This is a genomic window from Paenisporosarcina sp. P4_B8, from assembly GCF_056402175.1.
In genome coordinates, this window is sequence record NZ_JBFUHX010000003.1 from 1 (window position 1) to 57671 (window position 57671).

Consider the following 57671-nt stretch of genomic DNA (forward strand, 5'->3'; position numbering starts at 1 on the left):
GTGTGGCCGGGATAAGTGCTGAAAGCATCTAAGCATGAAGCCCCCCTCAAGATGAGATTTCCCATTACGCAAGTAAGTAAGATCCCTCAAAGACGATGAGGTAGATAGGTTCGAGGTGGAAGCGCGGTGACGTGTGCAGCTGACGAATACTAATCGATCGAGGACTTAACCAAAATGAATTTGAATGGTTTTCAATGACCCGTTTATCCAGTTTTGAGTGAACAAACACTCAAAAAAAAGTCTAGTGATAATGGCAAAGAGGTCACACCCGTTCCCATACCGAACACGGAAGTTAAGCTCTTTAGCGCCGATGGTAGTTGGGGGTTTCCCCCTGTGAGAGTAGGACGTCGCTAGGCTTTTTTATTTATACTTTTATTCCGAAGTAGCTCAGTGGTAGAGCAATCGGCTGTTAACCGATTGGTCGTAGGTTCGAGTCCTACCTTCGGAGCCACTACTTTCTTCTTGCTTCCATAGCTCAGCAGGTAGAGTGCTTCCATGGTAAGGAAGAGGTCACCGGTTCGAGCCCGGTTGGAAGCTTTTTTCCAAAAATACAGTACTCGTTTATCATACATATCGGCCCCTTGGTCAAGCGGTTAAGACACCGCCCTTTCACGGCGGTAACACGGGTTCGAATCCCGTAGGGGTCACCATGAATTTCTTTTTACGTAACTTTAACCAGTTCGTAAAAAGGATCAAAAGCAAGTAGTTCTAGGAAACGAACGAATGAATGAAGGAGCGTACAAAAGTACGTGACTGAAATGAATGCGTGAGTTGACAACGAAATACGCCGCTTTTCATTCTTTTTACCGGAGGATTAGCTCAGCTGGGAGAGCATCTGCCTTACAAGCAGAGGGTCGGCGGTTCGAGCCCGTCATCCTCCACCATTATTTTTATATGTTTACCCTTGGAGGGGTAGTGAAGTGGCTAAACACGACGGACTGTAAATCCGTTCCTTCGGGTTCGGCGGTTCGAATCCGCCCCCCTCCACCATTTTTTCGATTTTACTAATGGGGTATAGCCAAGCGGTAAGGCAACGGATTTTGATTCCGTCACGCCCTGGTTCGAATCCAGGTACCCCAGCCATAACTTTTGTACGAGCCATTAGCTCAGTTGGTAGAGCATCTGACTTTTAATCAGAGGGTCGTAGGTTCGAATCCTACATGGCTCATTTTTTTTATTTAATCTTTTTTCGGGGCCTTAGCTCAGCTGGGAGAGCGCCTGCCTTGCACGCAGGAGGTCAGCGGTTCGATCCCGCTAGGCTCCATAATTGAAAAGATGTTTGGAATAATTATATTCCAAACATCTTTTTTTGTTTTTCTGAAATCATGTTTATCCAAAATAATGCGATGACAAGAGTTGAATGAACTCTTTCTCCAAATCTCCTTGTTTCTTCACGACTACATAGGTCGTGACTTTCGGTAATTCAAATAAATCAAAATGGACATTCTTCAATCTGCCCTCCAGTAGTTCACGTCTGACAATAGAGTGCGGAAGGAATGAAATACCGAGCCCTTCCTGGATAAAACGTTTGGTGATATGTGCTTGAGAGACTTTCATGGAACGCAAGCCGGTTACTTGTTTTCTTAACTTTATCAACACGTCATCCCAAAATACGGGGTGATGGTGGGTAAACAGTGTATAAGTTTGTAAAAACTCCATTTCATCGTACGCAGGTCCACTTTCATCATCATAGATATCCACAGGAGCAATGAAAAGAAGAGGTTCTTCAAAAATTGGAATCGATTCAATATGTTTATAAGTCGAATTTAATGCGGATATCCCCAAATGTACGTCTTCTTTATCCACAAGTTCTTCGATGAGGTGCGATTCTTCCACGCGAATCGTGATTTCTAAGTCTGGATGTTGACGCATAAATGAACGCAGGATATGAGGTAATATGGTTTCTGCAAGCAACGGAGAAATGGCGATGGTCCAATTCCTTCTAAACCCCTGTTTGTATGCATGAACGGTTTGGATACTTTCTTCATATTGTTGAAGGAGTTTGTCTGCTTTATCCACAAATAATTTGCCAGCATCCGATAGCGTAACCCGGTTTTTGCTACGTTCAAATAAAGAAATCCCTAAAAATTCTTCCAACAATTTAATGTGCACGGAAACACTCGGTTGTGACATTAAAAGTTGCTCGGAAGTTTTACGGAAATTAAGCGTCTTGGCAGCTACACTGAATGTTTTTATCCATTGAATTTCAATAACAAACACCTCTAATTAAGAAAATTAATTAAGTTAATTATAACTATTTAATTTTTATAATCAATTTACCGACGTATACTTCTTTTATAGGAGGCGATCAGTATGTTTCAAAAAGGTTTGAAAGACGTGGTGGCCGTTCACACGAAAATCGCATCGGTCGATGGAGACAAAGGTGAATTGCGCTACCGTGGAGAACTTGTGGATAAAATCATCCCAAATGCAACATTTGAACAGTTGTCCACATTTTTATGGACAGGAGAGAAGGAACCAGTTTCCCCATTACTGAAAGAAGGAAGAGTACTTCCTAAACATGTACTAAACCTACTGGAGCAATTGCCCATTGATTTACAAGTGATGGATGTATTGAAGGTGGCTGTTTCGGCTTACGGAACCCCGTCATTCCTGGGAAAATCAACATATGAACAATCGGTTATTTTAACAGCTGCTCTTCCGGTAATCGTTGCCTTTTATTATCGAAGACAACAAGGATTGGAGCCTTTGTCTTCACTTGATAATCTCGGACATACAGCCAATTTTTTATACTTGTTAACAGGGATATCCCCAACACCTGCACAAGTGGAAGCGCTTGAGACGTATTTGTTATTAACAATGGAGCATGGTTTGAATGCATCGACGTTTGCTGCACGTGTCACCATCTCAACGGAGTCTGATATTCCATCTGCAATTGTATCTGCACTAGGGACGATGAAAGGTCCTTTACATGGAGGTGCTCCTTCAGGGGTGCTTGATTTATTGGACGAGATGCAGTCTTCCGAAGGTGTTCGTTCAGTCATAGAAGAAAAGCTGGCTAGAGGAGAACGCATCATGGGGTTCGGTCACAGGATCTATAAAACGGAAGATCCACGTTCGATTGTGCTTCGTGAAAAATGTTTATCACTTCAAGGAGAAGATGCATGGCTTGATCTTGCTACTTTTGCTGAAAAAGAAATAATTCATCTGTTAAATGAACATAAACCTGGCCGCAAGCTGTATACCAATGTCGAGTTCTATGCTGCAGCCATCATGCGTGCCATTAATTTGGACCCGGCACTCTTTACACCTACCTTCAGTGTGGCTCGAATTGTCGGGTGGACTGCCCATGCGATGGAACAAGCAGAAGATAACACAATTTTCAGACCGCAGTCTGTATATATTGGAAAAACTTTTGTATGATAGTGTAAAAGTTGTTGGGAGTGTGGAATATGAGCGTTTTATTAATGCATGATGATGTGACGTTACGACCGATGCAAGAATCCGACATTGAAAGACTGTGGAGACTGACAACGTCCGAAACGTTTACTTTTATGCTTAATAAATTTCAGCATATGGAAGAGTTTGAAAAGTGGATGAGCTCTGGCTATGAAGATATGCAATTAACTGATTCGACAATGGTTTTTGTTGCAGCGAACTCAAAAACGGAGGAACTGTATGGTTCTACACGTATATATAACATTGACCATGCGAATAAAACATGTGAAATAGGCGGTACTTTTTATGGCAAACCATTTCAACGAACGCATATCAATACGACGGCTAAGTGGCTGCTGCTTACATATGCCTTTGAAACGCTTGGCATGATTCGCGTTCAATTTAAAACAGATGAAGAAAATGTGGAGTCTCAAAAAGCGATTGAACGACTCGGAGCCCAAAAAGAAGGCATCTTACGAAATGAACGAATTCGCTCGACTGGAAAACCGCGCAATGCCGTTGTTTACTCAATCATTGAAAAAGAGTGGGCCAGCGTCAACAAAGGGTTGCAAGAAAAAATGAATAAATATTCAAAATGATGTGCAGTTGAGCCAAGTGTACCTCCTGATTTACAATAGACCTAAGTAAATGGGGAGGTATAAAATAATGAATAAATTAAATATATCTTTAATTGGGGTACCGATGGATTTGGGGCAAAATCGTCGTGGGGTTGATATGGGACCGAGTGCGATTCGTTACGCTGGCGTTGTTGAACGTTTAGAAGAGATTGGTCACACGGTAACAGACGAAGGCGATATCCAAATTGCAGCGGCAGAAAAAACTGCTCCAACGAATACAAATTTACGCAACTTAAAAGAAGTAACAGATGCAAGTACAACTTTAGCTAATAAAATACATGACGTTATGGAAAATGGTCAATTCCCACTTATTCTAGGTGGAGATCATAGTATTGCCATTGGCACATTGGCTGGTTTAGGCGATCGTTATGAAAATCTAGGCGTTATCTGGTACGATGCGCATGCAGATTTAAATACGGGAGATACGTCTCCATCTGGTAACATTCACGGGATGCCACTTGCAGTAAGTATTGGATTGGGCAATGAACAATTGGTGAATATTCGTGGATTTGCACCAAAAATCAAGCCTGAAAATGTTGTCATTATCGGCGCACGTTCAATTGATCCTGGTGAGCGTGAGTTAATTAAAGAAAAAGGCATCAAAGTGTTCACGATGCATGATATCGATAAGCTTGGAATGACGGAAGTTATGGACAAAGCTATGTGGTATTTAAAAGATCGTGAAGTAGATGGTGTCCATTTATCACTGGATTTAGATGGAATTGATCCGATTTATACACCAGGTGTGGGAACTCCTGTACCGGGTGGAATCAGTTACCGCGAAAGTCATTTAGCGATGGAAATGCTGTATTCTGCAGACATAATCACATCAGCTGAATTCGTTGAAGTAAACCCGATTCTTGATGAGAAAAATAAAACAGCGGATGTAGCTGTAGCTTTGATGGGCTCACTATTCGGCGAAAAATTATTATAAGTTAATATCGAACGGTTCAACCTGGCATATGATGCTATGGTTGAACTGTTTTTGTATTTAATTTCATGCCACTAATTGACATGAATGGCCGTCAACTTATAGGTAAGTTTTTAATTAATTGTAAGTATCTTGAAATATTTCTGATATAATATTAGGTATTGATAAAAAAGATGAAACCTGTCTCAACTTTAATCCGTATAAGTAAGACAGCCGCATGAGCGGAGGGGAAATCACCATGGATGCTTTGGTCAACAAACGAATAAAAGAAGTATTAAAAGGCGATCAAAATGCATTCGCGGAGATTGTCGAGCTATACCAAGATAAATTATATCGGGTATGTTTTCGTATGCTTGGAAACATGCATGAAGCGGAGGATATCGCACAGGAAGCATTTGTTCGTGCCTTCATTAACATCCATACGTATGATACAAATCGAAAATTTTCAACTTGGTTGTACCGAATTGGAACCAATTTGTGTATCGACCGTATAAGAAAGAAGAAACCGGATTATTACTTGGATGCAGAGGTTTCAGGTACAGAAGGTTTGAATATGTATTCGCAAATCGCTGCCTCAGAAGAATTGCCGGAAGATCAGGTAATGAAAATGGAAATGCAAGACCGTGTCCAATATGAAATCAGTCGCTTGCCGGATAAGTACCGCGCAGTGATTGTACTGAAATATATGGAGGATTTGCCGCTCCAGGAAATCAGTGACATTTTGGAAATGCCACTTGGAACTGTGAAAACCCGTATCCACAGAGGGCGCGAAGCGCTCAGAAAGCAATTGAGTAACATGTAGGAGGGATTCACGATGAACAAATGTCCAGAACATATCGTTCACTATATGCATGAATATTTGGATGGCGACATCAGTGTTGAACATGAGCAGGAGCTCAAAACCCATTTAATCAATTGTCCGTCTTGTCAGCAGCACATGCATGAGTTAAGCAAAGTCACTGCGTTCGTTCAGAGCGCTTCACATATTACAGCACCGAATGGTTTTGTGGAAGGCGTGACTGCACGATTGCCAAAAGAAACATCAAAAGTTGGGATGAAACGCTGGTTCCACAGCCATCCATTACTGACTGCTGCAGCCTTGTTTATGATTCTGATGAGTGCTTCACTCTTCTCCAGTTATAACGATGACCAACATTTCTCGTTTACAAAACAACCAAACCTTGTGGTTGAAGGAGAAAAAGTAATCGTTCCTGCAGGAGAGATTGTCAAAGGGGACTTGGTTGTCAAAAATGGTGACCTTCAAATTGATGGAGAAGTAGATGGGAATGTGACGGTAATCAATGGACAGTATATGGCCTCAACAGCCAATGTGACAGGTGAAATAGAAGAAATCAATCAAGTGTTTGATTGGCTTTGGTACAAAATTAAAGCAGGCGCAAAAGACGTCACGTCGCTTGTTGATGGAAAAGAAGATAAATAAGCCTACCCGTTGAGGGTGGGCTTTTGCTTTGTCCCTATTGAAAGGTAGGAGATAGGACATGATTCCGGCTGCGAAATATGTGAACGCGAAAAGAAGTTGTGGAAAAGCGAATAAAAGTCTATTAAACGAGAATAGAAATGGAATAACCACGAATAGAAGTCCCCAAAACACGCATAGGCCAAAATCCATGCGCTATAAGTGTCAATCTTGCCTGAAGCGTTGCGCTATTAGGCAGAAGGCTGGATGTTTATGTTATACTGATTCCATATGAATATGTGATGAAAAGTGGGGGATGCCACATGCCGTTTATTGACCAATTCACCGATTTGACGCCGGTAAACGTGCTCGTTAATATACTTGATGTGTTACTCGTGTGGTTTGTCATTTATAAGATCTTCACTTTGATAAAAGGAACGAAAGCGGTCCAATTATTAAAAGGAATCTTTGTAATCATCATTGTCCGGGTGCTAACGCAAACAGTTGGATTGGATACACTTGGTTGGATGATGCAAAAAATCATTGACTGGGGCTTTCTTGCCATTATTATTATTTTCCAACCGGAGCTAAGACGTGCACTCGAACAAATAGGTCGAGGGAAATTATTCGCCCGCACGAGCCTTCAAGAAGCAGAAGAGCAAAATCGATTGATTGAAGCTATGACGAAATCTGTAAGCTATATGGCAAAACGCCGAATTGGTGCGTTGATTTCGATTGAACGCGAAACAGGGTTAACGGAGTACATTGAAACGGGTATTAAAATGAACTCTGAAACTACATCGGAATTATTGATTAATATTTTCATACCGAACACGCCACTTCATGATGGTGCGGTTATTATGCAAAAAAATAAAATAGCAGCGGCTGCCTGTTATTTGCCGTTATCTGAAAGTCCATTCATTTCGAAAGAGCTTGGTACACGTCATCGTGCGGCACTGGGTATAAGCGAAGTGACGGATGCCATTACCATTATTGTATCTGAGGAAACGGGAGCGGTTAGTTTAACGTCTAACGGAGACCTTCACAGAAATCTATCCATTGAAGAATTTGAAACACGCTTGCGTAAAGTGTGGTTTGGACCTGAACCTGAAATGGTTAGCACTTCTAAATGGACGTGGAGGGGGAAAAAGAATGGATAAAATGATGAATAGCCCTTGGTTTTTGAGAATCACTGCGCTACTTCTTGCCATGCTTTTGTTCTTGACGATTAAATCCGATGAAGAAAGCTTGAATGCATCAACGAACGGGAACATGACGGATATTATTCGCGATGTGCCGGTGGAAGTCTATTATGATGATGAGAACTTAGTGGTCACGGGAGTTCCAGAGACCGTTGATGTGACGATAGAAGGACCTACGTCGATTGTACAATCAGCAAAACAGTTGCAAGATTTCACCGTCTTTGTGGATTTACGCAATTTGAATATGGGTCAGCATAATGTCATGCTCCAAGTGGAAAACGTGTCAGAAAAACTTGAAGTCACCTTAGATCCTTCTAATATCGAAGTGAGTATTGAAGAGAAAATAACCCGGGAAATGCGGGTAGATGCTGAATTTAACGAACGATTGCTGGCTGAAGACTTTATCGTGACGGGCATGAAAACGAACCCTGAACGCGTATTGATAACGGGAGCGAAAAGTGTAGTTGAAAGCATCAGTTTTGTAAAAGCAACCGTCGGGGGAGAGCCAGGGCTCAATAAAACATTCACGCAAGAAGCGAGCGTAAAAGTATTGGATAAGGATTTATCCAAATTGAATGTGACCATTGAACCTGCTCAAGTGGACGTCACGGTTAACATTGAAGAATATAGCAAAGAGGTACCCATTGCTTTAAGGCAAATCGGGCCACCTAAAGAAGGCGTAATAATTAATGATTTAACGCCGGCATTTGAGTATGTACGTGTGTACGGAAACCGAGCGGTAGTCGATGCATTGGAGTCAATCAAGGTGGACGTAGATGTGAGTAAGCTTGAAGAATCAAAAAAACTCGCATTGAAATTACCGGTACCTAAAGGTGCGTCGAGACTTTCTGAATCTCAACTGGAAGTACTTGTTGATGTGACACCAGCACCTGAAGAAGAGCCGGTGTTGGACGAGTCAGCCCAAGTACCAGCTGAAGAAGAAAACGAAGTTAAAACAACATCCCGTGAATTCGCGGATATTAATGTAGAAGTCAGAGGGTTGAATGAAAAGGATCGTTACTCATTCAGCCAACCTGAAAGTGGTCAAGTCCTCTTGACTGTACGAGGTGAAAGTCCATATATTGACACATTAAGCGCGAAGGATTTTCAAGTATATGTAGATGCAAGCACAGCTGAAAACGGTGAGAATCATTTGAATGTCACCGTTGAAGGTCCTGGGAACGTGACTTGGACGGTGTCTTCACCTTCTGTCACAGTGGATGTCGTGCGAGCTTAAGTTTGGATTTGAAGGAGAGAATAGATAAATGGGTAAATATTTTGGAACTGATGGGGTACGAGGCGTTGCGAATAGCGAGCTTACACCAGAATTAGCATTTAAATTAGGTCGTATCGGTGGATACGTTTTAACAAAAGGAGCTACAAGTCGTCCGAAAGTTTTGATTGGACGTGATACACGTATCTCCGGTCATATGCTGGAAGGTGCACTGGTTGCTGGTCTTTTATCGGTAGGTGCAGAAGTTATGCGTTTAGGCGTCATCAGTACGCCAGGTGTTTCTTACTTAACGCGTGTGATGAGTGCTGAAGCGGGCGTCATGATTTCAGCTTCACATAACCCGGTTGCGGATAATGGAATCAAATTCTTTGGTTCTGATGGCTTCAAACTTTCTGATGAACAAGAAGCGGAAATCGAAACGCTTATTGATACAGAAGTAGATGAATTGCCACGCCCGGTTGGCGGCAATTTAGGATCTGTTACGGACTACTTTGAAGGTGGACAAAAATACATCAGTTACTTAAAGCAAACGTTGGATGAAGATTTTGTTGGCATCCATGTTGCTTTGGACTGCGCACATGGCTCTACTTCTTCTTTAGCAACTCATGTTTTTGCTGACCTGGATGCGGATCTTTCCACAATGGGCGCATCACCGAACGGTTTGAACATTAACGAAGGTGTCGGATCTACTCACCCTGAAGTATTGGCTAAGTTTGTCGTTGACAAAGGAGCTCATGTAGGGCTTGCGTTTGATGGAGACGGCGATCGTCTGATTGCAGTGGATGAAAAAGGTCAAATCGTAGATGGCGATCAAATTATGTACATTTGTGCGAAGCACTTGCATAGTGAAGGCCGTTTGAAGCACGATACAGTTGTTTCTACAGTTATGAGTAACATGGGCTTCTATAAGGCGCTTGAATCTCATGGCATGAGTAGCGTGCAAACAGCGGTTGGTGATCGATATGTTGTCGAGGAAATGAAAAACAATGGCTACAATTTAGGTGGAGAACAATCAGGACACATCGTGTTTCTGGATTATAATACAACAGGTGATGGTTTACTAACGGGTCTTCAATTGGTGAACATCATGAAAATTACAGGCAAGAAGCTGTCTGAACTTGCAGCTGAAATGACGATTTTCCCACAAAAACTTGTGAATGTACGTGTCACGGACAAACATGGCGTAACGGATAATGCAAAAGTGGCGGCAGTCATTGCGGAAGTTGAGCAAGAAATGGCTGGCAATGGCCGCGTGTTGGTACGTCCTTCCGGTACTGAACCATTGGTGCGTGTCATGGTTGAAGCGTCAACGCAAGAAGATTGCGAACGATATGTGGAACGCATTGCTGAAGTTGTGCGTACTGAAATGGGACTAGCAGAATAATTTATTTGGAGGGCCAGCTTCTATGAAGTTGGTCTTCTGTCGTTCTGTGTATATAAATTCCCATTTAAAAACAAGTCGTAAGAATATTAATTATTTTTCTTCCCAGCTGCTAATTCTTTTCGTATAATACCAATACAATGGTGGAAAGTGGGTGGCCCATGCGTTTAGATGCTACAGATAAACGTATTTTAGAATTATTGATTGCCAATGGACGCTTATCGTATGTAGATATAGGTAAAGAATTGAACTTATCACGCGTTGCTGTGCGCGAACGTGTACACCAGTTGCAAGAAGCGGGAGTCATTGAACGTTTCACGGTGGTAATCAACTCGGAGAAAGTTGGTAAAAGTGTATCTGGCTTCTTTGAAGTGGACTGTGAACCATCTTCGCTTGTGGAAGTGGCTGAAAAACTTGCTGATAACCCTAGTGTTGCGAGCTGTTATCAAATGACCGGACCTTCAACCCTGCATATGCATGTCTTGGTGGATGATTTCTCCAATCTGGAAAAGTTCATCAACGAAGAATTGTACGCATTGGAAGGCATTACGCGTGTGGAAAGCCACATATTATTAAGACGTTTCAAGAGCCGAAGTGGATTAAAACTATAACAAAATAAAGACCCCTGACATTTCTTATGAAAAGTCAGGGGTCTTTTTGTGTAGAAATTTCAACTTACGAAATGATTGTAAACGTTTTCATCGTTTTAATAAGGCGATACTAACATTTTGATTGAGTTTTTCTGAAATGAATTACGTTATGTAGGAGATAATCACTATTTATTAACGAAAGGTAGATAAAAATTGAAAAATTATAATTTATTTGAATATTCATGTAGATTTTTAATTCTCAATGCTCTATAATCACATTTAACAAATAACAACCAATTGTTAATCAAATTAAAAAAATCAATTAACAATTGTAAGAAGGTGGGGGAATAAATGATAGCTTTGATTGTCAGAAGAGGGATACAACTAGTTTTTTTATTACTAGGAATTTCCTTTCTTGTCTTTTCATCCATGTACATAGCTCCTGGCGACCCAGCCACGATGGTGGGCGGACCTACGGCGACTGAAACCGATTTGGAAGCCATCCGAGATAATCTTGGCTTAAATGATCCATTCCTTGTTCAATATGGAAGGTATTTAAAACATGCAGCTCAAGGGGATTTTGGTTATTCCTATCAGTCAAAGCAAGCTGTTTCAGAGGCTATATCAATCCGTTTTCCAAATACATTAAAACTTGCGATTTCCAGTATGATTGTTGCGGTAGTCATTGGGATATTTGCAGGGTTGATATCAGCACTCAAACATAATTCATGGCTGGATGTCACGTCAACCACGTTTGCGCTTGCTGGCATTTCCATTCCGAACTTTTGGTTAGGTACACTGTTAATTTTAGTGTTTGCAGTAAATCTGCAATGGCTTCCAGTAGGTGGACTTTCCGAACCTTTTTACACGGTTGACGGTTTCAAACAATTGATTTTACCGGCAATTACTCTTGGTACGGGCTCTGCAGCTATGATTGCACGAATGGCGAGGTCTTCCATGCTTGAAGTGATTAAAGCTGATTATGTTAGGACAGCAAGGGCGAAAGGTGTGAAAGAACGAAACGTCATTTGGATTCACACGCTGAAAAATGCCATGATTCCAGTCATCACAGTCATCGGACTTAACTTTGGATTTTTGCTAGGGGGAACAATCATTACTGAAAAAGTATTCGCCATCAATGGTGTAGGTAGGTTAATGATTGATTCAATCGCAATGAGAGATTTCCCTATGGTTCAAGGATCTGTGCTGTTAGTGGCCACTCTGTTTGTGGTCGTAAATTTAATCGTAGATATTGTTTATACCTTTATCGATCCACGTATCAGCTACGACTGATGAAAGGAGATACCATATGACGAATGCAATCCTGACGACGGAGAAACGTTTGCCGGTTGTTAAGAAAAAAGAAAAAGTTTATATGACTACTTTAAAAAGATTGTTCAAAAATAAGTTAGCAGTTGCGGGATTGGTCATCATCCTTTTACAAATCGGAATGGCAGTTTTTGCGCCACTTATTGCGATCCATGATCCCATTAAACAAAACTTGGTGGCAAGCGAATTGCCAATGTTTTCAGATGGCCATTGGTTAGGAACTGACAACTATGGACGGGATGTGTGGGCACGAATTGTCTACGGTGCACGAATTTCCTTGCTTGTAGGGATCATGGCCGTATCACTAGGTCTGATTGGGGGTGTCACGCTTGGATTGCTCGGCGGGTACTATAAAAAATTGGATGGCGTCATCATGCGCATTGTTGATTTATTGTTCTCGTTCCCAGGGATATTGCTAGCGATGTTGATTATCGCAATTTTGGGCACGAATTTGGTCAATGTCGCCATCGCAATCAGTATTTGGTCCATTCCAACATGTGCCCGTATTGTACGAGGCTCGGTTCTTTCCATTAAACAGAAAGAATACATCATGGCGATGAAGTCATTGGGCGCATCTGATTTTCGAATTATGATTCGTCACATTTTACCGAATGCATTCGCACCGATCATTGTATTCGCGACGATGCGAATGGCTACGGCGATATTATCCACAGCTGCACTCAGTTATTTAGGACTGGGCGCTCAGCCTCCCACACCTGAGTGGGGAGCCATGATTGCACAAGGTCAAGATTATATGTGGACGTCACCTCATTTAACAATCATCCCAGGTGTTGCTATTATGTTGACGGTTTTTGCATTCAATGTTGTCGGTGATGGATTGCGGGATGCGTTAGATCCGAATATGGATATTCAATGAAAAGCGAAACGCGCCACTTTAGCTCGGCGCCGGCGCTTGAAGAACCGATTCGAAAGCTTGTTTTCGCATGAGGGACTAAAGCTGAAGTGCGAACTGGCGTGTATTGCCAGACATCAATAATAATGGAGCAGGGGGAAAAAGAATGAAGAAAATAGTATGGTACTCAATCATGTTAATGGTAATGCTTGTACTTGCAGCTTGCTCGGGGGAATCCGCATCAGCACCTAAAGATTCTGATGGGAAATCAAGTGGTGGATCTGCAAGTAATGAAACATTCACATATGCATCGACTTCAGATGCTGTCGGGTTATCACCGATCTTAATGAACGACGCAGTTTCCGCGAATATCACGGAGCATGTCTATGAGCAACTATTTACTCGTAACGGAGATACACAGGAATTTGAACCTTTGCTTGCTGAATCATATGAAAACCCTGATGAAAACACATGGGTCATTAAATTAAAAGAAGGTATCAAATTCCACGATGGTACACCTTTTAATGCTGAAGCAGTAAAATATACATTTGATAAACTTCGCGATCCAGCAACTGCTGCACCACGTGCATCATTATTGGAACCGGTTGATACGATTACAGTATTAGACGAACACACGGTTGAAATTAAAACAAAGTATCCGTATGGACCGTTCTTAGCGGCTTTATCACATACAAATGCAGCGATTGTCAGCCCAACTGCCGACAAGAAACAAGACTTAATGAAAGATCCAGTTGGAACGGGTCCATTCAAGTTTGTTAGTTGGACACCTGGAGATAAAGTTGAATTAGAAGCAAATGAAGAATATTGGGATGGGGCACCGGAATTAAAGAAAGTTATGCTAAAAGTCGTTCCGGAAATTTCAACTGCGATTTCCATGCTACAAACAGGGGAAGTTCAATTCATCGATAATTTACCAACAGAGCAAGTGAAGCGATTGGAATCAATGGATAACATCAATATTGAAAAGAAAGATGGTACGAGTGTTTATTACTTAACGTTCAACCATTCACTTGAGAGAAACCAAGATGCTGAGTTCCGTAAAGCAGTTGCATTAGCAGTAGACCGTGATGCATTTGTTTCGAAACTGAATGGTTTAGGTGTAAGAAGTGATAGTGTTATCGGGCCGCAAGTATTCGGCTTTGATGAATCTGCAGACAAAGCGGGAACGGCGTATGATGTTGAAGCGGCAAAAGCCTTAGTTAAGAAAAATGGATACGGGGACAAACCAATAAAATTATTAACTGCTAATCGCGACAATTTCATCTTAATGGCTGAAATCGTACAAGCTCAATTAACTGAAGCAGGATTCAAAGTAGAGATTGAATCGATGGAATGGGCAACATTCTTGGATACAGCTCGCGCGGGAGACTATGACCTTACTTTCTTGAGTTGGTCAAATGTAACGGGAGATGGTTCTGAATTATTATATCCGAACTTCCATAGTGATAACGTTGGTTCATCTAACCGTTCTCAATACAGCAATCCGGAATTTGACGAACTGGTTGTTCAATCTCGTACAACGATTGACCAGGATGAGCGTTTGCAAATTCTAGATGAAGCCAATCATTTAATGATTGATGAAAATGTTGTCATCCCAATGTATCACGGGATTGTTACGGCAGCGCTGGATAAAAATTATTCTGGTCTTGAAATTGATCCAAATGGTAAGTGGTCCTTGAAAAAAGTTTCAAGAAAGTAGGGGGAAATGATATGGAGACATTACTCGAAGTGAATCACTTGGTAACCGAATTTCGCACAGCGGACGGCAACGTCCAAGCTGTGCGGGATGTCTCCTTTTCCATTGCGAAAGGGGAGACGCTTTGTATCGTTGGTGAATCAGGCTGCGGGAAAAGTATTACGTCCCTATCTGTCATTGGACTGCTTCCGAGTAATGGAAAGATCGCAGGCGGAGAAGTGAAGTACGAAGGAAAGCCGATTCATAATCTACCATACGAAGAAATGAGAAAAATGCGTGGGACGAAAATTTCAATGATTTTCCAAGAACCGATGACCGCATTGAATCCAGTATTGACGGTGGGGTACCAATTGCGTGAACCACTCATTTTGCATCATAAAGTCAGCAAAAGTGAAGCGACGAAACAAGGCATAGAGTTATTGAAGCAAGTCGGCATTCCCTATCCGGAGAAACGTATGAATCAATACCCACATGAACTGAGTGGGGGGATGAGACAACGAGTCATGATTGCCATTGCCCTCGCCTGCCATCCTGGCCTGCTCATTGCAGATGAACCAACTACTGCATTGGACGTCACCATTCAGGCTCAAATTTTGGATTTAATTAATGACCTTAAAGAAAAATTGAATATGGGCGTTATGATGATTACCCATGATATGGGCGTTGTCGCTGAAGTTGCTGACCGTGTGATGGTCATGTATGCAGGTAAAAAAGTGGAGGAAGGCACGGTCACTGAAATATTTGATCATCCAAAACATCCGTATACAATTGGCTTGCTGAATTCAGTTCCGAACATTGATGATCCTGATTTTGAGTTGGAACCGATTCCTGGGTCCCTTCCGAGTTTACAGGAACACATACAAGGATGTCGTTTCCATCCGCGATGTAAATTTGCGACTGATAAATGCCGGGAACTGACACCACCTGAATTTAAAACGGATGAAGGACATGTCGTCAGTTGTTGGTTGCACGAAGAAGTGGAGGAGGTTAAGCATGGTCACCTTGTCGCCCAAATCTGATCCAAAAATTCTCCTTGAGTTAAGAGGCGTGAAAAAGTATTTTCCTATTAAAGGCGGTATTTTGAAACGCGTTCAAGGCAACGTGAAAGCTGTAGAAGATGTGTCACTTCAATTGTTTGAAGGGGAAAGTCTGGGAGTGGTTGGCGAATCGGGCTGTGGAAAATCAACTCTGGGTAGAGCCATTTTAGGACTGGAAGAATTGACGGAAGGAAAAATCCACTTTCGTGACGAAGAAATACAAGATTTAAAGCGTAAAGAAAAATTGAAATTCATCAAAGAAATGCAGATGATTTTCCAAGATCCATATGCGTCCCTAAATCCACGCCAACGGATTGGTCATGCATTGGAAGAAGTATTTACAATGCATACAAACATGTCTGCAAAAGAAAAGCGAGCGAGTGTATTGGATTTACTACAAGAAGTCGGATTGAAAGAAGAACATTTTGAACGGTATCCGCATGAATTCAGTGGCGGGCAACGGCAACGAATCGGCATTGCGCGTGCGATTGCCTTGAATCCTTCTTTTGTCATTTGTGATGAAGCGGTTTCGGCTTTGGATGTTTCAGTCCAGGCACAAGTGTTAAAATTATTGAAGTCGCTACAAGAAAAATACCAGTTGTCGTACTTATTTATTTCTCATGACCTGGGCGTTGTCCGTTATTTCTGTGATCGGGTCTTGGTTATGTATCTGGGCAACACGGTGGAGCTCGGCACGGTAAAAGATTTGTTTGCTAATCCATTGCACCCGTACACGCAGGCTCTGCTTTCCGCTATTCCGAGGCCATCTGTTCAAAAAAATACTAAACGGATTCGTTTGCAGGGGGATTTGCCAAATCCGGCAAACCCTCCTAGTGGATGTCCATTTCACACACGTTGTCCGATTGCACAGGAAGTATGCAAAGTCGACAAACCGGCTTGGCAAGAAGTAGAACCAGCTCATTTTGCTGCTTGTCATTTTTCAGGAACAAAAATTTAAACATTGAACTGACTGAACTTAAGGGGGAACATCATGGATTACTTAAACCACCCATTTGCTGCGAAGCGACATACGGTATTCGCGAAAAAAGGCATGGTCGCCACTTCACAGCCACTTGCAGCACAGGCTGGTCTTGAAATATTGCAGAAAGGCGGAAATGCAATTGATGCTGCCATTGCAACAGCTGCCGCATTAACTGTAGTAGAACCCACTTCAAACGGTATCGGTGGCGATGCATTTGCCCTCGTATGGTCAAAGGACAAGTTGCATGGTCTGAATGCCTCCGGTCCTGCACCGCAATCGATTTCTGCTGAAGCCATCCGCGAGAAAGGGCATGAAAAAATGCCCGTTTTTGGCGTCATTCCAGTGACGGTTCCCGGGGTTCCAGCTGCGTGGGCTGAATTGTCCGCGAAATTCGGGAAACTTCCATTAAAGGACGTGCTCGTTCCGGCAATTCGATACGCAGAAGAAGGCTATCCATTGTCACCGATTCTCGGCAAGTATTGGAAAGCTGCCTATAAGAAGTACAAAGAAACGTTCACGGCCGAAGAATTTGCTGCCTGGTTCGAAACTTTTGCACCGGACGGTCGGGCACCTGAAATCGGGGAAGTCTGGTCTTCACCAGGCCATGCAAAAACGTTGCGTGCAATTGGTGAAACGAATGCGCGTGATTTCTACGAAGGAGAAATTGCCGACAAAATCGATGCATTCTTCAAAAAGCATGACGGATATTTAACGAAAGAAGATTTATCTACATATAAACCGCAATGGGTTGAGCCTGTTTCAGCAAACTACCGAGGTTACGATGTGTGGGAAATTCCACCGAACGGGCAAGGAATGGTTGCGTTGATGGCGTTGAACGTATTCAAGCAATTGGATCCACCTGCTTGGCAGGATGCGGACACATTCCACCGACAAATCGAAGCGATGAAGCTGGCATTTACAGATGGCCAGGCATTCATTACAGAACCTGAAGCAATGCCTCTAAGTGTCGAACATCTGCTGTCAGATGATTACGCTGTAAAACGAGCAGGTGTCATTGGGGAGACTGCAATGAACCCTGAACCGTATGAGTTGCCAAAAGGCGGAACGGTTTATTTAGCCGCTGCGGATGACGAAGGAAACATGATTTCTTACATCCAAAGTAACTATATGGGCTTCGGCTCGGGTATCGTGATTCCAGGCACAGGCATTGGACTGCAAAACCGAGGGCATGATTTTTCACTGGATGAAACACATCCGAACGTTCTGAAGCCAGGCAAGCGAACGTACCATACGATTATTCCTGGCTTCCTGACGAAAGATGGTCAGGCTGTTGGACCGTTTGGTGTGATGGGTGGATACATGCAACCACAAGGACATTTCCAAGTGGTCACAAATACAGTTGACTTCCTATTAAATCCGCAAGCAACGTTGGATATGCCACGCTGGCAATGGATGAAAGGGAAGACTGTCCATGTAGAACCGGAGTTTCCGAACTACTTGGTTCAGAGTTTGGTTAGAAAAGGACATGACATTCACGTAACATCCGATGGAGGCAGTTTTGGACGTGGGCAAATAATATGGCGAAACCCTAAAACGGGTGTGCTTCAAGGTGGCACAGAATCCCGAACAGACGGAGCTATCGCCGCTTGGTAGAACGTGCTGGGGTGAAGAACGCTACGGGACGTCCACGTCGTGTTCTTTACCGCAATATCACACTAGCTTTCTTTCGCACAGGCATGCTTGGATTTGGAGGGGGTCCTTCCTCTATTCCATTGGTCCATCAGGAAGTCGTGAAAAAATATGAATGGATGACGGATGACGAGTTCGGCGACACTTTAGCTCTTGCCAATACGTTGCCAGGTCCCATTGCGACTAAAATCGCTGGATATATTGGCTACCGGATAGCGGGTGTCTGGGGATGCTTGATTGCCCTTGCGGCATCTGTCATACCAACAGTTGTATTGATGATTGTCTTTTTAGGATTATTGCAAACATATAAAGATATTCCCTGGGTTCAACATATGTCAGCGTCCGTCGTACCGGTTGTTGCGGTCATGCTTGCCGTATTGACTTGGGATTTTGTTAAGAAATCAGGAGAAACTCTCGGTTGGATGCGCGCCATATTATTGATCGGGTTATCCGGCATTCTAATAGAAGGTTTGCAAATCCATCCGGCTATTGTCATTTTGGTTTGTATCCTTATCGTCTTTTCACCGCTCCTGAAAAGGAGGAAAAAAGCATGATTTATTGGCACTTGTTTTTAGCATTTTTCATTCCTGGTATTCTCGGTTATGGTGGAGGACCAGCTTCGATTCCATTAGTAGAGCATGAAGTGGTAGGGAATTATGAATGGTTAACCACGCAGGAATTTAGTGAAGTGGTCGCGATTGGCAATTCCTTGCCTGGTCCAATTGCTACGAAAATGGCGGGGTATATTGGGTACACGGAAGCGGGAGTACTCGGATCTATCGTCGCGATGTTCGCGAGCGTCGCACCGTCTTTACTCCTGATGATTGGCATGATGGCCATTCTGCTTAAGTACAAAGACGAACCGGAAGTGAAGAACTTAACGAAGATCATTCGACCAGTCATCGCTGTTTTGCTTGGTTTCATGACCATACAGTTTGCGCAGGAATCAGTTGAAGGTGTTGGTCCCGGTTATACTTTGTTTTTGATGGCGGCAAGTTTCGTTCTATTGGAAAAAGTGAAGTTGCACCCAGCTTTTGTCATTGCGTTGGCATTGGTATTTGGTGCTATAACGGGTTTGTAGAGTCGCAGAGATGCGGCTCTTTTCCATTTTCCCGATACACTTCGCATCTCTTTGTCAGCTGCGCTCACTCACATCCTCATGTACTTATGTACACTCCGGTGTTCGCTCGCTTGCTTCCGCGACCTGCTCGTGTCTCGGAAAAATGGTGTGTTACACTTCGCATCTCTTTGTCAGCTGCGCTCACTCACATCCTCATGTACTTATGTACACTCCGGTGTTCGCTCGCTTGCTTCCGCGACCTGCTCGTGTCTCGGAAAAATGGTGTGTTACACGTCGCATTTCTTTGTCAGCTGCGCTCACTCACATCCTCATGCACTTTAAGTGCACTCCGGTGTTCGCTCACTTGTTTCCTCGACATACTGTTGTCCCGGAAAAATGGGGAGAATTGTTATTTAAGAATGATTGAAAGGCTATCTCAAAACAAGATACTTGGTGAAAAATGGTCATTGAGAACCTATAAAATGTTTAATTAAACACGGAAAAACGGATGGTAAATTTTAAAAGGCTGTTTTCTTAGACTTTCATGTTTCTTTGGAATATATTGAGGGTATGTACTGTATTGACGTATGTATGTGAATTCAGTATGATAGGTGTGCTGACGTGAATTGTAAGTCATTGACAACTGACTACTTTAACGTCATCGTGCAAAAGGAGTGAATTTACGCACGTCAAAAAATCGGAAAACAATGATAGCGCCTGAGCTGAAGAAATCGGACGGAAATGGATCTTCAGCAGACGAGGAGGAGGAGTATCGAAGATTCGGCGGATACCTCCCGGCCGCGATGCCCGGTCGTAATTCTGATTCTTAAACCGCAGAAGTGATTTTGCGATTAAAGGAAGAAGAGGGCACACGAACAGCGTCTGCACGCTTAGCAGAACGCTTATTTTATTATGATTAAATTATTGGAGGATTTTAAATTATGTGCGGAATTGTAGGATACATCGGAGAGTTAGATTCAAAAGAGATTTTATTAAAAGGGTTGGAAAAATTGGAATACCGCGGTTACGATTCAGCTGGTATTGCCGTTCGCAATGAAGATGGTGTAACTGTATTCAAAGAAAAAGGACGCATTGCAGACTTACGTCAAGCAGTAGAAAATGATGTGCATGCAAAAACTGGTATCGGCCACACGCGTTGGGCGACTCACGGAGTTCCTAACCAATTGAATGCCCATCCACACCAAAGTGAATCAGGTCGCTATACGCTGGTTCATAACGGAGTTATCGAGAACTATCATTTGCTTCAAAAAGAATATTTACCTGGCATGGAAATGAAGTCCGACACGGATACAGAAGTCATTGTTCAGTTGATTGAGAAATTCTCTAACGACGGCATGACTACTGGTGAAGCATTCCGCCATACACTTGGCTTGTTGCACGGATCATACGCAATCGCGCTATTGGATTCAGAAGAAGCACAAACAATTTATGTTGCGAAAAACAAGAGCCCATTATTAGTTGGACTTGGTGACGACTTCAACGTTGTAGCGTCTGACGCAATGGCGATGTTACAAGTAACAGACCAATATGTAGAGCTTCATGATCAAGAAATGGTTATTGTGAAAAAAGAGTCTGTTGAAATTCAAAAATTAGATGGCTCGGTAGTGGAGCGTCAAGCTTATACAGCTGAACTGGATATGAGCGATATCGAAAAAGGCACATACCCACATTACATGCTGAAGGAAATTGACGAGCAACCGGCTGTTATGCGTAAAATCATCCAAGCTTACCAAAACGAAAAAGGCGAGCTTGAAATCGATGAAGCAATCTTGACTGCTTTAAATGAAGCGGATCGTATGTATATTATTGCAGCAGGAACTAGCTATCATGCTGGTTTAGTAGGAAAAGAATATTTCGAGAAAATTGCGGGTATTCCAGTAGAAGTTCACATTTCAAGTGAATTCGGCTATAACATGCCGTTGCTATCTGAAAAACCATTGTTCATGTTCATCACTCAATCAGGTGAAACTGCGGATAGCCGTCAAGTATTGGTGAAAATCAAAGAAATGGGGCACCCAACGTTAACAGTAACAAACGTACAAGGTTCTACACTTTCACGTGAAGCAGATCACACATTGTTATTGCATGCAGGTCCTGAAATTGCTGTAGCGTCAACGAAGGCTTACACAGCACAAATCGCTGTACTTGCCCTTACTGCAGCAGTAGCGGCTAAAAAAGCGGGACGTACAGTAGATTTTGATTTCGTTAAAGAACTTGGTATCGTAGCTAATGCCGTTCAAGCGATGGTTGATTCAAAAGAAGAAATGGAGCAAATCGCTCGTGACTTCCTATCAACTACTCGTAACGCATTCTTCATCGGCCGAAACTTGGACTTCTGTGTCAGCATGGAAGGCGCATTGAAACTGAAAGAGATTTCTTACATCCAAGCTGAAGGCTTTGCTGGTGGCGAATTGAAACACGGAACGATCGCTCTAATTGAAGATGGTACTCCGATCTTCGCATTGGCGACACAAAAAGCAGTAAGCTTGAACATCCGTGGAAACGTTAAAGAAGTCGTAGCACGTGGCGCAAACCCATGTATCATTGCGATGGAAGGCATGGAAGAAGAAGGCGACACGTTGGTATTACCAAAAGTGCATCCTTTGTTGACACCACTTGTTTCCGTTATTCCTTTACAGTTAATCAGCTATTACGCAGCACTTCACCGTGACTGTGACGTTGATAAACCTCGTAACTTGGCGAAGTCTGTTACGGTTGAATAGAAACTAGAAATGAATGCCGATATGTTTGTTCACAGACAACTCAGTTGTACCCTGTGTACACATATTAATTTCTAATGATCTTTATAATTGTTTGTTAAATGACGAATTTCAAAACTGACGCTAATATTTTTGTTAACTAAAATAGACCTCTTTGTGTTTTATACACAAAGAGGTCTTTATTGAATATCAATATAAAATAAAAATATCAATTAAAGAAAAGTTTATCATTACTTAAATTAAGTCATTTAAAATGTTCGAATAAGATTTCATTTTATGTTTAAAAGAATCAATTCCACCCTCTAAATAATTTACAATTAGTTTTGTAACCTTTGGATCTGTAGGATAGCCTAGTTTTTCAACCCATCCATTTTTACGGAGCTTATGAATCAGAATATGCGGTATAATTTGCGCAATCGTAAAGGTAATAGCATAAAAAAGCTCATAATAACTTCACACTTTTTCGATAAGATGTTACTGGAGTTAATAATTATAGGGAGGCTCGCAGTGAATAGACTAACTATCATGGTAATTGATGATGAAGAAACAATGAGATCATTGATTAAGACATTCCTTAAAAGAGAAGGTTATCATATTTCAGAGGCATCTAACGGAATGGATGCATTAGCAAAAATATCAAAAAAAGTACCTGACCTTATTCTGGTTGACATAATGATGCCGTATATGGACGGATTCACGTTCGCGATGGAGTTGAAGAAAAAATTCGATATTCCTCTAATTTTCTTGTCTGCAAAAGGGGAGGAATGGGACAAGGTTCACGGTCTTAAACTTGGAGGTGATGACTACATTGTCAAACCCTTCCATGGAGAAGAACTGTTGGCTCGTATTGAATCCGTATTAAGAAGATCAACATATGCCACTCAACACAACAATTCACTAAGGATTGGTCCGCTCTTTCTTGATTCTTTGGGATTTAGGGCATATGTCAACGATCGAGAGCTCTCATTGACACTAAAAGAATTTGATTTGTTATTCATGCTTGCTAAAAACAGAGGGAAAGTCTTTAAAAGAGAACAGCTATTGCAAGCTATTTGGGGTGAAGACTATCAGGGGACCGGCAGGACGGTAGATACGCACATTAAAACTTTGCGATTGAAGTTAAAGGAAGATGCCGAACTCATACAAACCATTTGGAGTGTAGGCTATAAGTTTGAGGTAAGTGATTGAGAAAAATAGCATTGACATTGAGTCAGAAAGTATTATTGCTTATTATTTTGTGTATCGTTTTTGTCCTTCTCTTTTCGTTTTTTTTCCTTCATTTTTTATACAAGGATTTATATATTAACAGCGTGAAAGAATCAGTTATCTATCAAGGGGAACGAACGGCTGCCCACTATCACTATGGCTCATTAAGTGATGAAATCATTGAAAAAATCCAATGGTACAATATTGTCTCCGAGTATGAGGTAATTGTAGTGGATGATTTAGAAGATCTATCCACGTACTTTCCATATAAGCTCAATTATGAAGCTTTGGTCAATGAAGAAGATAAGGAACTACTGGAACAGGGCGATTATGTCATCAAAGATGGATATGTCGAGGAATTAAATCGAGAGATTGTCGGGGCGGTATTTCCTATACTTGCTGAGAAGAAACTAATCGGCTTTATTTATATTTATGTACCCTTGGCAGATTTGCAAGAAGTTTTTCGAGGAAGTATCCCCATCTTAATACTTGTAGGGAGTTTATTTTTCATTGTTCTATTTTTTGCTGTGAATCGTATTCATCACTCTCTATTTCAGCCACTTACAGATATTCAGAAACTTGCACTAGAGGTTTCCAATGGAAATTATTCATATCGTCTAAATTTTCTACATGACGATGAAATTGGAAAGCTCGCAAATGCATTTAATCGGATGAGTTCATCTCTTGAAGAACAAGAAGTTCGAAAAAAGGATTTTTTATCAAATATTGTACATGAATTACGCACCCCTTTGACGTATATCGGCGGTTACACGCAAGTGTTAAAGGAGCAAATCTTTTCCTCACCAGAAGAAGCCCAGCATTATTTGTGGACCATCGAAAAAGAAACAGATCGATTAATTAAATTAATACATGATTTAGTAGACCTCGATCATCTTCAAGGAAACATGTATCTACTTAATAAAGAACCAATTGCAATGGCGCAGTTACTTTTTGATACGCTTGATTTATTTAAAATTCACATGAATGAAAAAAACATACAGTTAAAAATGGATATTCAGGAAGATATAATTGGCAATGGAGATCCAAAGAGAATACAGCAAATCTTTTATAATCTGCTAGATAATGCAATTAAGTATTCACATGAGTATGGAATTATCTCAGTAATTCTGACGGAAGAAAAGGAAATACTTCGTTTTAAAATTACAAATCAAGGGACCGAAATATCCACTACAGACCTCCAACATGTTGGAGAACGTTTTTTCAGAACCGACAAGGCACGAAGTAGATCCACAGGAGGGACAGGTCTTGGTCTTTCCATTGTCAAAGAAATTGTCAGATTGCATGATGGATTGTTTTCGATAGAAAGTGATTCCAGATTTGGAACATCAGTAGTTATTGTATTACCTGTTCTCAAATCATCCAGATAGGGAGAATTTCATAAAAATCAAAATGACCTTGGATTCGGTATTCTAAGGTCATTTTCTTGTGTTAGTTATTGGTCAGTTACTTTCCCATATTTCACTCAAACTTCACTTTTATCCAATAAACTAATGATGTTGCTAATTTTCTACAAAATTGGAGGAGAAGATAAAAGTGAAAACAGGAAATTATAATCGTTTTTGGAGATGGCATTTTTATGCGGCATTATTTATTACACCCTTATTGCTTACATTAACACTTAGTGGTATTGGCTATTTATTCTATACCAATGTTGAAAATCAGCTGTATGATGATTTCTTCTTTGGCACAAGTGAGAAAACAGAAGAATTAACAATTGACCAAGGAATTTCCAATGCTGAAAATCTACATAAAGGATATTCTGTTTCGAAAGTTATTGTTTTGGATGATTCTTATAACACGCGTTTAACAATGGCGGATGAAAATGGCGAACAGAAATATGTGTTTTTAGATGACAACTACCAAATCGTGGGCAGTCAAAATGCTGATAAAACGTTCTCGAATGTTTTGCGTAACATTCATAGTTCTCTAATGGTTGGTGGGACGTTCGTTAACTATTTAGTGGAATTGGCAGCATGTTGGGCTATATTCCTTCTGTTTTCAGGTGTTTACATGACAATTAGAGGGAAGGCATTAAAGAAAAAACAAAATCTGACGAAAAGACAAATAAATAAAAAATGGCACGCATTGATTGGGTCAATTATCGTCATTCCAATGATTGTAATTATCTTTACAGGATTACCGTGGTCAGCATTTATGGGGAACTTCATTTATTCTGCTGCTCAGGAACATCCATCTATCGGGATTCCTACGTTAAAACAGCAGCCACCTACTTCTGATCTGAGTGAAATTCCTTGGGCCACTCGTAAAAATGAGGCTCCTTCATCAAAAGATGCTCACGCTCATCATAGTAACATGTCAAATATGCCTGGTAAGACCGATGAAAGCCATATGATGGTAAGTGTGCAACAACTCATGCACAAGGTTGACGAAGCGAATATCTCCAAACCGTTTTCCATCGTCTATCCAATGAGTAAAGATGGTGTATTCACAGTATCAAAAGGTAGTAATACAGGAGTCACTGGTTTGGATGTACGCCCAAATGAAGAAATGACTACGTATTTCGATCAGTATAGCGGGAAACTTATTTCAGAAGTTAACTATGATGATTATGGCATCTTAGCAAAGTGGTTTACACTGGGGATTCCATTGCATGAAGGGCATTTATTTGGCTGGCCAAACAAGTTAATTAATTTAGTTGTATGTGTAGCCTTCATATTTGTTATCATCTGGGGTTTTAAAACATGGCTATCTCGTAAAAAGGCAGGTCAACTCTCTGCACCACCAAACGTTGCAAGCGGTGTGCCTATCGGCTTTATAGCATTAATGATTGTGTTAGGAATCATTATGCCACTGTTTGGTATTTCGTTACTCTTCGTTGTATGCATTGAGGGAATTATGTATCTCATCAAGAAACAAAAAAACACTTCTTCAACAAATTAACACGCAAGGAAAAAGCATCGAAAAATCACTGAGATTGATTTTTCGATGCTTTTATTTGTCTTCACTATTTCAAGCTTGTCTGAATTGTGTCCCTTTAAAAATGACGTCACTATTGAGTACCCGACATTAAGCCAAGATACAGGGAGAGTATGTTACTTGTTTTAGTGTAACAAGATTTCAATGTAATAAACCACTCATCCAAATCTATGACATCACAAACGATATCATGATCTCGAAACCATGCATAAAAAAACATATCATCTAAGAAAATACCCTATTCCATATGACTAACCTCACATAAATTTCACAACTATCGTTTAACATTAAACTACATATAAAAAGTGACTTGATTGGAGGTAAGGTATGAATAAACATATATACTTGATTATTGTGCTTGCACTAGTAATGCTTGCTGGTTGCAATCCCCAAAAAACATTTCAAATGGAGTCATTTGCATTTACGAACCAAAATGAAGAGAAATTCGGGACGGAAGAATTAAAAGGTAAAGTTTGGATTGCTGATTTCATCTTTACTAGTTGTGATACTATCTGTCCGCCGATGACAGCGAGTATGGCAACATTGCAAGAGAAATTCAAAGAAGAAGAAATAAATGTTGAATTCGTTTCGTTCAGTGTGGATCCAACAGTAGATACACCACAAAAAATGAACGCCTATTTAAAGAATTTTTCAGACGACGATTCGAATTGGAATATGCTCACAGGCTATTCTCAAGAAGAAATTGAAACGTTTGCCCGTGAGGAATTCCAAACGCTTGTCCAGAAACCGGAGACATCAAATCAGGTCATTCATGGATCCGACTTCTTTTTAGTTGATCAGAATGGGGAAATTGTAGATACCTACAGCTTTATTCAAGGGGATAGTACGGAGGAATTAATAAAAGATGTTAACAGGTTATTTTAAGGTGAAGTAATACTGAGAAATATGGAATAGTGACTATGTGGAGTAAAGAAGTGATTGAATATTTTTTGGTCACCTATCTAAGCTGCAATAGTCTTAATTATATGTATAAAGGAGCCAGACTCATGAAACGCACTTATATATTTTCACTGCTACTAACTGCAATTGTAGTTCTATCTGCATGCGGGGACAAAATTGCTGTTAAAAAGACCGAACAACTCGTTCCTGAACCCGTTTTAGTTGATCTCACTGTCCCTGTGAAGGCGGAAGTCGGACATGAGATTGAATTCTCTGCCCGTATTTCACAGGATGACGAAATCGTAACGGATGCTGATGAAGTGAAGTTTGAAGTTCTGAATGAAACTTCCGGGGAAAAGAAGATGCTTGCAGCTGAATTAAAAGCTGACGAATATTCTACAACATTCACTTTTGATAGAGGTGGATCGTATTCGATTACTTCCCATGTGACAGCACGTGATATGCATACAATGCCTTCGAAAGTAATTGAAGTAGTCGGTGGGGAAGAAAAACCACCATCTTCAGAAGATTTGACAGCAACTGCAGATGGTGGACATCACCATCATGGAAGTACAATCCAATTTGAAAATGGTCAAGCAAAAGCAGGGGAAAAGACTGCCTTAGCTACTTCTGTAATCTACGAAGAAGCTCCGCTCACTGAAGCACAAGTCCGCTTTGAAATTTGGAAGGATGGATCCGAGCAACACGACTGGGTCAAGACCTCTGAACAGAAAGCCGGCAAATATGAAGGAGGCTACAAGTTTGAAACTAGTGGTAAATACTTCGTCCAGGTACATGTTGAAAAAGGAATAGAAGTCCATGATCACGTGTTGAAAGAATATATAGTTGAGTGAACACTCTAGTGTGAATACAATTTTTAGCTATCAGGCGTTAATTCATAATGGATTGACGCTTTTTTGTTGAAGTAACTATTCTTTACTAAAAGTGGTTCAATGAGAGACAATGCTCCAGTTCAGAAATAGGATATCGAACTAACAGGTGGATTAGTAGAAGTAGAGTCAAGAAATGGTCAAACTTTTTTATAAAAATTTTATTATATAAAATCACAAGGAAATAATCTATTTTAATCAAACTTTTTTAAAAATAGATTCTTTTTATATACCGTATACCACGGGTTTGTGAAGTGTTTTTGATTAAACTTTATTCCAAACCAACAATATGTTGAATGACAACAAAGTCGGAAACTAGAGCATTCGTTTTACAAGAGTAAACTCTCAATAATTTTCATAAAAAGACCCGGTCCATTTTTTATTGGATCGGGTCTTTTTGTGTTGTTAGATTCAGTGGGAATTTTTAATAAAGTTTGTTTACTACATGAAGGAGTTAGGGGTAAAAATACTAGGAGCATTATTGGTGTTACTAGTAATTTGATTCAACTAGAACACCCCTTACCAAATGGAGGAGGGTGGTGTAAATGATGAAACTACTTAATCTAATGTATCTAATTTCCCTTTTATATAATTCGACCGTGCTTCAATAAAATTCATTATATACTCCGGTTCTTTATCAAATAAATGGATATCGTCTTTTTTATATGGGTCTTCTAGAAAATATGGTCTTATCAATTCATGCAGACCTTGTATTTTCGGTTTCAAATAGTCTACATTAAATTGGTTGTTAATAATGACTTCTAGCAAGTTTTTGTATTGACCGCGGAATGTTTTCACATCGAGAATTCTTGCAGTTAGCGTATTAAATCCTTCGATTCGTAAATAATCTTCCTCCATTACTTCCCCGTTTACATCTCTTCCCCATGTTGCATCGTAATCCCACGGGAGGACTTCGAATAGACTCGTTTCACTATTTTGGTATAGTGCGTAGTTATGAACAAAACCATCGAAATTTTGGGTGAAAACAACGCCAGCCAACCATCGAAGATACTGATCAACATTTAGGTATTTCACAATTTCTTTTTCAAAATCATCTCTTGAAATGGTATTAATATCAATAATAAATTCTTGTAAATGAAATTCATCTTGTTCTGTACCACATTTTTTTTCATAGCCAAATTTAAGTGATTTTTTTACATCTTTATCAAGATCACTCATTAACGAAAAGTTAGCATCTCCGTCAATCGCGTAGAATATAGGTCCTTTCGGTAGTTGACGATTCGCAAGGAAATATTCATCCACTGATTCTAATTCCAAATATAGCCCCTCATTTTTCCCATTCAATTTTATATTTACAAATCGAGACTTTGGAGATAAGCATCCTATATCATCGAAAAAATCGAGCGATAATTTATTTCTCAATAGAGAAGGATCTTTATATTCTGCGTTGATATGAATTTCTTTGGCATTTCTATACGTATTTGGTTTATAAAACGAAATGTGATATGACTTCTTTTGAAACTCCCGGATATGGGAGCCACGATACGCAATATCGATATCATGTTTCTTTTTGTTTATCGTTAGCTTCGCGGAAACCGGATCATCCGTCCAAATTTCTCTTCGAAGTTCCCTTAAATCGATAGGATTAATAAAAAGCTGATATACAGGTATTTCCACGACATTATCCACGCGAATTCTTCCTTTCATTTTTATAATATTCGTATGAAACAAGAATAAAAGATGCCAAGAAAAGAAATGATTTATATTTATTTTTAAATAGTATGCGTTTGTCTCTACCATAATTTGTACAATTTCGTAACTTACTATATGAGAAAGAAAAGTGTATCAGCACGAATTTGAATTTAAGTAAAAATTGATTTTTATCTTTCTCTAACATAAAGATGAAGGGAGGTTTGAAAATGTCACGTTTTAATGTTGACGGTATTAATAATGCAGTCGAACTGTCTAACTCTAGAGGGTTAAGCAACTTCATGTTCCAAGATACTTTTAGTAACGAACGATGCTCGAACAAAAGACGCCGCACGAGCAGAAATCGTTGCACTTTTCGAAACGGACGGTGCACGAACAAAAATCGTCGCACTTCGCGGAACAGACGGTGCACGAACAAAAATCGTCGCACTTCGCGTAACCGACGATGCACGAGCAGAAATCGCCGCACTTCGCGGAACAGACGGTGCACTAGCAGAAATCGTCGCACTTCGTTCAACCGACGATGCTGTAGAAGGGGCTTTTTCGGTAACTGGTTCTTTTAAAAAATCTTCGTGGTGATTTTTCGCTATCTGAAGAGTATCTACTTTCAGTTCTTTAAAGAACTATTTAGTGCGTCAGTATTATAAAGTTAACCAGTTCTTAATGGTTAACTTTTTTAATACACAATGGAGCTACCACTTTCCAACTCCTTACACTATAGGCTATGTAGAATTAATGATGAGGCTTAGACTAAGACCCATGTTTGGGGTCTTTGGATGGAACGATTTTGGACTGTTTCGCAAATTTCCAATTGGCATCTGGCCAAAAGAAAAGAAATGATCGAGTTCGTATTTGATGATGAGAAAGAAAAAGCATGGAATGGATTGGGCAGATCATAAATAACAAAAGGCATCCGGATTAAGACCATCCGGATGCCTTTTGTCTATTACCAGAGACAACCTATTAGGAATGTCTTCTCTGTCCATGAAGAAGAATTTTGTGAGCAAATATTGGAAAAGAAAAAGCCATGGACTAAAAACTATTTCCCGGGTAATACAAATTTAAATGAAATTGTGGGAATAGATATGTGAATATGGTGAAGTGCGGAATGCGACTTGATTATACAAAGGCTTTATATAATAAGATGAAATACACACGACGAATCCTTGATTCCAGCGAGTTTGAATTGTGCGGTTTTCGTGAATTTTAGATATGAGTACTCGATTTCTAGATAACCCAGACACATTTCAAGATATCCCTTTCTGAAATGAAGATATCACAAGATGAATCCTCGATAAACACCCGCGAATCCTTGATATCCCCAGTTTCGTCTTTCCTTTGTGTTCAACGAATTCCATTGTTATCTGCGTCTCTGGCAAACTATCTACAGTATTACCTTCTTCGTCTGCAAACATGTCCATTGAACCTACTCTAAGTTTTCATGATTTGAAAAGCAAAAGTCCTTTCCTTCCACCATTAGCCTCCCATAGAATCCCCTGAAATCCTCTGGAATTAGTTCAATAAAAGACATATATCCTTATGTGAAAAAACCATCCAGAAATAGTTTTGCTGTCTAGTGAAACTGATTTGTGTAAAAATAGAATTAAATAGAAAATCTTTACAAGATGAAAGGAGCCGCTTATGAAGATTCAAACGACACGTTTTGGAGAAATAGAGGTAGCAGATAGCAGTATCATTACATTCAATAAAGGAATTCCAGGATTTGAGGAATATAAGAAGTATGCATTGATTCCGGCTGATGAAAAAGGGGAATCCCCATTCTTCTTCCTGCAATCGATAGAGGAAGTAGAAGTAAACTTCTTTTTGGTAGACCCTTTCTCATTTTTTAAGGAATATGACATCAAACTAGAAGATCAAATGGTTGATAAACTTGCGTTGAATGATCCCACAGATGCAATCGTCTTAACAACGGTTACAGCAAAGGGCGAAATTAAAGATGCGACAACTAACTTAAAAGCACCGCTTGTCATCAATAATAATAGACAGCTGGGCATGCAAATTGTATTGGATAATAAAGACTATCTGATTAAACAGCCTTTATTTCAAAGTGCTGAAACAAGGCAGGTGTAACGAATGTTAGTGCTTGGAAGAAAAAAAGGTGAATCCATCATTATTGATAACGACATTGAAATCTTCGTTACTGCTGTTGAAGGGGAAACGGTTAAACTCGGAATCAAAGCACCAAAGCAGATCACCATCCACCGAAAAGAAGTTTATCTAGAGATTCAGGAAGAGAATCGACGAGCGACTTCTAATGTCATTAACTTGAGCGATTTTTTGAATATGAAGAAGTAAATTTAGGGAAAGCCTGCAGAATTATAGCAGGCTTTTTATTTATTAAAAAATAATAGAAATATTTTCAAAAAACGCTAAACATTTATCAAAAGCCTCCGATATAAATTATGTAAGCTAGTCCAAACGGATTTGGACACTTGCAAAAAACAAAAAAACATTACACGGAGGTAATACAAAATGATTATCAACAATAATATCGCAGCACTTAACACTCACCGCCAAATGGGCCAAGTGAGCGGCAACGCTTCAAACTCAATGGAAAAGCTATCATCAGGTATGCGCATCAACCGCGGTGCAGACGATGCGGCTGGTCTTTCAATCTCTGAAAAAATGCGTGGACAAATCCGCGGTCTTGAGCAAGCATCTAAAAACTCTCAAGATGCTGTTTCTTTGATCCAAACAGCAGACGGAGCTTTGAACGAAACACACGCAATCCTTCAGCGTATGCGTGAATTGACTGTACAAGCAGCAAACGATACGAACAGTGCTGCTGAAAGAACTGCGATTACGGGAGAACTTACAGAGTTGACTTCAACAATTGATGATATTGCAGGTAATACTCAATTCAACGGCCAAAAGCTGCTTGACGCTAGTGCAGGAACTGCTGGTGTATTGACAATCCAAAGCGGGGCTAATTCTGGTGAAACATTAAGCCTTGACTTGAAAAAAGTGGATTTGACTGCGACTCTAACTGCTATAGGCGGTGTTGATGTGTCTTCAGCAACTACTGCAGCAACGGCTTTAACAACTATTGACACTGCAATCCAAACTGTTTCTAACGGACGTGCGTACACTGGGGCTGTTCAAAACCGATTGGACTACACAATCAACAACCTAAACGCTAGCGCTGAAAACACACAAGCTGCAGAATCACGTATCCGTGACGTTGACATGGCTAAAGAAATGATGAACTTGACTAAGAACAACATCTTGACTCAAGCTTCACAAGCTATGCTTTCTCAAGCTAACCAAGCACCCCAAGCTGTTCTTCAATTACTTCGTTAATTAATAATGAAAAGCAGATGAGGCAAAGTATAAGAGACTCTTACTATTTAGTAGGGTCTCTTATTTCTCTATTTATATTTTTGAAATGACGATAATTAATGTAAGGTTTTTTTTTGCTTTCTAAATAGGTACAAAGGGGGATTAAAGTAGATGAAGAAATATAGTCTTATTTCAATGTTTTTAAGTGTTTTACTGGTACTTCAGTGTGTATTGCCAACTGCAAGTGTTTTTGCGGCATCTATAGAAGCTCCAGTTGATGTAAAAATAAGCGTAAGTAATGGAAACTATCTTCTTTTGAAATGGAATGAAGTTTCTTCTGCTCAAAAATATAATATTTATCGGGTGGTAGCTGGGGAAAAAACACTTATCGGATCTTCAACTCGAGAATCATTCAACTATTCAAATCAACCGGCAGGACACTATAGTTTTGAAGTGACAGCTTTTAGCACAAGTTTAGGAGAATCTGCTCCTTCCGTTCCAGTTGAAATTACATTGGTGCATCCTGAAATGGCTCCACCATCAGAATTGACTTCAACAATTTATAATGGAAACGATATAAACCTCAAATGGAAAGCTTCCGAATTTGCCGATAGCTATAACATCTATCAGCTTACAAATGGCGAGAAGAAGCTGGTAATGAACACATCTAATTTAGGTCGGACATTAAGCAATATGCCAGCCGGGGAATATGTTTACGAAGTTAATTCAGTTAGCAATCGTTTCGGTGAATCAAAAACAGCGGTTCGGACATTAACAACTCTAGTTCACCCTGTTATGGCTGCACCTACTGAGTTGAAGTTAACAGTATGGAATGGAAACGATATAAATTTAAAATGGCCAGCAGTGGAATTTGCAACTGCCTACAATATTTACGAAGTGAAAAATGGTGTAAAAAAACTTGTTAATACAACAGAAAATTTGAACCGTACTTTACCGAATAATTTAGCAGGAGAGTATAAGTACGAAGTATATTCAGTAAGCAATCGCTTTGGAGAATCAAAAACGGCTGCACAAGCAGAACTACATTTAGTACATCCTCAAATGGCACCTCCAGTAAATGTCAGTATTACTGTCTTAAACGGTAATGACTTATTCTTAAAGTGGCCTGCAGCCGAGTTTGCTACAGGTTATAATATTTATCAAATTAACAATGGTGTAAAAAAACTTTTATACACAACAGATCGAACTAATCGGTTGTTTACAAATCTTCCAGCAGGTGATTATCAATACGAAGTTACTTCTTCAAGTGACCGTTTTGGTGAATCAAAAACCGGAGTCCAAGCGAATTACACTTTAGTACGTCCTGAATTAACTGCTCCATCAGGATTAAGCATTAGTGTATTAAACGGCAACGACCTTTTCCTAAAATGGTCAGCTGTTGAGTTTGCGACTAGCTATAACATTTATCAAATAAAAGATGGCAAAAAAGAATTTGTGATGACAACAGATCGCTTAAACCGTCTCTTCACAAACATGCCTGAAGACTGGTATGAATACGAAGTGACTGCGGTGAGCGACCGCTTCGGCGAATCAGCTCCATCAAATGTTGAATTGACTTTAGGACATCCGACAGTACAAAGTCCGGTACTTCAACTCGTTTCAATCGATGAGCAGGCTGCAATATTAAAATGGACAGAAATCGCTGGCGCTTCTCTTTACAACGTTTATGAAGTAATAGAAGGCGAATATGTCCTCGTGGGGTCAACAGATAAGAAAACATATACTGTCAACGATATTACTGACGGCAAACATGAATATGTTGTAACTGTTACGCATAACCGTTTTGGTGATTCAGGTTATTCAAACGCTGTTTCAGTTGAAATGCAAAATGACCTAACACCACCAGTAACGGCTTCAAATGCTAGCGATGCTTGGATGAATCAAGATTTTGCAGTAATTCTTACTGCAGAAGACGATAAGAGTGGCGTTGACAAAACGTTCTACTCATTAGATGGAGTAGAATTCAAAGAAGGTACTAGCTTTACATTGAGCAAAGGTGGAATCCAAAAGATTTCATTCTATAGCTTGGATAAGGCTGGTAATGTTGAAGAAACGAAAACTGCTCAAGTGAAAATAGATAAGATTGCTCCAGAAACTACATCGAATGCAAATGGTCAGTGGTACCAGGAATTAACTGTCCAACTAAAAGCTGAAGATGAGCAGAGTGGAGTGGAAAAAACATTCTACTCAGTAAATGGTTCTGAATTCCAAGAAGGCGAAAGCTTTGTAGTGAACGAAGAAGGCATAAACGAAATTTTATTCTACAGCACGGACTTAGCTGGAAATGTGGAAGAAGTGAAGACGGCCGAAGTGAAAATCGACCAAAAAGCTCCGGAAACGGTTTCAAATGCAGATGCTGAATGGCATCAAGAATTTGCAGTTGAATTGACGGCAACTGACGATAAATCGGGCGTTGAAACAACTTTCTATTCAGTGAACGGTGCTGAATTTAAGGAAGGTTCAAGTTTTGTTGTTTCTAAAGAAGGCGTTAATACGATTGCATTCTACAGCGTAGATAAAGCAGGGAATGTGGAAGAAGCTAATACAGCTGAAGTGAAAATCGACAAATCGGCACCTGAAACGGTTTCTAACGCTGACGATGAATGGCACCAAGAGTTTGCAGTAGAATTGGTGGCTACTGATGATAATAGTGCAGTAGCGAAAACATTCTACTCAATCAATGGTTCTGAATATGCAGAAGGCACTAACTTTAATGTAGATAAAGATGGCATAAACGAAATTTCATTCTATAGTGTCAATAAAGTTGGCGGCTTGGAAGAAGTGAAGACGTCTCAAGTGAAAATTGACCGTACCGCTCCGGAAACGGAAGCAAACGAGTCCACTAACTTTGAGAAGGAAGCTGTTTTAAAATTGACGGCATCTGACGACAAGAGTGGCGTTGATAAAACTTTCTTCTCGGTGAACGGTTCTGATTACACAGAAGGAACATCTGTTGCTGTGAATGAAGCCGGCGTGAATGTGGTTTCATTCTATAGCGTCGATAAAGTTGGAAATAAAGAAGAAGTGAAAACTGTTGAAGTAAGCATCGATGGAATAGCTCCAGAAACGTTCTCTAACGCAGACGATCAGTGGTACCAAGAATTCACGGTTGAATTGACTGCGACTGACGAACACAGCGGTGTCGACAAAACCTATTACTCAATGAATGGTTCAGAATTTATTGAGGGAACATCCTTCAACGTAACAGAAGAAGGAATTAATTCGATTTCATTCTACAGCGTTGATAAAGCAGGAAATGTGGAAGAAGTGAAAACTGCGGAAGTGAAAATCGACCGTACTACGCCAGAAACAGTTTCAAATGCAGACGACAAGTGGCACAAGGAGTTTACAGTCGAATTGACAGCTACTGATGAAAACAGCGGCGTTGACAAAACGTATTACTCAATGAACGGTTCTGAGTTCACGGATGGTACGAGCTTTAACGTAACAGAAGCAGGAATCAATGTGATTTCATTCTACAGCGTTGATAAAGCAGGAAATGTGGAAGAAGTGAAAACTGCGGAAGTGAAAATCGACCGTACTACGCCAGAAACGGTTTCAAATGCAGACGACAAGTGGCACCAGGAGTTTACTGTTGAATTGACTGCAACTGACGACAAGAGCGGCGTTGATCAAACGTTCTATTCAGTAAACGGTTCTAAGTTTACGGAAGGTAAGGGCTTCAACGTAACAGAAGAAGGAATCAACACGATTTCGTACTATAGTGTAGATCATGCAGGCAATAATGAAGAAGTGAAAACAGATGAAGTGAAGATTGATTTCTCAGCTCCAGAAACGGTTTCAAACATTGAAGACCAATGGCTGAAAGGTGAACTTGCGGTTGAATTGACTGCAAAAGACGCTTTGAGTGGTGTGGCTTCAACTTCTTACTCAGTGAACGGTTCAGATTTTGAAGAAGGCACAAGCTTTGCTGTGAATGAGGAAGGAATCAACGAAGTTCAATTCTTCAGCACGGATATTGTAGGAAACAAAGAAGAAACAAAATCAGCAAAAGTGAAAATTGATAAGACTGCTCCAGTAGTATCATGGTCACTTAACGGTGAAGTACCACTTGGTGAGAAATTACCGATTAAGTATGTAGCAAGTGATGCACTATCTGGAATCGCTTCTGAGAGATTAACTGTGAACGGCAAGGAAGTATTGAATGGAGAGACGGTTTCATTCACACTGCCAGGTGCATACAAAATTCAAGTCACTGTAACAGATCACGCAGGATGGACAACTGTTTTGGAAAAAACAATCAATGTTTACATCCCCCTGAATTCTATCAAAGTGACGCCTGGTATTATCAAAGGCAATAGTGGGGTCTTCTCTGTAGAAGTATCACTGCCAACAGGATTTAACACGAAAGATTTCAAATTAGAAACGGTTACAATTAACGACGTTTCAGCGATTTTAGGAAAAAATGGCTTTGAACAACAAGCAAAAAATGGCCATTTCCGTTTCAACCGTGAAGACTTCAATTGGGTGGATGGCAAACAAGTGCTTGAATTCCGTGGAATGGTTGGCGGTTATTGGGTTATCGGATACGCAACTGTAGAAACGAAGGGCTCTAAAAAGTAAAATTAATAGGAAAGAGTTGTCTCCATTGTGGGGATAACTCTTTTTGCATTGAGAAAAAGATTTGTCGCAATTCTTAAGCAACTAGAAGTAGCGCTAGAATTGCTGCGTAAATTTTTTCACTTCAAAGAGAGCCAAAAATACGGGCTGCTACTCTGTTAATCAATTTAAGAAAATTTGTGATAAATGACTTATAAATATCCGGAATCTTATAAAATAAGTCATAATTTAAAATTAATTGTCACATTTATCCTATTTTATTTTTTGGGGTATTTCGTATAATTGAATCATGTTCAATACAAAAAGGGTGGGGAATTACAAATGACCAGTCCAATTTCGTCCAATTGGTTTCAATATATGACGATGACATCTATGGCGCAGGCCATTTCTTCTATAAACCAGACAGGAACTCCTTCATTGGGAGGCATGACGAATGATCAGTCACTATTCATGATGATTTTGAATGCCACGATGCAAAGTCAAAGTATTCAGCACGATGCTCCTCCAGAAGTTTTTATGTCTCAAAATCAACTTTTCCCGCAGAATAGCGGTTCTTTTACACCAATACAAGTAATGTTGCAGCCTAATCAAACATCTGCATCTTCAATCACTCCAATTGATCCCCACCTGGTGGCAACCAGTCCGAATGATAAAAGTGATTTTCGTTTCAAGCCAGTGCAGTTCCTTAATCTTGATAATATGCTTGAAGGTAAGCTCTCTGGGACTGCTATTCACTTTATTAATGCAGGAAAAAAATACGATATTGACCCTGGATTACTTTCTGCAATTGCGATTCATGAAACAGGTAATGGTTCCTCACGTGCAGTTAACGAGAAAAATAATGTTGCTGGAATGATGGGCAAAGATGGTTTGAGAAGCTATGCTAGTGTGGAAGACAGTATTTTTGATATGGCACGGAATTTGAGAAAAAATTACCTAAACCAAGGAAAAGACACGATTGCTGAAATTGGCGCGAAGTATGCTCCGGTTGGGGCCACAAACGATCCGACAGGTTTGAATAACCACTGGACGAAAGGTGTCAGCAAACAGTTTAATAACTTAACTTAACTCAGTAAACCGATTCCTTGTGAATCGGTTTTATTTTTTGCTGTTTTCCTATTAAAAGTTTCTATCATTGTGCCGATAACTAATATATACGTGACGGTTGAAGTTGCCTTTCCTTGGAATCAACCGATAAACAAACTGATACTGCAAGGGGAGAACCGTCTATGGAAGTGAAAAATACACCAGTTGTTTATTTTCCAAATAAAATTGAAGTTACAGCAGTAAATCCGGTACAACACAAAGAACAGCCCGATAAACAGGTGCATGAATTCCCCGAGAAAATTTCGAAGAAAATACTGAAGGATAAAGTAGACGGCATGAATGAGTTTTTGGAACCTACTTCAACTGCCTTAAAGTTTAGACTGCATGAAAAGCTGGACGTATATTACGTCCAAATTATTGATACACAAACAGAAGAAGTCCTAAAGGAAATTCCCAATAAAAAGTTTCTGGATATGTATGCTTCGATAGCGGAAATAACAGGATTGCTAGTAGATGAAAAACGTTAAAGAGACGAATGAAAACGGAGTGATGAAAAATGCGTATAGGCGGATTAGGTTCAGGGATGGATATTGACCAAATAGTGAAGGATCTTATGACGGCAGAAAAAGTGCCGCTTGATAAATTGACCCAGCAGAAAATGTGGACTGAATGGCAGCAGGATTCTTACCGCGATTTCAATTTAACTTTATCTAAACTGCGGACGAGTGCGAGTAGCCTTCGTTTTTCATCAGCGTTCAATGCCTTCAGCGCGACTTCATCAAACACGGCAAGCTTATCGGTTTCAACAACCTCAAGTGCGGTTTCTGGATCGTATCAAGCGGAAGTCTTGAGCATTGCAAGTTCTGCAAAATTACATTCAGCGAACGCTATCCTGAAAACGGACGGCACGTCGGCAAAAGGAATCGATGCAATTGGAATTGATGGGAACATTAGTGTCACCGGCAGTACGGGCTCTGTTTCTGTGGCGGTAACTTCAACTATGACCTATAAAGAAGTGGCGACAAAGTTGCAGGATGCAACCTCGGGTACTTCGCCTGCGCTTCGCGTGAGCTTTGATGATACGACTTCTAGATTTTTTGTCTCGTCAAAAGGAATGGGGGCAACAGAGAATTTCACGCTCAACTTTGACTCTGCTGCGTTAGCGAAGCAAGTTGTCGGTATCGATACACAGACTTCGTTTTCGACAACAGCTGCGACCACATATTCTTCCAAAGCAACTAATGGGGCAGTGAAATTGGACGGCATCCTTATTGACGGGTTGACTTCCAATCAAACGACCATGAATGGATTGGTGCTGAATCTTGTTAAAGTCGATGGTCCTGTAACAATTACCGTAAATTCTGATACGACAAAACCGTTGGAATCAATCAAGAGTTTTGTAGAACAGTACAATAAAGCAATCACTGAAATTGAAACAAAATTGATTGAAAAGCGCTATCCTGATTTCAAGCCACTGACCGATGAACAGCGGGGAGCGATGAGTGAGAAGGAAATCGAATTATGGGAAGAAAAATCTAAAAGCGGCTTGATGCGTAATGACCCGATTTTAAAAAATGCAGTAATGGAACTTCGCCGCGCGTTCATGAATCCAGTGGAAGGTATTTCAGCGGGAAACATCAACCTGCTGTCGCAAATTGGAATCTCGACTGGCCATTACAGCGAAGGCGCGAGGTTGAATATCGATGAAGATAAGCTAAAAAAAGCTCTGGCTGACAAACCTGACGAAGTAATGCAGTTGTTTACGAACAAGACAGGTGGTCTTGGTATCGGGGACCGTGTTTACGAGGAGCTGAACGAGGCTATCAAAAACTTGGGTAACCGTGCAGGCAATCCTGGAAGTACCATAGACAACAGCGTTATTACGAAGAAAATCAAAGAGATGAATGAAGAAATCAGCAAATGGCAGGATCGCTTAATTCGTATAGAAGACCGTCATTGGAAACAGTTTTCTGCAATGGAAAAAGCGATGAATCAGATGAATCAACAAAGTGTATGGATGCAGCAAAACATGTTTGGTGGCATGTGATGAATGAGTATCATTTCAATTTAATAAAACTTCTTTCAATAAGTGAAGAAATCTATCAACTGGCGACAATGGTAAATTCCAAGATGGAAAACAATAGTGATGGACAATTGGAAGAATTGCAATTGCTGTTTGATCAGCGGCAAATAGTCATTCACCAGCTCGCGGTGTTAAAGGAACAAAAAGATTTTCAATGGGACGAAGAAGACCGAAATCTGATTGCCAAGCTTAAAGAGTACGAGTCTTTGCTGCAACCGCTCATGAATGGGCTACACCAATCGTTTGCAGCGCAGATAAATCGAATCAGTAAGACTAAGCAAGCTTCAAAAAAATATATTGGAGCCTATCAAAATGTGGCGACAGAAGGTTCATTCATTGATAAACGAAAGTGAAAATCAGGGGGACATTATATGTCAACAATCAATCCTTACCAAACTTACCAACAAAATTCAGTGATGACCGCATCTCCACAGGAGCTTACACTGATGTTATATAACGGTTGCTTAAAGTTCATCAGGCTGTCCAAAAAAGCGATGACCGAAAAGAATTACGAGGTAAAAAATACAAATATCATTAAGGCACAAAACATAATTCAAGAGCTGCGAATCACCTTGAACCAAGAAATCGAAATTTCCAACAATATGACACAACTTTACGAATATATGTACACTCGACTGGTTGACGCCAATATAAAAAATAACCTGGAAACACTGGAAGAAGTAGAAGGGTATGTTGTAGAGTTGCGTGATACATGGAAGCAAGTCATTGAGCTTACGAAAAAGAACTAAAGGTCACGGTACGTTTGTTATTCTTTGAAATTGAAATGAGGGTTTGGTGTGGATAAGACATCATGGTTAGGCATAATACTTGGAATGTTCGTACTGGTCGGCGGGATGATTTTGAAAGGCTCCGATCCAATCGCTTTATATAATCCTGCGGCACTCGTCATTATTTTTGGCGGAACAGTTGCCTGCATACTTATTGCGTTTCCATTTGAAGAAGTGAAGAAAATCCCTGTTCTATTTAAGGTGGTTTTTTCTGAGTCGAAGATGGTTCCTCTTAAAGAATTGATTCCAGTGTTCACGGGGTGGGCGATGGTCGCAAGAAGAGAAGGGTTACTGGCATTAGAAGAGCGTTCGGAAGAAGTGGAAGACCCATTTTTACAACGTGGTTTGAAAATGGTGGTTGATGGTCAATCACAGGAACATATTCGTGAACTGATGGAAGAAGAAATTATTGCGATGGAAGAGAGACATGAGCTTGGGGCGAAAATTTTTACACAAGCAGGTACATATGCACCTACACTCGGGGTACTCGGCGCCGTAATGGGATTGGTATCGGCACTTGGCCACTTGGACGATATTACATTGCTTGGTAAATCCATTTCGGCGGCATTTATTGCTACTTTGTTCGGTATTTTTACGGGGTATGTCATGTGGCATCCATTTGCCAATAAATTAAAGCGTAAATCAGAGCAGGAGGCCAGAATGAAATCGATTATGTTAGAAGGCTTGCTGGCTGTTCAGGAAGGTCTTCCAGTGCGCATAGTAGAAGAGAAATTACTGACGTATTTACCTGTTAAAGATCGTATTCTTGTGCAGGAAGAAAAAACAAGAGAAGGTGTTCGCGTTGAAGCGTAAGAAAAAACATGAAGATCATGTTGATGAATCATGGCTGATTCCTTATGCCGATATTTTGACGCTATTACTCGCTCTTTTCATCGTGTTATTTGCGGCCAGTGAGGTAGATTCCAAGAAATTCGAGGAAATCTCAGAGTCATTTAATAATGAGCTCCAAGGTGGGACAGGCATTCTGGACGAAGAAGCGGCTATTGAAATTATGACTGATACGTCCAAAATCTCCAAACTGGATGAGATTACACCTGAAACTGGAGTGAAATCAGAAGCTGAAATAACCCTTGAGCAGGACTTTAAAGAACTCGGAGAACTCAAGGGGAAAATTGAAGTTTACATAAAAGACAAGGGATTATCTACAAAAATTGAAACAGCTCTGACAAGCAAAGGGTTGGTGTTGAAGATAAAAGAAGGGGTACTTTATCCTTCGGGTAGTGCGGATATAAACGAAGAATCAAGAACGATTGCGGTTGAGATTTCAAATTTACTGGTTACAGACCCACCACGGAACATTTATATTGATGGTCATACGGATAATATTCCGGCTAATTCAGAAGAGTTTCCATCAAACTGGGAATTAAGTGCTGCAAGGGCCATCAATTTCATGAAAATACTTCTTGAAAATAAACAGCTAGACCCGAAAGTATTTAGTGCAACCGGATATGGTGAGTACCGACCGATTACTTCAAATGACACTCCACAAGGCAGAGCAGAAAACCGCCGTGTGGAAGTTTTGATATCACCATACAAGCAAGAAACTAACCACTGAAGAGGTGTACCATGGGGAAAATGAAAGTTTTAGTCATCCTCTTCTTCGCTATCATTTTATTTGGCGGGGGAGCCATGTTTTTTTTGAAAGAAGAAGTAATGGGCAAGGAAAATGAAAAGGAAAAAGTAATTTCAGCAGAAGAACTGGTTGAAATGAGTGTTGACACCGACGTCATCACAACCAATCTAGCATCCGCCAACAATTTTGCGATTGTTCAGTTCAATATTTTGTTAAGTAGCAAGGAAACGAAAGAAGAGGCGGAAAAACGTAAACCTGAAGTGCGGGCCGCCATCATTTCCACTGTTGCCGGCTTTACAAAGGACGAGTTAATTGGCAAGGAAGGCATTGTCAAACTTGAAAAGGAACTATCTGCAAAACTTGAAGGTATCGTGGAAACAGGAGAAGTCGAACGGGTATTGGTAACGGAATTTAAATTACAATAATTCATATTTGTACTAAACATTTTGTGAGAAGTGCCGATATATACATTAGAAAGATTCAGGTGATTTAAATGCAATCAGGTCAATTGGATAACTGCAGGATTTGTGGCAAATTGTTTCTCAGAGATCATACAGATTATTGCTTGAGCTGTTACAAAAAAACTGAGGACGATTTCAAACTGGTTTCCGACTTTTTAACAGACGAGAAAAATCGTTTTGCTACGATTGAAGAAGTAAGCATAGAAACGGGTGTTTCATTGAAACAGGTTGCTGATTTCATTCGTGACGGTCGGATATTTGCGGAGGACTACCCAAACCTGGGTTACCGCTGTGCGCATTGTGGTGAAAAGATAAAAAGACAGTTGTTATGTGATGAGTGTTTCAATCAATTCTCATCTGAAATCAATCAAACCTTGAAAAGAGAAAATCTCCAGGATGAGATTAGAAATAAACAAAATAAACAACCGACAAAAGTGAACACGCCACAATATTGGCAGTTAAAGAAATGAAAATAAACGACAGGGCGGTGAAGGAATGAATATCGATAAGACGACAGGTTCTTCCTTTATTCAATCTTATCAAAAACAAATGAAGGTCTCCCAAGTTGGCAAAACGAGACCATTGCAAAAAGAAGACCAGCTTCAAATTTCAAATCAAGCAAAAGAGTTATTTGAAAAGAACACCGAAATAGATTTAGACAGACAAGAAAAGATCAGCACATTAAAGGCCCAAATTCAGTCAGGTGAGTATCAAATTCATAATGATAAAGTGGCAGATAAAATCTATCAATTCTGGTTTGATAAATAGATGTTCGCCTAAATAGAGGAGGGTGTCGGATGCTACAGTTAATCACGACGCTGAAAGAATTGATAGTAATACTGGAAAAACTCATCAACTTGGCGGAACGAAAGAAAGTTGTTTTAGTCGAACGAAAAGTGGACGAGTTGAATCAACTGGTACAAGAGGAAGCGAAGATTGTAAAACAACTCAATCAAGTAGATCAGGAGCGTGAAAAGCTGGTTGAAAGTGTGATGAAAAATCATCCTTCTCTTAGTTTCAGTCAATTTGTAGAACAACTTCCAGATGAACTTACGAGTAAAAATCTACAATCAAAATTGAAAACATTGCAACAGCTCATGATGGAGCTGCATGATATAAATAAAGTAAATGAGTCTCTAATTGAAGACTCAGTGAATTTTGTTCAACATATGATCGAACACATTACCAAGTCAAAACAACAACACTTCAATTATCAATCTCCTATAGGTCAACAAAAATCACAAACAAGCAATCGTGGCTTTTTCGATACAAAAGCATGATTGACGTTAGAAGGTAGGGTATAAGATGGTTTCAACATTTCACGGATTAGAGGTTGGGAAGCGCGGATTAATGATGGGGCAGGCAAGAATTGCAACAACAGGTCACAATATTGCCAATGCAAATACCAGAGGCTACTCACGCCAACAAGTGAATGCATCCACTTCCCCTTTTCTAAACATTTGGACAAGCGGTACAGTCAACCCAGGCCAACTTGGTACTGGGGTCTCATTGGACTCCATTACTCGTGTGAGAGACAAGTTTTTAGACGAGAAATATCGTGATCAAACCGCAAAACTAGGTGAAGCACTCGTCAAACAAGAAACACTTGATCAACTTGAAACGATTATCAATGAACCAAGCGAAACGGGATTAAGTTCTTCAATGGATCAACTGTGGGGAGCTTGGCAAGACTTGGCGAATGATCCGGATAGCCTTTCCGCTAAAGCAGTAATCAAAGAAAGGGCACAGGCTTTCATCGATACCGCGCAAGCTATGGATAGTGCAATGACAGGTGCTAAGGCGGACTTGGATAACCAATTGACGGCGAAAATTAATGAAGCGAACGGTTATTTGGAACAAATTGCCCAGTTGAACGACAGCATCAAACGTAATGGTACGCAGGCGAACGATTTATTGGATAAGCGAGATGTACTTGTTGAAGAACTATCGGAAATTGTGGATATTAATGTTGCCGACCAATCAGACGGAACTTATAAAATCAGCTTAAGCTCTGGTGAAACACTAGTTGATGGATCAGCTGTTAATGAGCTTGCCACTGTAGCTGATAGTGATCCAACTACTACTGAAGTTATTGTTAGTGATTTAGTCGGAGGCGAATTGTCTGGTATCCTTAAATCGATAGATACGGTTGATGAGTACCAAGCGAACCTGAACAAAATTGTCAATGATTTTGTCCAGGCAAACCAGATGTCATCAACGGATCCCAACGTACCTGGAGAAAATCTATTCAGCGGGAATACGATTGCTTCACTTAAAGTCAATCCGTTAATTGAATCTGATAGTAGCCAAATTACTTCTTTGATTCCGGGCAATGAGCAAAAATACAAGAGTGTAAACAATGAATACCGAGCGCTTGTTAGTGAGCTTGGAGCGGAAAGCCAAACGGCCATCCGAAATGTGTCAAACTATGAAGCAACCTTGCTAGCGACAGATAGCCGTCGTCAATCGATAACGGGTGTTTCACTCGATGAAGAAATGGCTAATTTAGTTCAGTACCAACATTCATATAGTGCTGCAGCACGAATGATTTCAACGACGGATCAGATGCTCGATACAATCATCAACCGCATGGCTGCACGTTGATGAAGTGCAAGGGAGGTAAATGATGATGAGAGTTACACAGCAAATGTTACATCAAAATTCAGTTCGCCATATGAATCAGAACTTGAGCCGACTGGAAAAAACAAATAATCAAGTTTCGACAGGCAAACAGCTGCACCGCCCATCTGATGATCCGAATGGCGTAAGTAAGGCCATGAACCTGAAAAGTGCACTTGTTGCTAATGATCAATTTGAACGTAATACCAATGAAGCTAACCTTTGGTTGGATGAATCAGATCAGACGATTAACGACATGGTCAATGTCATGCAGAAAGTACGTGAACTAGGAGTCCAAGGAAACAACGGGACTCTTTCGGAATCTGAACGTAATATCATTGCAATAGAAGTGGAAGAATTGACCGAGCAAATTCGCCAATTTGCCAATTCTAAAGTAAACGGCAAACATATATTCAATGGTCTAAAAACGGATGTGCCCCCTTATCCCAATAAAGATTCGTATCAAAATGATACATTTGATACGAGTGCCAAAATGTTTACGATTGCGGATGGCGTAGCAGTAAAAGGAAATATCACTGCCGATGAGTTATTTGGAAATGCTGCTGATAATACCAATCTGTTTAACACATTGAATTTACTAGCTTCAGATCTTCGTTCGGGTTCTGACATTCAGATGGATCAAATCGATAAAGGCATCGATCGAATGTTAACTGTAGCATCAGAAGCGGGCGCAAGAAAGAATCGCGTTGAAGGAATTGAAAACCGGATTCAAGACAGTAATATTGAACTTAAGTCCTTGTTATCAAAGCTGGAAGATGTGAATTATGCAGAAGCCGTCACGAAGTTGAAAAGTGAAGAGAGTGTCTATCAGGCAAGTCTTGCTGCTTCAGCAAAAATCATTCAGCAAACTTTGATGGATTTTCTAAGATAAAGAATTAGGAGCATTCGCCATATGGTGAGTACTCCTGTTCAGCTTGTTGACAAAAGAATATTAATCAATATAAAAGTATAAAAATTCGCATTCTTATCTTTTGCACTCTATCGAAAAATATTATGGTCGGCTATTTCTTTCGCTTTCCGCGGACGAAACGCTAGCCTCCTCGACTCTTAAAAATCCTATGCTCCTGCGGTTACTCGTCGCAAACGAATTGTGCACAATTCGTTGCCTGTGGGGTCTAGCTTATTTCGTTTTTCCGCAGGAGTCTTCAGAAATTGCCGACCATCTTACTAATGAAATAATATGAAGAGATACGCAAACAGAAGCGAAATCCGTTGATTGGAGTGGAGGCGGCGACTAAAGCCGTGCCCGCGAAACTCGTCCGCCGCAAAGGAAATCAACATTTTCTTGCATACGTTCTTTTTCATTAGTCTTCAGTTATATTCACTCTTATTATTTTTTGTCTACAGTCTTTAACGAGCATTCGCCATATGGTGAGTGCTTTTTTGAATTTACAACATATTGGGTGAACGGAAACAAAACTTCATAGGAATATCAAACAATAGAAAAAAGGATAGGATTAATGACAAAGTCATTAAACCCATCCTTCTATTTAAATTATGATTTCATTGTATTGACCAAGCCCATCATATCATCCGCAAATGATATCGCTCTTCCTTGGGATTGCAGCAATCTTTGAGTAGAAATTAATTCGGTCATTTCATCAGTCATATCAACATTGGACATTTCGAGTGCCCCTTGAGTGATTCGGAACGAACCATCATTGTTTCCAATTTGCAGGGTACCGTTTGCTACTTGATTTGCTTCCGTTCCAGGAAGTTGATAACGGTTGGCTCCGATTTTTTCGAGAAGGTTCGGCCTGTTAATTTGGGCGATGCTCAACTGGATTTGGGTTGGCTGTTTTGAAGTATTTCGATAAGACACTTCAAGTATTCCGTTTTCCGTTACTTTGATGTTGTTATAATCTCCATCAAAAACAATCGGGCGGTTATTGCTATCGAGAACCGAATCACCAGAAGACGTGACCAAGTTTACTTGGTTAGAATTCAGGATCGGCTGAACTTGAAATGATCCATCTTTTGTATAGTAAGTTTTTCCTTCGGAAGCCACGCGGAAAAATGCATCATTTCCTTGAATCATGAAATCAAGAGGGCGATCCGTTTTTTTCATGGACCCTTGTTCAGTCCGAATCGACGTCTGGGTAATGATTGCACCAGAACCAACTCGAAGACCGTTCGGCGTGATTCGGCCAATTTCGTTGTGAGTTCCGGCTTGCTTTTCAATGGATTGATAAAGGGCATCTGAAAAGTTCGCTTCCTGCCGTTTGTACCCGTTTGTATTTAAATTGGAAATATTATTAGCAATGATATCAATTTTTTTCTGCAATTCACGCATGGATGTTGTGGCGGAAATCATTTGGATACTCATGTATTCATACCTCCTTAGTAAATACGGCCAATCTCATTGACTGCTTTTTCCATGCTGCGGTCATATGCCTGTATGACTTTTTGATTCGATTCGAAACCTCGATAAGTGTTCATCATTTCCGTCATTGTTTGAGTCAGATCCACATTGGATTGTTCGATAAATCCTTGTTTGACGAAGGGACCGGTTAAGCCTGTACCTTCAATGGACTGAGGACCTTCTGCCGGATTTCCTTCCCAGCGTAATAATCCCTGACCCTGTTTAACTAATTGTTCAGGCTGTTCGGTATACCCAAGCCATAGACGATTTGTAGCGGAACCATTTTGTAGAATAATCTGGCCATCTTCTTGAACTGTAAATTCTTTTGAGTTCACTTGGATAGGTTGCAAATTTTGATTCAAGACGTTGTAACCGTCACTCGTTTTTAGGAAGCCGTTTTGATCAACTGAAAATTGTCCATTTCGTGTATACCGGACTTGGTCATTTTCCAGTCCAACTGCAAATACAAGAGAACCCTTTTTTTGAGTGACCGGATTCACGGGCAAACTTTCATCAAGAAGAGCAAAGTCTGTTGTATTTCCTGTGTCTTTTAGTGGTCCTTGAAGAAATGAAGGAATTCCTTCCTGTGTATATACGCCTGTATTTAAAGTGCCCACAGTGGATTGACCCATTTTCATGGTACCGCCAGTCGTGCCTTTCATTTCCATTGCTTTTATCAATTGTTCAGGAAACGCACGCAAGACATTTTGATCTTGTTTAAATCCAGGAGTACTCGCATTGGCTAAATTATTTGTCAAAATTTGTTGTTTTCTGTTATTTGCCATCATACCTGATGTGGCAGTATATAAACCACGAAACATGCCTTTTTTCTTCCTTTCAAACGCGATAGGGTTGATTTATGCGTTAGCATAACACGAAGTTGACAGAAAATATAGGTCAATATTGTAAATTAAGGTAAACAAAATACAAAGAAAAATAAAAATATACAAATAGACGAAAATGTGAGATTATATTTTTGGTACATTTATTACTAAAATATGACGAAATATGACACGATATGACAATTAGATTAAAATTTAGAGTTTTTATCATACCGATAACGGCAAACTTATTCGAAAGATAAGGACGCAAAGCCACGGGCCTAAGTGAAATCGATACGGCAGCCGGGTTACCGAAGATGGAAGCTTTTAAAGTTATCCACCTTTAATTAAAGGTGGATTTTTATATGGACCAAACACTTATACATGGGGGGTTAAAAGATGAAACTATTTCCTCAATCTTTTCAGTCATTGGAGCAGGCATTATCAAATGCCACATTAAAGCAGCGAGTTCACTCGGCTAATATCGCAAATGTCGATACACCCAACTACAAGAGCAAGCAAGTGAGTTTCAAGTCTACATTGAATGATGCAATCAATAACCAAGGTATGTCCAGTTACAAAACAAATGCAAAACATATTTCTTTCAGCAGTGAATCGTCTAATTTTAATCCGACCATAAAAGAAAATAAGTCCACACAATTCAATCCTAATGGAAACAATGTAGATATGGACTATGAAATGGCAGAGTTAGCCAAAAATCAACTATGGTATAACGCCGTAACGGAAAGAGTGAACGGCAAATTCAACAGTTTACGAACAGTAATCAATGATGGGAGGTAGCAGTTATGAGCTTATTTAATGGTTTTAATATCAGTGCATCAGGGTTAACGGCGAATCGTATGCGAATGGACGTTGTTTCTTCAAACATTGCCAATGCCAACACGACTCGTGCGCAACTTGTAAACGGCGAATGGGTACCGTATCGTCGGAAATCTGTGGAATTATCACAAAGCGGGGTATCACCATTTCAACAGCAACTTCAGTCGGCAATGAATAATCAGTCCTCTAAAATTTCGGGAGTTACAGTTTCAAAAATTGATGAAGATAAAGCACCATTTACCCTTTCCTATGATCCTTCTCATCCTGATGCTGACGAGAACGGGTATGTTCGTTTGCCAAATGTTGATCCGATAAAAGAAATGGTCGATCTCATGTCTGCAACACGTTCGTACGAAGCGAATATTACAGCATTGAACGCTTCGAAGAATATGTTCATAAAAGCTTTGGAGATTGGTAAATAATCTATCAGATTGCTAGGAGGCACTATGGATAAATTAAGCTTGATTCAAACACCATTTATACAAAACCAATCAATCACAAAACTAAAGCCTGAAGATAAGGTGGAAGATTTTGGTCAACTATTTAAACAAAAGCTCGAAGAAGTAAATGCCGCACAGAACAAATCGGATAAACTGACCAACCAATTGGTAACGGGTGAAGTAAAGGATGTCCATGAAGTGATGATTGCTTCACAAAAGGCAAGTCTTTCTTTGCAACTTACCGTTCAAGTACGAAACAAGGTTGTTGAAGCTTACCAAGAAGTGATGAGAATGCAACTATGATTTTTAGGGTGAGATGAGATAAATGAAAGAAAAGATATTGGATTATAAAAACAAAATAATAGAATCATGGGGCAGTTTTTCTCCAAAAATAAAATGGTCTGTGGCCGGCACATTTTTCATCACATTACTTTTACTTTTTGTATTTGTTTTTTTAAACTCCCGCCCAAGTTTTGCGGCGCTATATACTGGTTTGTCTCCTTCAGAGGCTGGTGAAATCAAGACGGCAATCGAAGAACAAGGTATTCCAGTACAAGTTTCATCTGATGGGAAGTCTATCAGTGTTCCGAATGAAGAAGTGGCCAACTTAAAAGTCAGCTTGGCAGCGGACGGCATTCCGAAAAGCGGGAACGTAAACTACAGCATCTTCAGTGAAAATATGGGGTTGGGAATGACAGATCGTCATTTTGATGTAGTGGAACGAGACGCAATGCAAAACGAACTTGCTGATTTGGTTAAGCAAATTGATGGCGTAACCGAAGCAAACGTAATGATCACACTTCCAAAAGAAAATGTTTGGATATCGGATGAAGAACAAGTGGCAACGGCATCTGTTGTTGTAAAAGGTGATCCATCCTTTCAACTAGATCAGAAGCAAGTCAATGGTCTGTATCATCTAATCAGTAAAAGTGTTCCCAATTTGCCTCAAGAAGAAATTGTCATAATGGATCAAAATGGCCAGGTTTTCGAGATTCAAAAAGAAAACCAACTGGATACGGCCTTATCTGTCTATCAACAGCAACGGGAAATCAAAAAAGATATTGAACGAGATATTCAGCGTGAACTGCAACAAATGCTGGGATTGACGCTGGGACATGACAAAGTAGTCGTGTCTGTCATGACAACGATTGACTTCACCAAGGAAAAGCGGGAAGAAAACCTGGTTGAAGCCGTGGATAAAGAAAAGAATGAAGGCATCGATATCAGTGTAGAAAGAATTGTAGAGTCCTATTCGAGTGAAGGGACGGCTATTGCTGATGCAACTGGGACTGGAGAGACTGAAATCGCCAATTACCCAGGGGTTGATGGTGAGGGAAATACGAAATCCGATAAAACGGAAGAACGTATCAATCGTGAAGTCAATCGAATCAACCGCCAAATTGAATTGAGTCCATATGTCATAGATGACATAACAATCAATGTTGGAGTTGAACCTCCCAATCCTGAAAATCCGGATAGCTTAACACAACAAAATATAGATGATATCAGCAATCTCTTGAAAAACACGGTAAGTACTTCATTAAGCATGAATGGAACGCAAGTGACGGAAGAAGCGCTGGATGACCGTATATCAGTATTTGCAACGGAGTTCCAAGGAAAACCTGTGGTTGACGGTGAAACATCGGGTGAATCTTTGTTGTCAATGAACAATATCTCGAACCCACTGTTCTGGATTATCGTTGGGGGTGTTGTCCTACTTCTGATTCTGATAGTTTTAATCTTCATAATCCGTAAAAGGAAGCGTGAAAGCATGGAGGAAGAAGAATATGTTCTTGATATGTTTAATCAACCTATCGAAAAAGTCAGCAACTTTGAAGAAGCTGAGGTTGACCTATCCGAGTTCAATACAAAAGCAAATCCTAAGAGAAAAACGATTGAAAAGCTTGCTACAGGTAGACCTGAAGACTTTGCTAAATTGTTACGCTCTTGGATGGCAGATGAGTAGGAGGGTGACACATGGCTAAAAATGCAAGAGAGCTAAGTGGGATACAAAAAGTTGCCGTATTGTTAGTGGGATTGGGACCGGACGTGTCTGTGGAAATTTTTAAACAGTTGACGGAACAAGAAATTGATCAAGTAACAATGGAAATTTCAAATATACGACAATTAAAAAACAGTCAAACAGAACAGGTAATCGATGAATTTTATGAAATGATTCTTGCCCAAGATTATATGAATGAAGGCGGCCTGGAATATGCAAAGGATATTCTTGAAAAAGCGCTAGGTAAAGAAAAGGCAATGGATGCAATTGGCAGATTAACGAGCAGGTTGCAAGTTAAACCGTTCAGTTTCGCAAGAAGAGCAGATCCGAATCAAATCTTGAATATTTTACAGCATGAACATTCACAAACGATTGCACTAGTACTATCGTATTTGGAACCAAAGCAATCATCGCAAATCCTTTCCGCACTGCCTCCTGAAAAGCAAGCAGAAGTAGCAAGGAGGATTGCCTTAATGGAGAGTACTTCGCCTGAGGTTATTCATCAGGTTGAACAAATTCTTGAGAGAAAGCTTTCGGCTACTGGATCACAAGATTACACATCTACCGGTGGTGTAGAAGCAATTGTTAGAGTGCTAAGTAAAGTGGATCGTGGTACCGAGAAAGCTATTCTTTCTAAGCTGGAGACCGAAACTCCTGATCTTGTTGCAGAAATTAAGAAGCGGATGTTTGTATTTGAAGACATCGTGAACTTGGATACACGTGCCATTCAACGTATCATTCGTGAAGTTAATGATGCAGATTTAACTTATGCATTGAAAGTAGCAAGTGATGAAGTGAAGGATACGATTTATACCAATATGTCTACAAGACGGGCAGATCTGATTCGCGAAGAAATTGGAATAATGGGTCCTGTGAAACTCAAAGACGTAGAAGACGCACAAACAAACATTGTTACGTTGATTCGTAGTTTAGAAGAAAAAGGCGAAATCATCGTGGCCCGTGGTGAAGGGAATGAAGTGATTGTCTAATATCATTCGCTCGCATTCGCTCCCGACCAATGAAAAGAAAATAATTCATACAAAAAAAATAGAAAGCAAAACATTGGCCTTGAATGAACAAGAACTTGATCCAGTTTTGCAGAAGCAACAGTTGTTAATGGAAATCGAAGCATTGGAAACACAGTACGGAGAACTTCAAAAGCAAATGAATAGTGAAATGGAAAGTGCCCGAGCGGAAATTGACCACTGGTGGTCAGAAAAGCAAGATGAAGCCGTGCAGGAAGCTAAAAGAATGGCAGAAGCAGCATCTGAACAAGGTTTTCAAGCGGGATTTGAGCAGGGCAAGCTGTTAGCGGAAGAAGAATTCCGGCAAAGACGCGAGGAAATGCATGTATTGATAGAGACGGCTTACGAAGAAAAAGCAAAAATTGTTCAGGAATCTGAGTCGTTCTTATTGTCACTCAGCGTTAGAGTGGCTGAGAAAGTTATCAAAAAAGAATTGAAGCAGCATGATGACCAGTTACTGAACGTCGTAAAGCAAGCCTTAAAGCATATAGAAGAGTCAGAAGATGTCACTATGCAAGTATCGCTTGAAGATTATCCGATAATTTTACCGTTTCTCGAAGAATTAAAGACCTATGTAAAAGCTGACTCAGAGTTTAAATTGGTTCCGGTTGCCAACCTTTCCAAAGGTGGCTGTATGATTCATACGGCAAGTGGTTCTTATGATGTCACGATTGACAGTCAGCTGCAGGAGATTAAAAAGCACTTACTGGCTTATTGTGAGGAGAAAACCAACGATGAACCTAAGGGAAGATGAGTACCTCGAATTATTGGAAGAGATTGAGCCAGTAAAAAAGCATGGGAAAGTGATTCAAGTTATCGGCCTGACCATTGAATCAAGAGGACCATATGCAAAAATTGGAGAACTTTGTCTGTTGTATCCGAACCACTATGAGCGGCCAATTGAAGCTGAAGTGGTCGGCTTCAAAGAAAATAAAATTTTACTTATGCCGTTGAAGGACGTATCTCAAATAGGTCCAGGGTGCCTGGTTGTTGCAACCGGATATCCACTCCAAATCAAAGTGGGACCATCCATTTTAGGAAAAGTTCTCGATGGAACGGGCCAGCCGTTGGATGAAAACATACTTCCGAAAGGGTTGAAGAAATATTCAACCAATAATACACCACCGAATCCATTGAAAAGACCGAGAATCGATAAACCATTGGAAGTTGGTGTAAGAGCCATTGATGGACTATTGACAGTTGGACAAGGCCAGCGCGTTGGTGTGTTTGCAGGAAGTGGCGTCGGAAAAAGTACATTGCTTGGTATGATTGCCCGCAATACAGAAGCTGACATCAATGTAATTGCCCTGATAGGTGAGAGGGGCAGGGAAGTTCGAGATTTCATTGAACGCGACCTTGGCCCTGAAGGGTTAAAAAAATCGGTCGTCGTTGCGGCAACTTCCGATCAGACGCCATTACAACGAATAAAAGGTGCTATGACCGCTACAGCCATTGCGGAATATTTCCGTGATCAAGGAAAAAACGTCATGTTGATGATGGACTCAGTGACACGCTTTGCTATGGCACAACGTGAAGTGGGACTAGCAGTTGGTGAGCCACCAACGAGTAAAGGATACACACCAAGTGTTTTTGCACTGCTGCCAAAATTGCTGGAACGTTCCGGAACGTCTAACAAGGGTTCGATTACCGCCTTCTATACAGTGTTGGTTGATGGGGACGATATGAACGAACCAATTGCCGATGCTGTCCGAGGTATTCTAGACGGGCATATTGTATTGGATCGGAAAATAGCTCAAAAAGGTCAATTCCCGGCAATCAATATTATGTCGAGTGTCAGTCGGGTCATGCATGATGTTGTATCGGACGAGCACCAAAAGGCAGCTGTTGAATTCAAAAGATTGTTGGCAGCTTATGATGCATCGGAAGATCTGATTAATATCGGCGCTTACAAAAGCGGAGCAAACAAAGAAATAGATGATGCCATCCGTTCCTATCCACTGATAAAAGAATTCTTGCAACAAGATATTTATGAAAAGACAAAGCTGGAAGAGAGTATCGACCGGCTAACAGCGCAATTTGGGGGAGCACAGACGTGACGCAATTCAACTTTAGATTTCAAAAAATATTGGATTTAAAAGAGAATGAAAAAGGCTTAGCGCAAATGGAAATGGCGGATGCCATCAAACAACAAGAAATAGGCCATCGAAAAAAAGAAGCAATCCATAAAAAAATTATGGATGCAGAACGTTTGAAAAAAGAAAAACAGCAGGATGGAGTCAACATTTCGGAAATAAGAATGTTGGTCAATTATATCCATCAACTTCAGGAGCTATTGATTTCCTCGAATCGCGAGCTGGAGCATTTGCAGAATAATGTGTCGAGAACACAAACTCATTTGCAAATGAAAGCTCAAGAAGAAAAGACATGGGGAAATTTAAAGCAACAAGAACTTACTATATATGTTGAGCAAAGCAAAATGGCAGAACAGAATTTCTTCGATGAATTGGCAAGTACAAGGTTTTACCGAACAACACAAGCAAGTTTAGCTGAAGGGTGATGAAAAAATGGAAACTATGAGTTTATCTATTCCTTCCAACATTTCAACTTCAAAGCCCATTGCATCAAAACAAAGTAGTGGGTCAGCCACGGTAAATTTCGCTGCACTATTAGGTTCTGTAACTTCAGAAGGACAAAGTGCAAGCGAAGAAAAAGAAAATGTAAATCAACAGGGAGCACTCCTGGAAAAACTTCAGGATATGTTGCAAACCTTGCAGGAAATACCGAAAGAAAATTTGTCACCCGAAGAGCAGGAAATGATGTATGTAATCGTACAGATGCTTTCTCCTCAAACGGTTCAAATAGAAAACCAGCTACATAGTGTCGAGCCTGGCCAAGTGATGAGTGATTCAGTTCAGGAAAAACTGATAAATCTGCTGAACCAGATCGATCAGGAAATTCAAAAACAATCAACTGTTACTAAATCATTCGAACCCACTGCAGAACTTGTGGGGGTAGAAGAAAATATTTTAGCTGATCCGAAAAAATTAGAGCAGGCATTTAAACAATTGGTCGCCTTTATCCAGCAACTTGATAACGAACAGCAGGCTATTACAGGAAAACAACAGCAAAACGAAGTGGCAAAAATTTTCAAACAAATGGACAGTTTTACACAACAACCAACTGACCAAACACAGTTAACTGAACCTCCAAGGAATAATGGACTGATTGTAGACACTTCACGACCACTATCAACACAATCCATTTCACAGCTTCAACAATCGGATGGTAACGCTGCACGAGTGGAACCTGTTCCAACTGAAGTGAATGGACAAGTTTTAACTGGCACTGCATCGGAAGTCGCAAAAGCTAGCCAAGCTCCAACGCGCCCGGAAGCAAGTGCACCACCGCCACCAGCACCAACTGTTCATATGTCAAACCTGATTGAAGAGTTAGGTGGGGTGCTGAAAGGTACTTTCCGTTTGAATGGCACGCAAGAAGGAACGCAAATAAAAGTGAACATCTTTCCAGAACATCTCGGACATCTGGATATTCGTTTGACAGCTTCAGAAGGAAAGATTGCAGCCCAAATTTTCACCAGTAACTTACTGGCTAAAGAAGCGTTGGAACTTCAAGTGAATCAGTTAAGAAATTCATTGCTTCAGCAGGGTGTAACGCTTGATCGTATTGAAATTTCGCAACAGAGTTCGCAGCCATCATTTGGACAACAAAACGCACACCCAGATCAGCGTTTTGCACAACAACAACAACAACAACAGCAAAAGCAAGGAAACGCATCACACAATAAAAACGGCTATCAACGAATTGAAGAAGAAGCCGCTGTAGAACGTAACCATACGTCAGAGGGATTAATGAAAGTAGATTATACAATATAACGAGGAAGGGGCATTGCAATGAATGT

55 protein-coding genes, 8 tRNA genes, 2 rRNA genes and 1 riboswitch (1 of these 66 running past the window's edge) are annotated in these 57671 nt (G+C 40.3%); of the genes, 61 read left to right on the forward strand and 4 right to left on the reverse strand.

The genetic code is table 11. From position 1 onward, the window contains the following. The 10 genes from AC1DSK_RS03725 to AC1DSK_RS03770 form a co-directional block, all read left to right on the forward strand. Positions 1-173 (forward strand): 23S ribosomal RNA (locus AC1DSK_RS03725); the annotation flags it as partial. 67 nt (positions 174-240) lie between these two features. Beyond that, positions 241-356, forward strand: a 5S ribosomal RNA gene (gene rrf, locus AC1DSK_RS03730). A 20-nt stretch (positions 357-376) separates the two neighbouring features. After that, positions 377-451: transfer RNA gene (locus AC1DSK_RS03735), tRNA-Asn, on the forward strand. A 13-nt stretch (positions 452-464) separates the two neighbouring features. After that, positions 465-537: transfer RNA gene (locus AC1DSK_RS03740), tRNA-Thr, on the forward strand. A gap of 38 nt (positions 538-575) precedes the next feature. After that, positions 576-650 (forward strand) — tRNA-Glu (locus AC1DSK_RS03745). A 158-nt stretch (positions 651-808) separates the two neighbouring features. Beyond that, positions 809-884 (forward strand) — tRNA-Val (locus tag AC1DSK_RS03750). Positions 885-906: 22 nt separating this feature from the next. Then, a tRNA-Tyr gene (locus tag AC1DSK_RS03755) sits at positions 907-990 on the forward strand. 18 nt (positions 991-1008) lie between these two features. Then, a tRNA-Gln gene (locus AC1DSK_RS03760) sits at positions 1009-1083 on the forward strand. Between the two features lie 12 nt (positions 1084-1095). Next, positions 1096-1168 (forward strand) — tRNA-Lys (locus tag AC1DSK_RS03765). 23 nt (positions 1169-1191) lie between these two features. Next, positions 1192-1264: transfer RNA gene (locus tag AC1DSK_RS03770), tRNA-Ala, on the forward strand. Positions 1265-1329: 65 nt separating this feature from the next. Here AC1DSK_RS03770 and AC1DSK_RS03775 read toward each other — a convergent pair. Further along, on the reverse strand, positions 1330-2220 hold the full coding sequence (locus tag AC1DSK_RS03775) for a LysR family transcriptional regulator (RefSeq protein WP_477546665.1): 891 nt from the start codon (positions 2218-2220) through the stop codon (positions 1330-1332). Between the two features lie 93 nt (positions 2221-2313). Here AC1DSK_RS03775 and AC1DSK_RS03780 point away from each other — a divergent pair, with 93 nt between their 5' ends. The 23 genes from AC1DSK_RS03780 to AC1DSK_RS03890 all read left to right on the forward strand — a co-directional run bounded on the left by AC1DSK_RS03780 (position 2314) and on the right by AC1DSK_RS03890 (position 28079). Continuing rightward, positions 2314-3384, forward strand: a complete 1071-nt coding sequence (locus tag AC1DSK_RS03780; RefSeq protein WP_477546666.1) for a citrate/2-methylcitrate synthase — start codon at positions 2314-2316, stop codon at positions 3382-3384. A gap of 29 nt (positions 3385-3413) precedes the next feature. Continuing rightward, positions 3414-3998 (forward strand): GNAT family N-acetyltransferase, encoded by a 585-nt coding sequence (locus AC1DSK_RS03785; protein WP_477546667.1) that lies wholly within the window; start codon positions 3414-3416, stop codon positions 3996-3998. Positions 3999-4065: 67 nt separating this feature from the next. After that, positions 4066-4971, forward strand: coding sequence for an arginase (gene rocF / locus AC1DSK_RS03790; RefSeq protein WP_477531896.1), 906 nt, complete (start codon positions 4066-4068; stop codon positions 4969-4971). A 235-nt stretch (positions 4972-5206) separates the two neighbouring features. Beyond that, the gene (sigW, locus tag AC1DSK_RS03795; protein ID WP_477546668.1) at positions 5207-5770 is read left to right on the forward strand and encodes an RNA polymerase sigma factor SigW; all 564 of its coding nucleotides are present in this window, start codon (positions 5207-5209) and stop codon (positions 5768-5770) included. Between the two features lie 12 nt (positions 5771-5782). Then, positions 5783-6409 (forward strand): zf-HC2 domain-containing protein, encoded by a 627-nt coding sequence (locus AC1DSK_RS03800; protein ID WP_477546669.1) that lies wholly within the window; start codon positions 5783-5785, stop codon positions 6407-6409. A gap of 299 nt (positions 6410-6708) precedes the next feature. Then, positions 6709-7545: a diadenylate cyclase CdaA gene (cdaA, locus tag AC1DSK_RS03805; RefSeq protein ID WP_016429492.1), complete on the forward strand. Its 837-nt coding sequence runs from the start codon at positions 6709-6711 to the stop codon at positions 7543-7545. Then, complete coding sequence (locus AC1DSK_RS03810) at positions 7538-8824, forward strand: CdaR family protein (protein ID WP_477546670.1); 1287 nt, start codon at positions 7538-7540, stop codon at positions 8822-8824. The genes cdaA and AC1DSK_RS03810 overlap by 8 nt, the downstream gene beginning before the upstream one ends. Positions 8825-8852: 28 nt before the next feature. Further along, positions 8853-10205: a phosphoglucosamine mutase gene (gene glmM / locus AC1DSK_RS03815; RefSeq protein ID WP_477546671.1), complete on the forward strand. Its 1353-nt coding sequence runs from the start codon at positions 8853-8855 to the stop codon at positions 10203-10205. 158 nt (positions 10206-10363) lie between these two features. Then, the gene (locus AC1DSK_RS03820; RefSeq protein ID WP_016429495.1) at positions 10364-10813 is read left to right on the forward strand and encodes an Lrp/AsnC family transcriptional regulator; all 450 of its coding nucleotides are present in this window, start codon (positions 10364-10366) and stop codon (positions 10811-10813) included. A 330-nt stretch (positions 10814-11143) separates the two neighbouring features. Further along, positions 11144-12085, forward strand: a complete 942-nt coding sequence (gene nikB / locus AC1DSK_RS03825) for a nickel ABC transporter permease (protein WP_477546672.1) — start codon at positions 11144-11146, stop codon at positions 12083-12085. Positions 12086-12101: 16 nt separating this feature from the next. Then, positions 12102-12998 (forward strand): ABC transporter permease, encoded by an 897-nt coding sequence (locus AC1DSK_RS03830; RefSeq protein WP_477546673.1) that lies wholly within the window; start codon positions 12102-12104, stop codon positions 12996-12998. 142 nt (positions 12999-13140) lie between these two features. Continuing rightward, positions 13141-14694, forward strand: coding sequence for a glutathione ABC transporter substrate-binding protein (locus tag AC1DSK_RS03835; RefSeq protein ID WP_477546674.1), 1554 nt, complete (start codon positions 13141-13143; stop codon positions 14692-14694). Positions 14695-14705: 11 nt separating this feature from the next. Next, positions 14706-15710, forward strand: a complete 1005-nt coding sequence (locus tag AC1DSK_RS03840; protein WP_477546675.1) for an ABC transporter ATP-binding protein — start codon at positions 14706-14708, stop codon at positions 15708-15710. Beyond that, positions 15685-16686, forward strand: a complete 1002-nt coding sequence (locus AC1DSK_RS03845) for an ABC transporter ATP-binding protein (protein WP_477546676.1) — start codon at positions 15685-15687, stop codon at positions 16684-16686. Before AC1DSK_RS03840 ends, AC1DSK_RS03845 begins: the two co-directional genes overlap by 26 nt. 33 nt (positions 16687-16719) lie before the next feature. After that, a complete protein-coding gene (locus AC1DSK_RS03850) occupies positions 16720-18324 on the forward strand; it encodes a gamma-glutamyltransferase family protein (protein ID WP_477546677.1) in 1605 nt (534 codons plus the stop codon). Then, positions 18318-18914 (forward strand): chromate transporter, encoded by a 597-nt coding sequence (locus tag AC1DSK_RS03855; RefSeq protein ID WP_477546678.1) that lies wholly within the window; start codon positions 18318-18320, stop codon positions 18912-18914. The genes AC1DSK_RS03850 and AC1DSK_RS03855 overlap by 7 nt, the downstream gene beginning before the upstream one ends. Further along, positions 18911-19441, forward strand: coding sequence for a chromate transporter (locus tag AC1DSK_RS03860; RefSeq protein ID WP_477531887.1), 531 nt, complete (start codon positions 18911-18913; stop codon positions 19439-19441). Before AC1DSK_RS03855 ends, AC1DSK_RS03860 begins: the two co-directional genes overlap by 4 nt. Before the next feature lie 920 nt (positions 19442-20361). Next, entirely contained in the window at positions 20362-22164 is a 1803-nt protein-coding gene (glmS, locus tag AC1DSK_RS03865) for a glutamine--fructose-6-phosphate transaminase (isomerizing) (protein ID WP_477546679.1), read from the forward strand. 504 nt (positions 22165-22668) lie between these two features. Further along, a complete protein-coding gene (locus tag AC1DSK_RS03870) occupies positions 22669-23349 on the forward strand; it encodes a response regulator transcription factor (RefSeq protein ID WP_477546680.1) in 681 nt (226 codons plus the stop codon). Next, a complete protein-coding gene (locus AC1DSK_RS03875; RefSeq protein ID WP_477546681.1) occupies positions 23346-24755 on the forward strand; it encodes a sensor histidine kinase in 1410 nt (469 codons plus the stop codon). Before AC1DSK_RS03870 ends, AC1DSK_RS03875 begins: the two co-directional genes overlap by 4 nt. Positions 24756-24921: 166 nt before the next feature. Continuing rightward, a complete protein-coding gene (locus AC1DSK_RS03880) occupies positions 24922-26289 on the forward strand; it encodes a PepSY-associated TM helix domain-containing protein (protein ID WP_477546682.1) in 1368 nt (455 codons plus the stop codon). A gap of 363 nt (positions 26290-26652) precedes the next feature. Beyond that, on the forward strand, positions 26653-27210 hold the full coding sequence (locus tag AC1DSK_RS03885) for an SCO family protein (RefSeq protein WP_477546683.1): 558 nt from the start codon (positions 26653-26655) through the stop codon (positions 27208-27210). A 122-nt stretch (positions 27211-27332) separates the two neighbouring features. Further along, a complete protein-coding gene (locus AC1DSK_RS03890; RefSeq protein WP_477546684.1) occupies positions 27333-28079 on the forward strand; it encodes a FixH family protein in 747 nt (248 codons plus the stop codon). A gap of 594 nt (positions 28080-28673) precedes the next feature. Here the strand turns inward: AC1DSK_RS03890 and AC1DSK_RS03895 are convergent. Further along, positions 28674-29765, reverse strand: a complete 1092-nt coding sequence (locus AC1DSK_RS03895) for a CotH kinase family protein (RefSeq protein WP_477546685.1) — start codon at positions 29763-29765, stop codon at positions 28674-28676. Positions 29766-30562: 797 nt separating this feature from the next. On the opposite strand from AC1DSK_RS03895, the gene AC1DSK_RS03900 reads away from it, so the two are divergent. The 18 genes from AC1DSK_RS03900 (at position 30563) to flgL (ending at position 47172) form a co-directional block, all read left to right on the forward strand. Beyond that, positions 30563-30685, forward strand: a complete 123-nt coding sequence (locus AC1DSK_RS03900; RefSeq protein ID WP_477546686.1) for a hypothetical protein — start codon at positions 30563-30565, stop codon at positions 30683-30685. 742 nt (positions 30686-31427) lie between these two features. Continuing rightward, positions 31428-31877 carry a flagellar assembly protein FliW gene (fliW, locus tag AC1DSK_RS03905; protein ID WP_477546687.1) on the forward strand — a complete coding sequence of 150 codons (450 nt, stop codon included), beginning with the start codon at positions 31428-31430 and terminating at the stop codon, positions 31875-31877. A 3-nt stretch (positions 31878-31880) separates the two neighbouring features. After that, positions 31881-32102, forward strand: a complete 222-nt coding sequence (gene csrA, locus AC1DSK_RS03910; RefSeq protein WP_477546688.1) for a carbon storage regulator CsrA — start codon at positions 31881-31883, stop codon at positions 32100-32102. 177 nt (positions 32103-32279) lie between these two features. Continuing rightward, a complete protein-coding gene (locus AC1DSK_RS03915; protein ID WP_477546689.1) occupies positions 32280-33107 on the forward strand; it encodes a flagellin N-terminal helical domain-containing protein in 828 nt (275 codons plus the stop codon). Positions 33108-33257: 150 nt separating this feature from the next. Next, positions 33258-37691 (forward strand): OmpL47-type beta-barrel domain-containing protein, encoded by a 4434-nt coding sequence (locus AC1DSK_RS03920; RefSeq protein ID WP_477546690.1) that lies wholly within the window; start codon positions 33258-33260, stop codon positions 37689-37691. Between the two features lie 318 nt (positions 37692-38009). Further along, a complete protein-coding gene (locus AC1DSK_RS03925) occupies positions 38010-38756 on the forward strand; it encodes a glucosaminidase domain-containing protein (protein WP_477546691.1) in 747 nt (248 codons plus the stop codon). 161 nt (positions 38757-38917) lie between these two features. Continuing rightward, on the forward strand, positions 38918-39262 hold the full coding sequence (gene flaG / locus AC1DSK_RS03930; RefSeq protein WP_477546692.1) for a flagellar protein FlaG: 345 nt from the start codon (positions 38918-38920) through the stop codon (positions 39260-39262). Positions 39263-39291: 29 nt separating this feature from the next. After that, complete coding sequence (fliD, locus tag AC1DSK_RS03935) at positions 39292-40782, forward strand: flagellar filament capping protein FliD (RefSeq protein ID WP_477546693.1); 1491 nt, start codon at positions 39292-39294, stop codon at positions 40780-40782. Continuing rightward, positions 40782-41171, forward strand: a complete 390-nt coding sequence (gene fliT / locus AC1DSK_RS03940; protein WP_477598071.1) for a flagellar protein FliT — start codon at positions 40782-40784, stop codon at positions 41169-41171. Before fliD ends, fliT begins: the two co-directional genes overlap by 1 nt. A gap of 18 nt (positions 41172-41189) precedes the next feature. Continuing rightward, entirely contained in the window at positions 41190-41567 is a 378-nt protein-coding gene (fliS, locus tag AC1DSK_RS03945) for a flagellar export chaperone FliS (RefSeq protein ID WP_477546695.1), read from the forward strand. Positions 41568-41615: 48 nt separating this feature from the next. Continuing rightward, complete coding sequence (gene motA / locus AC1DSK_RS03950; protein ID WP_477546696.1) at positions 41616-42419, forward strand: flagellar motor stator protein MotA; 804 nt, start codon at positions 41616-41618, stop codon at positions 42417-42419. Beyond that, on the forward strand, positions 42409-43182 hold the full coding sequence (gene motB, locus AC1DSK_RS03955; protein WP_477546697.1) for a flagellar motor protein MotB: 774 nt from the start codon (positions 42409-42411) through the stop codon (positions 43180-43182). Before motA ends, motB begins: the two co-directional genes overlap by 11 nt. An 11-nt stretch (positions 43183-43193) precedes the next feature. Next, on the forward strand, positions 43194-43625 hold the full coding sequence (locus AC1DSK_RS03960; protein WP_477546698.1) for a flagellar basal body-associated FliL family protein: 432 nt from the start codon (positions 43194-43196) through the stop codon (positions 43623-43625). Between the two features lie 68 nt (positions 43626-43693). Next, on the forward strand, positions 43694-44131 hold the full coding sequence (locus AC1DSK_RS03965) for a flagellar protein (protein ID WP_477598073.1): 438 nt from the start codon (positions 43694-43696) through the stop codon (positions 44129-44131). A 25-nt stretch (positions 44132-44156) separates the two neighbouring features. Then, positions 44157-44429 carry a flagellar biosynthesis anti-sigma factor FlgM gene (gene flgM / locus AC1DSK_RS03970; protein WP_477546700.1) on the forward strand — a complete coding sequence of 91 codons (273 nt, stop codon included), beginning with the start codon at positions 44157-44159 and terminating at the stop codon, positions 44427-44429. A gap of 29 nt (positions 44430-44458) precedes the next feature. Continuing rightward, a complete protein-coding gene (locus AC1DSK_RS03975) occupies positions 44459-44941 on the forward strand; it encodes a flagellar protein FlgN (protein ID WP_477546701.1) in 483 nt (160 codons plus the stop codon). 25 nt (positions 44942-44966) lie between these two features. Then, positions 44967-46265, forward strand: a complete 1299-nt coding sequence (gene flgK, locus AC1DSK_RS03980) for a flagellar hook-associated protein FlgK (RefSeq protein ID WP_477546702.1) — start codon at positions 44967-44969, stop codon at positions 46263-46265. 22 nt (positions 46266-46287) lie between these two features. After that, positions 46288-47172, forward strand: a complete 885-nt coding sequence (flgL, locus tag AC1DSK_RS03985) for a flagellar hook-associated protein FlgL (protein WP_477546703.1) — start codon at positions 46288-46290, stop codon at positions 47170-47172. A gap of 624 nt (positions 47173-47796) precedes the next feature. On the opposite strand, the gene AC1DSK_RS03990 is transcribed toward flgL, so the two are convergent. Together AC1DSK_RS03990 and AC1DSK_RS03995 are read right to left on the reverse strand one after the other, a co-directional pair. After that, positions 47797-48627, reverse strand: coding sequence for a flagellar hook-basal body protein (locus AC1DSK_RS03990; protein ID WP_477546704.1), 831 nt, complete (start codon positions 48625-48627; stop codon positions 47797-47799). Between the two features lie 14 nt (positions 48628-48641). Next, the gene (locus AC1DSK_RS03995; RefSeq protein WP_477546705.1) at positions 48642-49484 is read right to left on the reverse strand and encodes a flagellar hook-basal body protein; all 843 of its coding nucleotides are present in this window, start codon (positions 49482-49484) and stop codon (positions 48642-48644) included. A gap of 231 nt (positions 49485-49715) precedes the next feature. Further along, positions 49716-49800, forward strand: a riboswitch (cyclic di-GMP riboswitch). A gap of 83 nt (positions 49801-49883) precedes the next feature. Here AC1DSK_RS03995 and flgB point away from each other — a divergent pair. The 10 genes in view from flgB to AC1DSK_RS04045 are tightly spaced (at most 24 nt apart) and all read left to right on the forward strand, a layout consistent with a single transcriptional unit that may run on beyond the window. Then, a complete protein-coding gene (flgB, locus tag AC1DSK_RS04000) occupies positions 49884-50285 on the forward strand; it encodes a flagellar basal body rod protein FlgB (RefSeq protein WP_477546706.1) in 402 nt (133 codons plus the stop codon). Between the two features lie 5 nt (positions 50286-50290). Next, a complete protein-coding gene (gene flgC, locus AC1DSK_RS04005; RefSeq protein ID WP_477546707.1) occupies positions 50291-50746 on the forward strand; it encodes a flagellar basal body rod protein FlgC in 456 nt (151 codons plus the stop codon). A 24-nt stretch (positions 50747-50770) separates the two neighbouring features. After that, positions 50771-51067, forward strand: a complete 297-nt coding sequence (gene fliE / locus AC1DSK_RS04010) for a flagellar hook-basal body complex protein FliE (protein WP_477546708.1) — start codon at positions 50771-50773, stop codon at positions 51065-51067. Positions 51068-51089: 22 nt separating this feature from the next. After that, positions 51090-52730: a flagellar basal-body MS-ring/collar protein FliF gene (gene fliF, locus AC1DSK_RS04015; RefSeq protein WP_477546709.1), complete on the forward strand. Its 1641-nt coding sequence runs from the start codon at positions 51090-51092 to the stop codon at positions 52728-52730. An 11-nt stretch (positions 52731-52741) separates the two neighbouring features. After that, complete coding sequence (gene fliG, locus AC1DSK_RS04020) at positions 52742-53755, forward strand: flagellar motor switch protein FliG (RefSeq protein ID WP_477598076.1); 1014 nt, start codon at positions 52742-52744, stop codon at positions 53753-53755. Then, positions 53748-54545: a FliH/SctL family protein gene (locus AC1DSK_RS04025; protein WP_477546711.1), complete on the forward strand. Its 798-nt coding sequence runs from the start codon at positions 53748-53750 to the stop codon at positions 54543-54545. Before fliG ends, AC1DSK_RS04025 begins: the two co-directional genes overlap by 8 nt. Further along, on the forward strand, positions 54526-55848 hold the full coding sequence (fliI, locus tag AC1DSK_RS04030) for a flagellar protein export ATPase FliI (protein ID WP_477546712.1): 1323 nt from the start codon (positions 54526-54528) through the stop codon (positions 55846-55848). The genes AC1DSK_RS04025 and fliI overlap by 20 nt, the downstream gene beginning before the upstream one ends. Beyond that, entirely contained in the window at positions 55845-56309 is a 465-nt protein-coding gene (fliJ, locus tag AC1DSK_RS04035; protein WP_477546713.1) for a flagellar export protein FliJ, read from the forward strand. Before fliI ends, fliJ begins: the two co-directional genes overlap by 4 nt. A 7-nt stretch (positions 56310-56316) precedes the next feature. Next, complete coding sequence (locus AC1DSK_RS04040) at positions 56317-57645, forward strand: flagellar hook-length control protein FliK (RefSeq protein WP_477546714.1); 1329 nt, start codon at positions 56317-56319, stop codon at positions 57643-57645. A gap of 18 nt (positions 57646-57663) precedes the next feature. After that, positions 57664-57671, forward strand: the 5' portion of a protein-coding gene (locus AC1DSK_RS04045) for a flagellar hook capping FlgD N-terminal domain-containing protein (RefSeq protein ID WP_477546715.1). The gene runs 424 nt beyond the window's last position; only the first 8 of its 432 coding nucleotides appear in the window; its start codon is at positions 57664-57666; the stop codon falls past the right edge of the window.

What these genes read in the sequence shown, in the direction of transcription:
- AC1DSK_RS03830 (WP_477546673.1), top strand. Translation starts at nt 12,102, where the DNA reads ATGACGAATGCAATCCTGACGACGGAGAAACGTTTGCCGGTTGTTAAG.
- fliG (WP_477598076.1), top strand. Translation starts at nt 52,742, where the DNA reads ATGGCTAAAAATGCAAGAGAGCTAAGTGGGATACAAAAAGTTGCCGTA.
- flgB (WP_477546706.1), top strand. Translation starts at nt 49,884, where the DNA reads ATGAAACTATTTCCTCAATCTTTTCAGTCATTGGAGCAGGCATTATCA.
- AC1DSK_RS03780 (WP_477546666.1), top strand. Translation starts at nt 2,314, where the DNA reads ATGTTTCAAAAAGGTTTGAAAGACGTGGTGGCCGTTCACACGAAAATC.
- fliT (WP_477598071.1), top strand. Translation starts at nt 40,782, where the DNA reads ATGAATGAGTATCATTTCAATTTAATAAAACTTCTTTCAATAAGTGAA.
- AC1DSK_RS03845 (WP_477546676.1), top strand. Translation starts at nt 15,685, where the DNA reads ATGGTCACCTTGTCGCCCAAATCTGATCCAAAAATTCTCCTTGAGTTA.
- AC1DSK_RS03840 (WP_477546675.1), top strand. Translation starts at nt 14,706, where the DNA reads ATGGAGACATTACTCGAAGTGAATCACTTGGTAACCGAATTTCGCACA.
- fliD (WP_477546693.1), top strand. Translation starts at nt 39,292, where the DNA reads ATGCGTATAGGCGGATTAGGTTCAGGGATGGATATTGACCAAATAGTG.
- glmM (WP_477546671.1), top strand. Translation starts at nt 8,853, where the DNA reads ATGGGTAAATATTTTGGAACTGATGGGGTACGAGGCGTTGCGAATAGC.
- AC1DSK_RS03990 (WP_477546704.1), bottom strand. Translation starts at nt 48,627, where the DNA reads ATGAGTATCCAAATGATTTCCGCCACAACATCCATGCGTGAATTGCAG.
- AC1DSK_RS03850 (WP_477546677.1), top strand. Translation starts at nt 16,720, where the DNA reads ATGGATTACTTAAACCACCCATTTGCTGCGAAGCGACATACGGTATTC.
- AC1DSK_RS03800 (WP_477546669.1), top strand. Translation starts at nt 5,783, where the DNA reads ATGAACAAATGTCCAGAACATATCGTTCACTATATGCATGAATATTTG.
- fliS (WP_477546695.1), top strand. Translation starts at nt 41,190, where the DNA reads ATGTCAACAATCAATCCTTACCAAACTTACCAACAAAATTCAGTGATG.
- AC1DSK_RS03820 (WP_016429495.1), top strand. Translation starts at nt 10,364, where the DNA reads ATGCGTTTAGATGCTACAGATAAACGTATTTTAGAATTATTGATTGCC.
- fliW (WP_477546687.1), top strand. Translation starts at nt 31,428, where the DNA reads ATGAAGATTCAAACGACACGTTTTGGAGAAATAGAGGTAGCAGATAGC.
- AC1DSK_RS03920 (WP_477546690.1), top strand. Translation starts at nt 33,258, where the DNA reads ATGAAGAAATATAGTCTTATTTCAATGTTTTTAAGTGTTTTACTGGTA.
- sigW (WP_477546668.1), top strand. Translation starts at nt 5,207, where the DNA reads ATGGATGCTTTGGTCAACAAACGAATAAAAGAAGTATTAAAAGGCGAT.
- AC1DSK_RS04040 (WP_477546714.1), top strand. Translation starts at nt 56,317, where the DNA reads ATGGAAACTATGAGTTTATCTATTCCTTCCAACATTTCAACTTCAAAG.
- nikB (WP_477546672.1), top strand. Translation starts at nt 11,144, where the DNA reads ATGATAGCTTTGATTGTCAGAAGAGGGATACAACTAGTTTTTTTATTA.
- glmS (WP_477546679.1), top strand. Translation starts at nt 20,362, where the DNA reads ATGTGCGGAATTGTAGGATACATCGGAGAGTTAGATTCAAAAGAGATT.
- cdaA (WP_016429492.1), top strand. Translation starts at nt 6,709, where the DNA reads ATGCCGTTTATTGACCAATTCACCGATTTGACGCCGGTAAACGTGCTC.
- csrA (WP_477546688.1), top strand. Translation starts at nt 31,881, where the DNA reads ATGTTAGTGCTTGGAAGAAAAAAAGGTGAATCCATCATTATTGATAAC.
- AC1DSK_RS03900 (WP_477546686.1), top strand. Translation starts at nt 30,563, where the DNA reads ATGGAACGATTTTGGACTGTTTCGCAAATTTCCAATTGGCATCTGGCC.
- AC1DSK_RS03925 (WP_477546691.1), top strand. Translation starts at nt 38,010, where the DNA reads ATGACCAGTCCAATTTCGTCCAATTGGTTTCAATATATGACGATGACA.
- AC1DSK_RS03860 (WP_477531887.1), top strand. Translation starts at nt 18,911, where the DNA reads ATGATTTATTGGCACTTGTTTTTAGCATTTTTCATTCCTGGTATTCTC.
- AC1DSK_RS03975 (WP_477546701.1), top strand. Translation starts at nt 44,459, where the DNA reads ATGCTACAGTTAATCACGACGCTGAAAGAATTGATAGTAATACTGGAA.
- AC1DSK_RS03885 (WP_477546683.1), top strand. Translation starts at nt 26,653, where the DNA reads ATGAATAAACATATATACTTGATTATTGTGCTTGCACTAGTAATGCTT.
- AC1DSK_RS03965 (WP_477598073.1), top strand. Translation starts at nt 43,694, where the DNA reads ATGCAATCAGGTCAATTGGATAACTGCAGGATTTGTGGCAAATTGTTT.
- fliI (WP_477546712.1), top strand. Translation starts at nt 54,526, where the DNA reads ATGAACCTAAGGGAAGATGAGTACCTCGAATTATTGGAAGAGATTGAG.
- flgK (WP_477546702.1), top strand. Translation starts at nt 44,967, where the DNA reads ATGGTTTCAACATTTCACGGATTAGAGGTTGGGAAGCGCGGATTAATG.
- flgL (WP_477546703.1), top strand. Translation starts at nt 46,288, where the DNA reads ATGATGAGAGTTACACAGCAAATGTTACATCAAAATTCAGTTCGCCAT.
- AC1DSK_RS03835 (WP_477546674.1), top strand. Translation starts at nt 13,141, where the DNA reads ATGAAGAAAATAGTATGGTACTCAATCATGTTAATGGTAATGCTTGTA.
- AC1DSK_RS03995 (WP_477546705.1), bottom strand. Translation starts at nt 49,484, where the DNA reads ATGTTTCGTGGTTTATATACTGCCACATCAGGTATGATGGCAAATAAC.
- fliF (WP_477546709.1), top strand. Translation starts at nt 51,090, where the DNA reads ATGAAAGAAAAGATATTGGATTATAAAAACAAAATAATAGAATCATGG.
- flgC (WP_477546707.1), top strand. Translation starts at nt 50,291, where the DNA reads ATGAGCTTATTTAATGGTTTTAATATCAGTGCATCAGGGTTAACGGCG.
- fliE (WP_477546708.1), top strand. Translation starts at nt 50,771, where the DNA reads ATGGATAAATTAAGCTTGATTCAAACACCATTTATACAAAACCAATCA.
- flaG (WP_477546692.1), top strand. Translation starts at nt 38,918, where the DNA reads ATGGAAGTGAAAAATACACCAGTTGTTTATTTTCCAAATAAAATTGAA.
- AC1DSK_RS03810 (WP_477546670.1), top strand. Translation starts at nt 7,538, where the DNA reads ATGGATAAAATGATGAATAGCCCTTGGTTTTTGAGAATCACTGCGCTA.
- AC1DSK_RS03890 (WP_477546684.1), top strand. Translation starts at nt 27,333, where the DNA reads ATGAAACGCACTTATATATTTTCACTGCTACTAACTGCAATTGTAGTT.
- AC1DSK_RS03960 (WP_477546698.1), top strand. Translation starts at nt 43,194, where the DNA reads ATGGGGAAAATGAAAGTTTTAGTCATCCTCTTCTTCGCTATCATTTTA.
- flgM (WP_477546700.1), top strand. Translation starts at nt 44,157, where the DNA reads ATGAATATCGATAAGACGACAGGTTCTTCCTTTATTCAATCTTATCAA.
- rocF (WP_477531896.1), top strand. Translation starts at nt 4,066, where the DNA reads ATGAATAAATTAAATATATCTTTAATTGGGGTACCGATGGATTTGGGG.
- AC1DSK_RS03785 (WP_477546667.1), top strand. Translation starts at nt 3,414, where the DNA reads ATGAGCGTTTTATTAATGCATGATGATGTGACGTTACGACCGATGCAA.
- AC1DSK_RS03915 (WP_477546689.1), top strand. Translation starts at nt 32,280, where the DNA reads ATGATTATCAACAATAATATCGCAGCACTTAACACTCACCGCCAAATG.